Annotated in this window: 54 protein-coding genes and 1 pseudogene (1 of these 55 only partly in view); 29 read left to right on the top strand and 26 right to left on the bottom strand. The window is 58.9% G+C overall.

The window, feature by feature from the left end:
• Together AC3ISG_RS00275 and AC3ISG_RS00270 are read left to right on the top strand one after the other, a co-directional pair.
• A protein-coding gene (locus AC3ISG_RS00275; protein WP_489298254.1) for a hypothetical protein crosses the window boundary here: on the top strand, positions 1–407 show its 3' portion. Its footprint begins 13 nt before the window's first position; the window shows 407 of its 420 coding nt (coding positions 14–420); the start codon falls outside the window, past its left edge; the stop codon is at positions 405–407.
• 68 nt (positions 408–475) lie between these two features.
• Positions 476–577: pseudogene (locus AC3ISG_RS00270) on the top strand (PA5502 family lipoprotein); the annotation flags it as partial.
• Between the two features lie 73 nt (positions 578–650).
• Here AC3ISG_RS00270 and katE read toward each other — a convergent pair.
• Positions 651–2,810, bottom strand: coding sequence for a catalase HPII (katE, locus tag AC3ISG_RS00265; RefSeq protein ID WP_122623670.1), 2,160 nt, complete (start codon positions 2,808–2,810; stop codon positions 651–653).
• A gap of 381 nt (positions 2,811–3,191) precedes the next feature.
• Between katE and AC3ISG_RS00260 the strand changes: the two genes are divergently transcribed.
• The 3 genes from AC3ISG_RS00260 (at position 3,192) to AC3ISG_RS00250 (ending at position 5,712) form a co-directional block, all read left to right on the top strand.
• Positions 3,192–4,199, top strand: coding sequence for a methionine ABC transporter ATP-binding protein (locus AC3ISG_RS00260; protein ID WP_074886255.1), 1,008 nt, complete (start codon positions 3,192–3,194; stop codon positions 4,197–4,199).
• A complete protein-coding gene (locus AC3ISG_RS00255) occupies positions 4,199–4,873 on the top strand; it encodes a methionine ABC transporter permease (protein ID WP_122623669.1) in 675 nt (224 codons plus the stop codon). Before AC3ISG_RS00260 ends, AC3ISG_RS00255 begins: the two co-directional genes overlap by 1 nt.
• A 65-nt stretch (positions 4,874–4,938) precedes the next feature.
• Complete coding sequence (locus AC3ISG_RS00250; RefSeq protein WP_122623668.1) at positions 4,939–5,712, top strand: MetQ/NlpA family ABC transporter substrate-binding protein; 774 nt, start codon at positions 4,939–4,941, stop codon at positions 5,710–5,712.
• A gap of 46 nt (positions 5,713–5,758) precedes the next feature.
• On the opposite strand, the gene AC3ISG_RS00245 is transcribed toward AC3ISG_RS00250, so the two are convergent.
• Positions 5,759–6,391, bottom strand: a complete 633-nt coding sequence (locus AC3ISG_RS00245) for an SCO family protein (RefSeq protein WP_489298253.1) — start codon at positions 6,389–6,391, stop codon at positions 5,759–5,761.
• Between the two features lie 151 nt (positions 6,392–6,542).
• Between AC3ISG_RS00245 and AC3ISG_RS00240 the strand changes: the two genes are divergently transcribed.
• Complete coding sequence (locus tag AC3ISG_RS00240) at positions 6,543–7,193, top strand: hypothetical protein (RefSeq protein ID WP_489298252.1); 651 nt, start codon at positions 6,543–6,545, stop codon at positions 7,191–7,193.
• 22 nt (positions 7,194–7,215) lie between these two features.
• On the opposite strand, the gene AC3ISG_RS00235 is transcribed toward AC3ISG_RS00240, so the two are convergent.
• From AC3ISG_RS00235 to AC3ISG_RS00225, 3 genes are all read right to left on the bottom strand, one after another.
• On the bottom strand, positions 7,216–8,745 hold the full coding sequence (locus tag AC3ISG_RS00235; RefSeq protein WP_489298251.1) for a SulP family inorganic anion transporter: 1,530 nt from the start codon (positions 8,743–8,745) through the stop codon (positions 7,216–7,218).
• 130 nt (positions 8,746–8,875) lie between these two features.
• Positions 8,876–9,541 (bottom strand): carbonic anhydrase, encoded by a 666-nt coding sequence (locus tag AC3ISG_RS00230; RefSeq protein WP_420793012.1) that lies wholly within the window; start codon positions 9,539–9,541, stop codon positions 8,876–8,878.
• A 306-nt stretch (positions 9,542–9,847) separates the two neighbouring features.
• On the bottom strand, positions 9,848–10,906 hold the full coding sequence (locus AC3ISG_RS00225; protein WP_489298250.1) for a PA0069 family radical SAM protein: 1,059 nt from the start codon (positions 10,904–10,906) through the stop codon (positions 9,848–9,850).
• Positions 10,907–11,100: 194 nt separating this feature from the next.
• On the opposite strand from AC3ISG_RS00225, the gene AC3ISG_RS00220 reads away from it, so the two are divergent.
• Positions 11,101–11,754: a dual specificity protein phosphatase family protein gene (locus AC3ISG_RS00220; RefSeq protein ID WP_489298249.1), complete on the top strand. Its 654-nt coding sequence runs from the start codon at positions 11,101–11,103 to the stop codon at positions 11,752–11,754.
• 189 nt (positions 11,755–11,943) lie between these two features.
• Complete coding sequence (locus AC3ISG_RS00215; RefSeq protein WP_489298248.1) at positions 11,944–13,584, top strand: phosphoinositide-specific phospholipase C-related protein; 1,641 nt, start codon at positions 11,944–11,946, stop codon at positions 13,582–13,584.
• 64 nt (positions 13,585–13,648) lie between these two features.
• Here AC3ISG_RS00215 and AC3ISG_RS00210 read toward each other — a convergent pair whose 3' ends face one another.
• Together AC3ISG_RS00210 and prlC are read right to left on the bottom strand one after the other, a co-directional pair.
• Complete coding sequence (locus AC3ISG_RS00210) at positions 13,649–13,936, bottom strand: YheV family putative zinc ribbon protein (RefSeq protein WP_489298247.1); 288 nt, start codon at positions 13,934–13,936, stop codon at positions 13,649–13,651.
• Positions 13,933–15,984, bottom strand: coding sequence for an oligopeptidase A (gene prlC / locus AC3ISG_RS00205; protein ID WP_489298246.1), 2,052 nt, complete (start codon positions 15,982–15,984; stop codon positions 13,933–13,935). The genes AC3ISG_RS00210 and prlC overlap by 4 nt, the downstream gene beginning before the upstream one ends.
• 90 nt (positions 15,985–16,074) lie before the next feature.
• Between prlC and AC3ISG_RS00200 the strand changes: the two genes are divergently transcribed.
• Both AC3ISG_RS00200 and AC3ISG_RS00195 read left to right on the top strand, forming a co-directional pair.
• The gene (locus AC3ISG_RS00200; protein ID WP_122623660.1) at positions 16,075–16,623 is read left to right on the top strand and encodes a gamma carbonic anhydrase family protein; all 549 of its coding nucleotides are present in this window, start codon (positions 16,075–16,077) and stop codon (positions 16,621–16,623) included.
• Positions 16,624–16,631: 8 nt separating this feature from the next.
• The gene (locus AC3ISG_RS00195) at positions 16,632–17,282 is read left to right on the top strand and encodes an HAD family hydrolase (RefSeq protein ID WP_489298245.1); all 651 of its coding nucleotides are present in this window, start codon (positions 16,632–16,634) and stop codon (positions 17,280–17,282) included.
• Between the two features lie 40 nt (positions 17,283–17,322).
• Here AC3ISG_RS00195 and AC3ISG_RS00190 read toward each other — a convergent pair whose 3' ends face one another.
• Complete coding sequence (locus AC3ISG_RS00190) at positions 17,323–18,390, bottom strand: aminopeptidase (protein ID WP_489298244.1); 1,068 nt, start codon at positions 18,388–18,390, stop codon at positions 17,323–17,325.
• 108 nt (positions 18,391–18,498) lie between these two features.
• Between AC3ISG_RS00190 and AC3ISG_RS00185 the strand changes: the two genes are divergently transcribed.
• Positions 18,499–18,915: a PA0061/PA0062 family lipoprotein gene (locus tag AC3ISG_RS00185; RefSeq protein ID WP_272629933.1), complete on the top strand. Its 417-nt coding sequence runs from the start codon at positions 18,499–18,501 to the stop codon at positions 18,913–18,915.
• Positions 18,916–18,990: 75 nt separating this feature from the next.
• On the opposite strand, the gene AC3ISG_RS00180 is transcribed toward AC3ISG_RS00185, so the two are convergent.
• Both AC3ISG_RS00180 and AC3ISG_RS00175 read right to left on the bottom strand, forming a co-directional pair.
• Complete coding sequence (locus tag AC3ISG_RS00180) at positions 18,991–19,224, bottom strand: DUF1161 domain-containing protein (RefSeq protein ID WP_489298243.1); 234 nt, start codon at positions 19,222–19,224, stop codon at positions 18,991–18,993.
• A 131-nt stretch (positions 19,225–19,355) separates the two neighbouring features.
• Positions 19,356–19,787: an OsmC family protein gene (locus AC3ISG_RS00175; protein ID WP_037017022.1), complete on the bottom strand. Its 432-nt coding sequence runs from the start codon at positions 19,785–19,787 to the stop codon at positions 19,356–19,358.
• A 283-nt stretch (positions 19,788–20,070) separates the two neighbouring features.
• Between AC3ISG_RS00175 and AC3ISG_RS00170 the strand changes: the two genes are divergently transcribed.
• Complete coding sequence (locus AC3ISG_RS00170) at positions 20,071–21,072, top strand: LLM class flavin-dependent oxidoreductase (RefSeq protein WP_122623654.1); 1,002 nt, start codon at positions 20,071–20,073, stop codon at positions 21,070–21,072.
• A gap of 85 nt (positions 21,073–21,157) precedes the next feature.
• Here AC3ISG_RS00170 and AC3ISG_RS00165 read toward each other — a convergent pair whose 3' ends face one another.
• On the bottom strand, positions 21,158–21,382 hold the full coding sequence (locus AC3ISG_RS00165; RefSeq protein ID WP_122623653.1) for a DUF1161 domain-containing protein: 225 nt from the start codon (positions 21,380–21,382) through the stop codon (positions 21,158–21,160).
• A 161-nt stretch (positions 21,383–21,543) separates the two neighbouring features.
• Positions 21,544–21,759 (bottom strand): dodecin, encoded by a 216-nt coding sequence (locus AC3ISG_RS00160; RefSeq protein ID WP_074886200.1) that lies wholly within the window; start codon positions 21,757–21,759, stop codon positions 21,544–21,546.
• A 182-nt stretch (positions 21,760–21,941) separates the two neighbouring features.
• Between AC3ISG_RS00160 and AC3ISG_RS00155 the strand changes: the two genes are divergently transcribed.
• On the top strand, positions 21,942–22,265 hold the full coding sequence (locus tag AC3ISG_RS00155; protein ID WP_122534291.1) for an ElaB/YgaM/YqjD family protein: 324 nt from the start codon (positions 21,942–21,944) through the stop codon (positions 22,263–22,265).
• Here the strand turns inward: AC3ISG_RS00155 and AC3ISG_RS00150 are convergent, their stop codons facing one another.
• Complete coding sequence (locus AC3ISG_RS00150; protein WP_489298242.1) at positions 22,266–23,165, bottom strand: LysR family transcriptional regulator; 900 nt, start codon at positions 23,163–23,165, stop codon at positions 22,266–22,268. It lies immediately after the preceding gene.
• A 120-nt stretch (positions 23,166–23,285) separates the two neighbouring features.
• Between AC3ISG_RS00150 and trpB the strand changes: the two genes are divergently transcribed.
• The 3 genes from trpB (at position 23,286) to AC3ISG_RS00135 (ending at position 25,957) form a co-directional block, all read left to right on the top strand.
• A complete protein-coding gene (gene trpB, locus AC3ISG_RS00145) occupies positions 23,286–24,518 on the top strand; it encodes a tryptophan synthase subunit beta (protein ID WP_489298241.1) in 1,233 nt (410 codons plus the stop codon).
• Positions 24,518–25,378 (top strand): tryptophan synthase subunit alpha, encoded by an 861-nt coding sequence (gene trpA, locus AC3ISG_RS00140; protein WP_489298240.1) that lies wholly within the window; start codon positions 24,518–24,520, stop codon positions 25,376–25,378. The genes trpB and trpA overlap by 1 nt, the downstream gene beginning before the upstream one ends.
• A gap of 75 nt (positions 25,379–25,453) precedes the next feature.
• A complete protein-coding gene (locus tag AC3ISG_RS00135) occupies positions 25,454–25,957 on the top strand; it encodes an anti-virulence regulator CigR family protein (RefSeq protein WP_489298239.1) in 504 nt (167 codons plus the stop codon).
• Positions 25,958–26,169: 212 nt separating this feature from the next.
• On the opposite strand, the gene AC3ISG_RS00130 is transcribed toward AC3ISG_RS00135, so the two are convergent.
• Positions 26,170–27,120, bottom strand: coding sequence for a choline sulfate utilization transcriptional regulator (locus AC3ISG_RS00130; protein ID WP_489298238.1), 951 nt, complete (start codon positions 27,118–27,120; stop codon positions 26,170–26,172).
• A gap of 113 nt (positions 27,121–27,233) precedes the next feature.
• Between AC3ISG_RS00130 and betC the strand changes: the two genes are divergently transcribed.
• Both betC and choX read left to right on the top strand, forming a co-directional pair.
• Positions 27,234–28,739: a choline-sulfatase gene (gene betC, locus AC3ISG_RS00125; protein WP_122534285.1), complete on the top strand. Its 1,506-nt coding sequence runs from the start codon at positions 27,234–27,236 to the stop codon at positions 28,737–28,739.
• Between the two features lie 39 nt (positions 28,740–28,778).
• Entirely contained in the window at positions 28,779–29,705 is a 927-nt protein-coding gene (gene choX / locus AC3ISG_RS00120; RefSeq protein ID WP_489298237.1) for a choline ABC transporter substrate-binding protein, read from the top strand.
• A gap of 222 nt (positions 29,706–29,927) precedes the next feature.
• On the opposite strand, the gene aroE is transcribed toward choX, so the two are convergent.
• Positions 29,928–30,758: a shikimate dehydrogenase gene (gene aroE / locus AC3ISG_RS00115; protein ID WP_489298236.1), complete on the bottom strand. Its 831-nt coding sequence runs from the start codon at positions 30,756–30,758 to the stop codon at positions 29,928–29,930.
• Positions 30,758–31,678 carry an oxygen-dependent coproporphyrinogen oxidase gene (gene hemF, locus AC3ISG_RS00110; RefSeq protein ID WP_489298235.1) on the bottom strand — a complete coding sequence of 307 codons (921 nt, stop codon included), beginning with the start codon at positions 31,676–31,678 and terminating at the stop codon, positions 30,758–30,760. Before hemF ends, aroE begins: the two co-directional genes overlap by 1 nt.
• Before the next feature lie 226 nt (positions 31,679–31,904).
• Between hemF and AC3ISG_RS00105 the strand changes: the two genes are divergently transcribed.
• The gene (locus AC3ISG_RS00105) at positions 31,905–32,882 is read left to right on the top strand and encodes an NADPH:quinone reductase (protein ID WP_489298234.1); all 978 of its coding nucleotides are present in this window, start codon (positions 31,905–31,907) and stop codon (positions 32,880–32,882) included.
• A gap of 28 nt (positions 32,883–32,910) precedes the next feature.
• Here the strand turns inward: AC3ISG_RS00105 and tsaC are convergent, their stop codons facing one another.
• The 3 genes from tsaC to AC3ISG_RS00090 all read right to left on the bottom strand — a co-directional run bounded on the left by tsaC (position 32,911) and on the right by AC3ISG_RS00090 (position 35,770).
• A complete protein-coding gene (gene tsaC / locus AC3ISG_RS00100) occupies positions 32,911–33,468 on the bottom strand; it encodes an L-threonylcarbamoyladenylate synthase type 1 TsaC (protein ID WP_122534280.1) in 558 nt (185 codons plus the stop codon).
• Positions 33,469–33,507: 39 nt separating this feature from the next.
• The gene (dprA, locus tag AC3ISG_RS00095) at positions 33,508–34,620 is read right to left on the bottom strand and encodes a DNA-processing protein DprA (RefSeq protein WP_489298233.1); all 1,113 of its coding nucleotides are present in this window, start codon (positions 34,618–34,620) and stop codon (positions 33,508–33,510) included.
• A 124-nt stretch (positions 34,621–34,744) separates the two neighbouring features.
• Positions 34,745–35,770 (bottom strand): LysM peptidoglycan-binding domain-containing protein, encoded by a 1,026-nt coding sequence (locus tag AC3ISG_RS00090; RefSeq protein WP_272629856.1) that lies wholly within the window; start codon positions 35,768–35,770, stop codon positions 34,745–34,747.
• Between the two features lie 141 nt (positions 35,771–35,911).
• Here AC3ISG_RS00090 and def point away from each other — a divergent pair, with 141 nt between their 5' ends.
• The 4 genes from def (at position 35,912) to trkA (ending at position 40,246) form a co-directional block, all read left to right on the top strand.
• Positions 35,912–36,418: a peptide deformylase gene (gene def / locus AC3ISG_RS00085; protein ID WP_122534277.1), complete on the top strand. Its 507-nt coding sequence runs from the start codon at positions 35,912–35,914 to the stop codon at positions 36,416–36,418.
• 132 nt (positions 36,419–36,550) lie between these two features.
• Positions 36,551–37,510, top strand: coding sequence for a methionyl-tRNA formyltransferase (gene fmt, locus AC3ISG_RS00080; protein ID WP_489298232.1), 960 nt, complete (start codon positions 36,551–36,553; stop codon positions 37,508–37,510).
• Entirely contained in the window at positions 37,507–38,826 is a 1,320-nt protein-coding gene (gene rsmB / locus AC3ISG_RS00075) for a 16S rRNA (cytosine(967)-C(5))-methyltransferase RsmB (RefSeq protein WP_489298231.1), read from the top strand. The genes fmt and rsmB overlap by 4 nt, the downstream gene beginning before the upstream one ends.
• A gap of 46 nt (positions 38,827–38,872) precedes the next feature.
• On the top strand, positions 38,873–40,246 hold the full coding sequence (gene trkA, locus AC3ISG_RS00070) for a Trk system potassium transporter TrkA (RefSeq protein ID WP_122534274.1): 1,374 nt from the start codon (positions 38,873–38,875) through the stop codon (positions 40,244–40,246).
• A 4-nt stretch (positions 40,247–40,250) separates the two neighbouring features.
• Here trkA and AC3ISG_RS00065 read toward each other — a convergent pair whose 3' ends face one another.
• Positions 40,251–41,138, bottom strand: a complete 888-nt coding sequence (locus AC3ISG_RS00065; RefSeq protein WP_122534273.1) for a lysophospholipid acyltransferase — start codon at positions 41,136–41,138, stop codon at positions 40,251–40,253.
• Positions 41,139–41,177: 39 nt separating this feature from the next.
• Positions 41,178–41,750: a DNA-3-methyladenine glycosylase I gene (locus AC3ISG_RS00060; RefSeq protein WP_489298230.1), complete on the bottom strand. Its 573-nt coding sequence runs from the start codon at positions 41,748–41,750 to the stop codon at positions 41,178–41,180.
• Positions 41,751–41,832: 82 nt separating this feature from the next.
• Here AC3ISG_RS00060 and glyQ point away from each other — a divergent pair, with 82 nt between their 5' ends.
• Genes glyQ through AC3ISG_RS00040 form a run of 4 tightly spaced genes read left to right on the top strand, consistent with a single transcriptional unit; the run spans position 41,833 to position 46,228 of the window.
• Positions 41,833–42,780, top strand: a complete 948-nt coding sequence (gene glyQ, locus AC3ISG_RS00055; RefSeq protein WP_065988033.1) for a glycine--tRNA ligase subunit alpha — start codon at positions 41,833–41,835, stop codon at positions 42,778–42,780.
• On the top strand, positions 42,777–44,831 hold the full coding sequence (gene glyS / locus AC3ISG_RS00050; protein WP_489298229.1) for a glycine--tRNA ligase subunit beta: 2,055 nt from the start codon (positions 42,777–42,779) through the stop codon (positions 44,829–44,831). Before glyQ ends, glyS begins: the two co-directional genes overlap by 4 nt.
• 11 nt (positions 44,832–44,842) lie before the next feature.
• A complete protein-coding gene (gene gmhB / locus AC3ISG_RS00045) occupies positions 44,843–45,400 on the top strand; it encodes a D-glycero-beta-D-manno-heptose 1,7-bisphosphate 7-phosphatase (RefSeq protein ID WP_489298228.1) in 558 nt (185 codons plus the stop codon).
• A 57-nt stretch (positions 45,401–45,457) separates the two neighbouring features.
• Entirely contained in the window at positions 45,458–46,228 is a 771-nt protein-coding gene (locus tag AC3ISG_RS00040; RefSeq protein WP_489298227.1) for a lysophospholipid acyltransferase family protein, read from the top strand.
• Positions 46,229–46,410: 182 nt separating this feature from the next.
• On the opposite strand, the gene AC3ISG_RS00035 is transcribed toward AC3ISG_RS00040, so the two are convergent.
• Positions 46,411–47,598 carry an MFS transporter gene (locus AC3ISG_RS00035; protein ID WP_206079317.1) on the bottom strand — a complete coding sequence of 396 codons (1,188 nt, stop codon included), beginning with the start codon at positions 47,596–47,598 and terminating at the stop codon, positions 46,411–46,413.
• A gap of 313 nt (positions 47,599–47,911) precedes the next feature.
• On the opposite strand from AC3ISG_RS00035, the gene AC3ISG_RS00030 reads away from it, so the two are divergent.
• Both AC3ISG_RS00030 and AC3ISG_RS00025 read left to right on the top strand, forming a co-directional pair.
• Positions 47,912–49,054, top strand: coding sequence for an acyltransferase family protein (locus AC3ISG_RS00030; RefSeq protein WP_489298226.1), 1,143 nt, complete (start codon positions 47,912–47,914; stop codon positions 49,052–49,054).
• A gap of 61 nt (positions 49,055–49,115) precedes the next feature.
• On the top strand, positions 49,116–50,264 hold the full coding sequence (locus AC3ISG_RS00025; RefSeq protein WP_489298225.1) for an acyltransferase family protein: 1,149 nt from the start codon (positions 49,116–49,118) through the stop codon (positions 50,262–50,264).
• A 63-nt stretch (positions 50,265–50,327) separates the two neighbouring features.
• Here the strand turns inward: AC3ISG_RS00025 and gyrB are convergent, their stop codons facing one another.
• The 4 genes from gyrB to dnaA are packed head-to-tail and all read right to left on the bottom strand — an operon-like array spanning position 50,328 to position 56,541.
• Positions 50,328–52,745 (bottom strand): DNA topoisomerase (ATP-hydrolyzing) subunit B, encoded by a 2,418-nt coding sequence (gene gyrB, locus AC3ISG_RS00020; RefSeq protein ID WP_065988041.1) that lies wholly within the window; start codon positions 52,743–52,745, stop codon positions 50,328–50,330.
• A gap of 4 nt (positions 52,746–52,749) precedes the next feature.
• On the bottom strand, positions 52,750–53,853 hold the full coding sequence (gene recF, locus AC3ISG_RS00015) for a DNA replication/repair protein RecF (protein WP_489298224.1): 1,104 nt from the start codon (positions 53,851–53,853) through the stop codon (positions 52,750–52,752).
• Between the two features lie 13 nt (positions 53,854–53,866).
• Positions 53,867–54,970 (bottom strand): DNA polymerase III subunit beta, encoded by a 1,104-nt coding sequence (dnaN, locus tag AC3ISG_RS00010; RefSeq protein WP_122534264.1) that lies wholly within the window; start codon positions 54,968–54,970, stop codon positions 53,867–53,869.
• A gap of 35 nt (positions 54,971–55,005) precedes the next feature.
• Entirely contained in the window at positions 55,006–56,541 is a 1,536-nt protein-coding gene (gene dnaA / locus AC3ISG_RS00005; protein ID WP_489298223.1) for a chromosomal replication initiator protein DnaA, read from the bottom strand.

Genomic DNA, 56,541 nt, shown 5'->3' with positions numbered 1-56,541 from the left:
TTAATTCTATTATTTGGCCCAAAGATAATTTGGCTGCACAAAGGCACTACGTTTCTTACATGATTAAAGTCCTGAGTTCTTTAGAAATCGAGTATGCCGGATGGGAAAGAAACCCGGTGCACTTTGTTGAAGGCTATATCGCTGGAAGGTGCACAAGCGAGCAGTGTAGAGCTGAAGCCATCGCGTGGTGGAGCTACATCGACTCTCGAGGAGAAAGTAGGGAGCTGAGGGATCCCCAAGTATTAATGGCCAGACTGGCAATTTGCTTGCTATCAATTGATGAAGACAAAGTTGGTAGACTAGGGGAATCATTATCATGGTTCATCGAAGTGCTCGGGTTCATGGGTAAAAACACTAGAACTGCCATAACTATAATGGCGGAGCACTTCGAGTTTCAGCAGCGATAGCTTGCCTGAGGAACCAAAGGGAAAACCCTCTTCGAGTTAAGCTGGCAATACCGCTGGGGCACGCACTAAAACGTGTCACGAAGATCAACCCGGATTTCGAGCTGCAGATGCAGCGTGAAATCGAGCGCACCGAGCCTGCGAAGATCGTGTTGAAACCCGCTCAGCTCTGATCGGTTTTTGATCAAAAGAAAAGGCGTTGCCCTCGCGGGCAACGCCTTTTTTGTTACGGGCTAGCCCTGCAAATTACGCAGGAATTGCCTTCGCTTTTGGCTCACGAGCCCAGACGCGGTGCTGCTGGATTGCATCGAAAAACGCCTTGAAGGAAGCGCTGTCCGAGACCGCCAGCAAGCCGGCATCGGCTTCCAGACGCAGCAGATCGATCAGTTTCTGTGCGTCACCCGCGTAGGCGATTGCTTTGAGATGCTTGTAGGCCTCAAGCACGTAGTGCAGTGCCACGCCGTCGCCGCTCAGCGCTTTGATAGAAGCGTCGCCGCCCGGAATGAACACAGCGTCGAACGCGACCGATGGCAAACCTTCCATCGAAGCATCGACGGCCAGCGTTGCGCCGCTCGCGGTCTTAACCGGTGCGGAGGTAGGACCCAACACCTTGGCATGTGCGCCTTCGGCTTCCAGCGCCGCTTTCATCGCCGCTACGGCTTTGTCATCGACGCCATTGGCGACCAAAATGGCAACTTTGCGCGAGGCAATGTCGGCAGGCAGCAAGTTTGCCTGGCTCAGCAGCGGCGACTTATCGACTGTCAACTTGCCGTTGCTTTGCGCTTGGGCAGTTGGGGCGGTAGGCGCTGGCAAGCCAAGGTTTTCAGCCACACGTTTAGCCAGGGTGAGGTCGATATTCGCGAGAATCTCGTTCACCTGGCGTGCGCGGATGTGCTCACGCTCGACCTTGCCCAGCTCGAAGCTGTAGGCCGCGATGATGTGCTCTTTCTCGTGCTCGCTCATGCTGTTGAAGAACAGCGTGGCTTGGGAGAAGTGATCGCCAAAGGAAGGGCTGCGCTCACGCACCTTCTCTGCCGAGACGCGCTCGTGATACGTCTCGAAGCCGCCATCCTGCGGACCGGCAGGGGTTTCTTTCGGCCAGCCGCCATCGATCGAGTTCGGCTCGTACGAAGCACGACCCTTGTCGATAGTGGTGCGGTGTTGCGCATCACGCTGGTTATTGTGGTTCGGCGAGACCGGACGGTTGATCGGGATCTCGTGGAAGTTCGGCCCACCCAGTCGGCTGATCTGCGTATCGGTGTAGGAAAACAACCGACCTTGCAGCAGCGGATCGTTGGAAAAGTCGATACCCGGCACGATGTGGCCTGGGCAGAACGCAACCTGCTCGGTCTCGGCGAAGTAGTTGTCCGGGTTACGGTTAAGCACCATCTTGCCCAGCGGTGTTACCGGCACCAGCTCTTCCGGGATGATTTTGGTCGGGTCCAGAAGGTCGAAGTCGAACTTGTGCTCGTCTTCCTCGGCGACGATCTGTACGCCTAGTTCCCATTCCGGGTAGTCGCCCATCTCGATGGACTCCCACAGATCGCGGCGATGGAAGTCAGTGTCCTTGCCCGCCAGTTTCTGTGCTTCGTCCCACACCAGGGAGCAGGTACCGTACTTGGGCTTCCAGTGGAATTTGACGAAGGAGGACTTGCCCTCGGTGTTGATCATGCGGAAGGTGTGAATGCCGAAGCCCTGCATGGAGCGCAGGCTTTTCGGGATCGCACGGTCAGACATGGTCCACAGCACCATGTGTGCGGATTCCGGCACCAGGGAAACGAAGTCCCAGAACGTGTCGTGAGCCGAGCCACCGGTAGGGATTTCGTTATGAGGCTCTGGCTTCACCGCGTGTACGAAATCGGGAAACTTGATGGCGTCCTGGATGAAGAACACAGGCATGTTGTTGCCCACCAGGTCGTAGTTGCCTTCGCCTGTATAGAACTTGACTGCGAAACCGCGTACGTCACGGACGGTATCGCCGGAGCCGCGTGGGCCCTGAACCGTGGAAAAACGTACGAAGACCGGGGTTTTCTTGCCCGGATCGCGCAGGAATTCGGCCTTGGACAGCGCGGAATGGTTCTCGTAGGTCTGGAAATAACCGTGCGCCGCCGTGCCGCGCGCGTGGACGATGCGCTCCGGAATGCGTTCGTGGTCAAAATGCGTGATTTTCTCGCGCATGATGAAGTCTTCGAGCAGCGAAGGGCCGCGCGAGCCAACTTTCAGCGTGTTCTGGTTGTCGGAGATCTTTACGCCCTGATTGGTGCGCAAAGCCTCGCCGGTAGCGTCGGAGCGGAACGTTTCAAGACTTTCGACCTTGGCGTTGGTGTTGCCACGGTCCAGCGTGTCAGTGCCAGCCAGTTCACTGTTGGCGTTGGCGCTAACAGGTGGATTGGTGTTCGTACTCATCAGACAAAACTCCTCAGTTCGGACGGCTCCTTTTTTGCGCACCAGGGTGTGGCGGCGGCAGGAGCTCGTAAGCGGAAATGCCTGACACGAAGTCAGGCATTATTCAGGCGCTAAGTAAGTGACTGATGATGAAAACAGCCGTTCCGTTTGTTTTTCCGATTCTTCGATTTTCATCATCAGACTGACAGTCGGCCATCCATATGACCGTTCAGCAGGTTCGGTGCGAAATAAATGCTAAGAAGGCTGGGCCCAACCCGGATTCGACAGGCTAAAATGCGCGCCCGGTTTACCCAGCCGAAGCCGAAATGGCATCGCTCAGCAGCGTGATGAAGGCATGAGTCTCCACGCTGATTTTTCAACGCGCCCCACAAGGTTCGCTCCGTGATCGAGTTTCAGAACGTCCACAAAACCTATCGGGTCGCCGATCGGGAAATTCCCGCGCTGCACCCCACCAGCCTGCGCATCGAAAATGGCCAGGTGTTTGGCCTGATCGGCCACTCCGGCGCCGGCAAGAGCACCATGCTGCGCCTGATCAACCGCCTTGAAGCACCGAGCGGCGGCAAGATCCTGGTTGACGATGTCGATGTCACCGCGCTGGACGCCGACGGCCTGCGCGGCTTCCGCCGTCAGGTCGGCATGATTTTCCAGCATTTCAATTTGCTGTCGTCCAAGACCGTGGCCGACAACGTCGCCATGCCGCTGACCCTGGCCGGGGACATGTCCCGCGCGCAGATCGATCAGCGCGTGGCCGAATTGCTGGCTCGCGTGGGTCTGTCCGATCACGCCAAAAAATATCCGGCGCAATTGTCCGGCGGTCAGAAGCAACGTGTCGGCATCGCCCGCGCGCTGGCGACCAAGCCGAAGATTCTGCTGTGCGACGAGGCCACCAGCGCCCTCGACCCGCAAACCACGGCATCGGTGTTGCAGCTGCTGGCCGAGATCAATCGCGAACTGAAGCTGACCATCGTTTTGATCACCCACGAAATGGACGTGATCCGTCGTGTTTGTGATCAGGTGGCGGTCATGGACGCGGGCGTCATCGTTGAGCAGGGCGCCGTGGCCGATGTGTTTCTGCACCCCAAGCACCCGACCACTCGCCGCTTTGTGCAGGAAGACGAAGAGGTCGACGAAAACCAGCTGAACAGCGATTTCGCCCACGTTCAGGGCCGCATCGTGCGCCTGACGTTTCAGGGCGAAGCGACCTACGCGCCATTGCTGGGTACGGTCGCGCGGGAAACCGGAGTGGACTACAGCATTCTGGCCGGCCGTATCGACCGCATCAAAGACACGCCTTACGGGCAACTGACGCTGGCCATCACCGGTGGTGACATGGACGCCGCGTTTGCCCGCTTCACCGCAGCCGACGTTCACATGGAGGTCCTGCGCTGATGGACACTTTTCTCAACCTGTTTTCCAACGTCGACTGGTACGAAATCTGGCTGGCGACCGGCGACACCCTGATCATGCTCGGTGTCTCACTGGCGTTCACCGTCCTGCTGGGCTTGCCGCTCGGCGTGTTGATGTTCCTCACCTCGCCGCGTCAGTTGCTTGAGAACAGGCCGGTTTACTCCACCGTGGGCTTGATCGTGAACATGCTGCGGGCGCTGCCGTTCATCATCCTGCTGATCGTGATGATGCCGCTGACGGAAATCATCACCGGCACCTCGCTGGGAATTCTCGGCACTCTGCCGCCATTGATCGCAGGCGCCACCCCGTTCTTCGCCCGCCTGGTGGAAACCGCGCTGCGGGAAGTGGATCGCGGCATCATTGAGGCCACTCAGGCCATGGGCGCAACGACCCGGCAGATCGTGATCAAGGCGCTGTTGCCTGAAGCACGCCCGGGCATCCTCGCGGCGATCACCGTGACTGCGATTGCGCTGGTGTCGTTCACGGCCATGGCCGGTGCGGTCGGTGCCGGTGGCCTGGGCGATCTGGCGATTCGCTACGGTTACCAACGCTTCCAGAACGATGTGATGTTTGTGACGGTCGTATTGCTGCTGGTGCTGGTGCAGATCCTGCAAACCGTCGGCGACAGACTGGTCGCGCACTTTTCACACCGTTAACCGAATTCGCCGGTCAGTGACCGGCCAATGCACGCCACCGCGCGTGCATTTCAGGAGTAGTAGACATGAAGAAGTTGTTGGCTGTATTCGCTGCTGTGGCGGCGCTGTCTGCCCATGCTGACGAGACCTTGACCGTGGCGGCCTCCGCCGTGCCCCACGCAGAGATTCTCGAGTTCGTGAAGCCGATGCTGGCGAAGGAAGGTGTGACGCTGAACGTGAAGGTGTTCAACGATTACATTCAGCCGAACGTGCAGGTCGATCAGAAGCGCATGGACGCCAATTTCTTCCAGCATCAGCCGTATCTGGATGAGTTCAACAAGGGCAAGGGCACCCATCTCGTGAGCGTGGCCAAGGTTCATATCGAACCTTTTGGCGCTTACTCGGACAAGCTCAAGAGCCTCGCCGAGCTGCCGGACGGCGCTAATGTCGCGATCCCGAATGACGCCACCAACGAGGGCCGTGCTCTGTTGCTGCTGGTCAAGGCCGGCCTGATTACCCTGAAGGATCCGAACAGCATCACCGCCAAGCCAGGCGACGTTCAGCAGAACCCGAAGAACCTGAAATTCCGCGAGCTGGAAGCCGCCACCTTGCCACGCGTGCTGACGCAGGTGGACCTGGCGCTGATCAACACCAATTACGCCCTGACCGCCAAGCTTGATCCGACCAAGGATGCGTTGATCATCGAAGGATCGGAGTCGCCTTACGCGAACATCCTCGTCACTCGCGAAGACAATAAGGATGCCCCGGCCATCCAGAAACTGGTCGCTGCACTGCACAGCCCGGAAACCAAGGCGTTCATCGTCGAAAAGTACAAAGGCGCGGTTGTTCCGGCGTTCTGATCCCCCCACACCAATGATCTCGGCGCAACGCCGAGATCATCGTTCCTCACTTCCTCTCCACCAGCCCCGGCAACTGCGCCACCAGCTTCTGGCTGTTCAGCGGCGCGCGGATGAAGCCGCGTTGGGTACCGTCGGGGCCGAGGAGGGCGAGGTTGCCGCTGTGGTCGACCGTGTAGCCCGGCTTGCTGGTATCAGCCGGGATGTAGGGGATGCTCACGGCATTCGCCAGCTTCTGCAGCGTATCCACCGGCGCCCTCAGGCCGACGAACTGCTTGTCGAAATAACCCAGGTACTGTTTGAGCTGTTGCGGGGTGTCGCGATCAGGATCGACGCTGACCAGCACAATGCGCAGTTTGTCGACGGCCTCACTGGGCAGCTCGCTTCTGATCTGACGCAGCTGGGCGAGGGTGGTCGGGCAGATGTCCGGGCAGAAGGTGTAGCCGAAGAACAGCACCGTCCATTTGCCCTTCAATTGGCTCAGTGAAAGGGGCTGGGCGTCCTGATCGGTGAGCGAGAGATCCGGCACGGTACGGCTCTGCGGGAGAAGGATAATCCCCGCAGCGATAAACGCGGTCTGGTCGCCCTGAGCCGATCCGGACAGCACACGGTAGACGGTCAGGCCAAGCACCAGCGCCACGATGGCCGCCAGGATTAAAACGGTTTTCTGGGTTCGGGTCATGACTTCAGCACAATGAGTGATCCACGGTCGCGCGATTATGCACATAACCATGAAACTGTTATGACAATTACGTCTTAGCGTCATTTGTGGGCAGGCTAAGGTATGGACTTCCCTATAATGACTGCCTGGTTTCACTGCCTATGGAGCATTCATGAACACCGCCGCATTGCGCGAGCAGATCACCCGAGCTCAGGAACACGAGAACCAATCCGGTCAGCTAGCGCGCCAGTTGGAGTCGCAACTTCCTCATTTGCACCCGTCCATTCACTTGCCAGACGTAGACCCGCGAGGCGTGCTGACGCGTTTCGTCATTGCTTACATCGGTCAGGTGCCGGACCTGCTGGACGCCGCCCATGACGTCGCGTTGCAGGCGGGCATTGAAAGCCAGATCAAGCCGGTCCTGAAAATCGCCGAGCAATTCTTCAGTGCGCCTCCCGCCATCATGGCGGGCCACGAAGGTCTGGACGGGCTGCTGGATGAGGCGTATCTGGCCCACCGTCTGGTGGAGGAAGTGAATGATCTGTACATCAAGCATTTCGGCCAGCCGCTGATACCGATGAACACCACGGTGGCCAGCGTCATCGCCCACCAATTGATCGGCGAATCGTTCGCCAACCAGCTGGACGAAGTGGTGCATCACGCCATCGACGAGATGCTCGACGACGACAGTTTCTCCCTGGAGTCGGTGGAAACCTACCGCGAGCGCCTTGCCAGCCCGGACACCGATGCGGCTTGGAAACGCTGGCCCAGCCTGTCACGTCAGTTGGGCATAGGGCTGGAACTGGAGCGCGGGAAAGACTGAGCCCGCACTCCCTTTACCCGCCTCAGTGCAAAGCTGCTCCTCCGATCGACGTACGGATCCTTCCCTCCACGCGACGCTTGAGCAGCCGTTGCTCCAACAGCAAACGCGAGCCCTGCGCCGCATTGGCGCGTCCCCATTCCTCCAGCAGCTCCAGGCAGGAATGGTCGATGTACGTCAGGTTGCCCAACGGCACATGCAGCGTGGTTCCCGGCGGCACGGTTTCCAGCGTTTGCGTCAGCGCCGGCACCTTGAGGAACGTGGCAGAACCATTAAGGCGGAGCTCCATTTCGCCTTCGGCCGGCAGGTCGACAAGATTGATCTTCAAGCGCGATGCACTCAGCGCCAGCTTCACCAGGGTCAGGCCGAAGCCGATCAACACGCCCGTCAGCAAGTCGGTCAGGACGATCGCGCTGGCGGTCGCGCCATAAATGAACATTGGCATGCGGCCATAGCGCCCCAGCCCCTTGAGCGCCTGAACATTCACCAGCTTCACACCGGTGTAGACCAGAACGCCGGCCAGGCTCGCCACAGGAATGCTCTGCAACACGCTGGACAGCAACAGCACGAACGCCAGCAGCCACAGACCGTGGAACATCGCCGAAAGCCGGGTCTTCGCACCGGCCTGCACGTTGGCCGAACTGCGCACGATTACGCCGGTCATCGGCAGCGCGCCGACCAGCCCGCAGAGCATGTTGCCCACGCCTTGGGCGCTGAGCTCTTTATCAAAGTCCGATCGCTGACCGTCGTGCATGCGATCCACCGCCGCCGCCGACAACAGGGTTTCAGCGCTGGCAATGAAGGCCACGGCAATCGCCGCGATCAGGATGGCAGGGTCGGCCAGGTTCAACAGGTCTGCAGGGCGCAGCCAGTCGATGGCTTCAGCAAGATTAGCCGGAACCTCGACGCGCTTGACCTGCAAGCTCATCACCAGACTCACCACCGTTGCGATACCGACGCCGAGCAACGCGCCTGGCACGAACCGCAGTGCATGGGGCCGACGCTTTTCCCACAGCCACATGACGGCGATGGTGCCCAGCCCGAGAAGACCGGCCTGCATGGCACTGCCCATCCCCATCGCACCGATAACGGTCTGCGGGAACGCCACCAGATTGTCCAGCCCGGAAGGCTTGGGCCCGCTGTCGAACATGACGTGGACCTGGGAAAGCACGATCAGTACGCCGATGCCCGCCAGCATGCCGTACACCACCGCCGGCGCCGTGACGCGAAACCAGCAGCCGAGCTTCAAGCGACCGGCCAGCAACTGCAGCGCACCGGCGAGCAGCAAAATCGGCCCGAGCATGGCCATGCCGTGTTCACGGACCAGCTCGAACACCAGCACCGCCAGACCTGCCGCCGGGCCGCTGACCTGAAGCGGCGAGCCTGCCAGCCAGCCCACCACCAGACCGCCGATGATGCCGGTGATCAAACCCTTGGACGGCGGCATGCCGGACGCAATGGCGATCCCCATGCACAGCGGCAGGGCCACCAGAAAAACCACCACGGAAGCCAGCAGCTCCCGTGGTAACAACGCTTTCAGATCAGTAGTAGCCATGACGACTCTCCGGAATTCAGACGTGACGACGCCCGGCGGCACGCGCTATGTGCGGCCGCTACGAGCTTGTATGAGGTGGAACCGTCAGGGCCAACGCCGCTGCGCTCAGGCGCAGCGGGTCAGCCGGCGATCAATATCGCCCGCGGGGGATCGACGCCATGGGCACCGGGTGGTCGCCATCCAGCGCCAGGAAGCAGTCCTGCTCGGCATCGTAAGCGCGGATTTCGCTGGTTTCGATGTCGTAGACCCAGCCATGGATGAACAACTGACCGCTGGCCAGCTTGGACGCCACGGAGGGGTGCGTGCGCAAGTGTTGCAGCTGCGCGATGACGTTTTCTTCGGTGAGCACGTGCATGGTTTCATGCTCACCAGTGCAATTGCAGTTGTCCTGCACAACGGTCTTGGCGACCTCCGCATGGCGCAGCCAGGCTTTGACCGTCGGCATTTTTTCCAGCGTGTCGGGGTTGAGAACGGCGCGCATGGCCCCGCAATCGGAGTGGCCGCAGACAATGATGTGCTGCACGCCCAAAGCCAGTACGGCGTATTCGATAGCGGTAGAAACGCCGCCATTCATGGGGCCGTACGGCGGGACGACATTGCCCACGTTACGGGTGACGAACAGGTCGCCCGGGGAGCTTTGGGTGATGAGTTCCGGGACGATGCGCGAGTCCGCGCAGGTGATGAACATGGCCCGGGGATGTTGGGCGGTGGCGAGTTTCTTGAACAGTTCTTCCTGCTGAGGGAAGACGTCATGGCGGAAATGCTTGAAGCCATCAACGATCTGCTTCAACGCCATTTCGGCGGTTTCCACCTGAGGCGTTACGCCTGTCGTCGCAGCCTGAGGCTGCTTATCCTGGTCACTCATGTTTCATCCTCTCTGACGGATTTAAGTGGATTTTCCGGCGAATCCTGTGGATGACCCACTTTTTTCTGGTCTTCTTGCGTATCTTTTCCTACAAGACCAATCGGTCACTTCCGACTTACCTTAACGACGCAAACTTAATTGAAACTGAATGCGTGGCTCTAGATCGCGGGTCTTGCGTTAGAAAATCTAAACCGCAAGCGGCTGTTGTGGTGGAACACAGTTAAGACGCCATCCGAGTCACAGCAGCGACATCTGACCGCCGGGTGGGCAAAACGCGCTGCAGTCGAGCTGAAAACTTTCCCGGCGGTTCAAGCCATGCTTCTTGATGGCGAGGCTGTAACGCTGCGCCAGCAACTCAGCGAATACCCCCTCACCGCGCATCCGCGAGCCAAACCGGCTGTCATACACCTCGCCGCCTCGGCTCTGCCGAACCAGGCTCATGACGTGCTCGGCCCTTTGCGGATAATGCGCCTGCAGCCACTCTTCGAACAGCGGCGCAACCTCCATCGGCAGGCGCAGCATCACGTAGCTCGCACTCAACGCGCCAGCGGCCTTGGCCTCGGCCATTAGCTTCTCCAGCTCCATGTCATTGATCATCGGAATCATCGGCGCCAGCAACACGCCCACCGGGACACCGGCATCACGCAAGACCCGGATCGCCCGCAGCCTGGCCTTGGGCGCGGCAGCCCGGGGTTCAAGGATGCGCTTGAGCTCGTCGTCCAGAGTCGTGAGGCTGATGAACACCGACACCAGCCGCAACTTCGCCAGCTCGGCCAGCAGGTCCAGATCCCGAAGAATCAGCGAACCTTTGGTGATGATCGTCACCGGATGGCGATAGCGCAGCAGCACTTCCAGCGTCGCCCGGCTCAATGTGTATTCGCGCTCGATGGGCTGATACGGATCGGTGTTCGCCCCCAAAGTGATCGGCGCGACGCTGTAGCCTGGCTTGGACAGCTGCTGCTCCAGCAGAGCGGCAGCATTGGTTTTGGCGATCAATTTGGTCTCGAAATCCAGCCCCGGTGACATGTCCCAATAGGCGTGGCTCGGCCGGGCGTAGCAATAAATACAACCGTGCTCGCATCCTCGGTAAGGATTGATCGAGCGGTCGAAAGGAATATCGGGCGATGAGTTACGCGCGATGATGCTCTTGGCGGTTTCCAGCGTGACGGTGGTGCCTTGGGTCAGCGGTACTTCCTGATACCAGCCGTCGTCTTCGGCCACCGATCGGTTGGGGGCGAAGCGGTTGTGGGGGTTGGTCGCAGTGCCGCGCCCGCGTGGGGGCAACTGAATGGACATGACGGCTCCTTGATAACTGGTTATGCATACAGTATCGCGAAACGCTCATGCCGTTAACGCGCCGCCCCGGAAAAACACTCTGGCGCCGATCAACGGCTTTCACTATCTTTTGACACCCCCCTCACAGCGCCTTGACCCTGCGCGGCGAAAACTTGCCTCATCGATAAACGGCTGGTTTCCACGGTACGTCTTCCATGCGCCTTCGCCCGCTCGCTGCCCAACTCCTCCTGCTGTTGGCCGTATCCTCTGTGTCTCTCGCTCAAGCTGAGGATGCTTCATCCGCGCAATCGTCACGCCCGGCGCAGTGGGCGCAACTCGTTGACCCGCACTACAACCTCTACCAAATAACGCCCACGCTTTACCGCAGTCGACAGCCGGACGCCGCAGCACAGCCGCTTCTGCAGCGGCTTGGCGTTCACACGGTGATCAATTTCCTCAAGGAAAGTGACAGTAAATGGTTGACCGATGCCTCCGTGGCGCAGGTGCAGATTCCGCTGCAGGTGGTGCACATCGACGATGCCGATGTCATCGAGAGTCTGCGCGCCATCCAGACCGCGCAGCAAAACGGGCCGGTGCTGATTCACTGCAAGCACGGGCTGGACCGCACTGGTTTGGTAGCAGCGATGTACCGCATCGTTGCCCAGGGCTGGAGCAAGCAAGCGGCGCTGGATGAGATGGAACATGGTGGTTATGGCGACGAAGACAGCCTCAAGCGCGGGATTGCCTACATCGACAACGTCGATGTGGCGGCACTGAAGTCGGCAATGGACGCGGGTGCGTGCAGCACTAGCGTGTTTAGCCTCTGTGCGATCAAAGGCTTTTCGCGCAAAGCGGGCATGATCAACTAGCGGTATGCATGACCACCGTTGGCAATCCACGGCATCTAACAGCGCTCATCACCTTTGCATCTTGCAATACAACTGATCAGCGTGAAGTTTGCACTCACGCAAAACAAAACTATTACTCAGTACATGCCAATCACGGCATGGAGCCATGCAACGTTTACCAGAAACACCCAATCGAAAAGGATTTCGACAATGACATTCAATTACCCGGCGTGTGCGCTGGCGACGCTCTTTAGCATCGGCACGCTCAACGCCTACGCGACGACGCTCGATTCGCGTGATAAACCCTTCAATGAATACAGTTGGGTCACCACCCACAATTCCTATGAAAAGATCAACCAAAACCTGAAGGAAATGCCGGCCCAACTCAACGATGGCGTCCGGGGTTTCATGCTTGATCTCTACGTCGAAGGTTCAAACCCTCGCCCCGAAGAACGTATCAAAGTGTGCCACCAGAAACTTGCCTGCTATGGGCCGTTATCCGCACATTTAAAAAACGAATTCCTGCCTTTCCTGCAAAAAAATCCAGGTGAGGTGGTTACGTTGTTCCTTGAAACGTACGTGAAGCGGGAGCACCTTCAGGAGGTATTCAATACCTTGCCGGAGCTGTCGAGCGTTTCATTCGACCCGGCAAACTTCGCTGCTAATCAGTGGCCGACGATCAACCAGATGGCGGCACGCAATAACCGCCTGATCCTGCTCACAGACAAACGCGAGGTCGCAGGCGACTACTGGGTTCAGGGAAAAAAGATCACGGTCATGTTTGATCAGGATTGGATTGTGCAGAACAAGTGGGACACGCTGGGTAACGTTGCCAGCAGCATTGAAAGGACTCACGACTGGTCTTGCCCCACGCGCTGGGACGGGTTGCCGCTCAACACCGAAAAGGTTGCCAGCTCGACGGGCAAGCAATGGAAACGGTTGTTCCTCATGAATCAGTTTCATCCGGGCACCTCTACCGTCTTCGACTCGGCCAGCTACGACAACAACCTGACTTACCTCAAGCGCCGCCAGGACAACTGTGGTGTTGGCCCCAACTACGTTGGTATCAACAATTACAAGAGCGGTGAGGCAGAGCGTTACACCGCTGCGCTCAACAATGGCGGCATCTTTTTGCATGAAGGTCGAAATGCAAGCCGGTCACAAGACATTGTCTGCGTGATCCCTGTCAGAACCGGGGTGGTTGATCGCAAGGCCAACGGTTGTGAAAACGATGAGGCGAGGTCGATGTCCTTGTCGGGTGTTGCCACTGGAACCCGCATTCAGTTGTTCGACAGTGGCAGTGGCAATACTCAGGACGATCACATCACCATCGATGTGAAGCGCAACATTGGAATTGGGGAACGTGTGGTCATTCCGAGCTTCGAATCCGACGCGAGCAACAGCAATTACCAAGCCGTTTATAACCGCAACAACGGGCTTGATGGAAAGACGTCGCGCATTGTCATTGGCCGGACACCCACCAACTTTTCGGACGCATCCGTGGCGTTTTACGAGGGCACTAACGCCAGTCAGAACCTGGATTGCGTGATTCCTTTCAGTTCGAGCTACACCATGAAGATGAAGAGCAACAGCTTTGGCTGCTCCAACGATGAAATCAAGTCGGCCCGCATCATCAAAGCCAAAGCGGGTGCGTCTTTCACGCTCACGGGCCATCCTCAAGGCAATTTCAACGAGGGGCGGACGACTGTCGAGATTCTGCGCGACATTACCCTTCCCGTGGTCATTCCGAGCTTCAACAGCAGCTATTCAAACAGCGACGTCAAAGTGACGAATTACACCAGGGCCATCGGTGGCAAAATCTCTTTCGGTTATATCGGCGGCGCACAGTAATCCACAAACGCTACAAAAAAAGGGATACCCACGACGGGTATCCCTTTCTTTATCCGAGATCACGTCAACTCGGATCAACCGGTTTCTTCAGCTTCGGATTCGGGAAAAACTGCACGCCTTGCACCTTGGGATCGGCCGGCTTCACCGCAGGCTTGTTCACCCGCGTGCCAAGTTCTGTCGGGATCGATTGCCCCTGCGCGTTGAGGGTGTCGGAATAACCACAGTGCACGCACTCACGGTGCGGCACGTCGTCTTCGTTCCACATCGTCAACTTGTCAGGCTCGCTGCACGCCGGGCAGACCGCCCCGGCGATAAAGCGTTTCTTGGTAATCACCCGCGGTGTCTCGGTCATGCTGCCGCTTCCTCACTCAAGCCCGAATGGCGCAAGAGTGCGTCAATCGACGGCTCGCGTCCGCGGAAGTCGACGAACAGCACCATCGGCGCCTGGGATCCGCCCCGCGCCAGAATGGCCTCACGGAACGCCCTGCCGGTCTGCTCGTTAAACACGCCTTCTTCCTCGAACTTCGAGAACGCATCCGCAGACAACACTTCGGCCCACTTGTAGCTGTAATAGCCCGCCGCGTAACCGCCAGCAAAAATGTGCGCGAAGCTGTTCGGGAAGCGGTTGTACGCAGGCGGACGCATCACCGACACCTCGTCACGCACGCCTTCGAGCACTTGCAGCGTGGTACGGCCGTCGCCATGGGTGGCATGCAATTCGAAGTCGAACAGCGAGAATTCCAGTTGGCGGACCATCATCAGGCCGGACTGGAAATTCTTCGCGGCGAGCATTTTCTCCAGCAGGTCCTGAGGCAGCGGCTCGCCGGTTTCGTAATGGCCGGAAATCAGCGCCAGACCTTCCGGCTCCCAGCACCAGTTTTCCATGAACTGGCTTGGCAGCTCGACCGCATCCCAGGCAACGCCATTGATCCCCGACGCACCCGCGTGTTCGACCCGGGTCAGCAGGTGGTGCAGACCGTGTCCGAATTCGTGGAACAGGGTGGTGACTTCATCGTGGGTGAGCAACGCCGGCTTACCGCTGACCGCCGGGGTGAAGTTACAGACCAAGTTGGCGACCGGGCTTTGCAGCGTGCCTTCAGCCGTGCGACGACGATCGCGGGCGCCGTCCATCCACGCACCGCCACGCTTGTTGGCGCGGGCGTAGAGATCGAAGAAGAAGCGCCCGACGTGCTGGCCGTTTTCCTTGATTTCGAACAGGCGGACGTCCGGGTGCCAGGTATCGAAGCCCTTCTGCTCGGCGATTTCAATGCCGTACAGTTTTTGTACGATAGCGAACAGGCCGGTGAGCACTTTGTCGACCGGGAAGTAGGCGCGCAGGGCTTCCTGGGAAACGCTGTAGCGCTGTTCGCGCAGCTTCTCGCCATAGAAACCGCTGTCCCAGCTCTGCAGGTCCGGGCAGCCTTGTTCGGCGGCATAGGCTTTCAACTGCTGCAGATCCTGAGCGGCAAACGGCTTGCTGCGCTTGGCCAGATCACGCAGGAAGCTGAGGACCTGATCGCTGGACTCGGCCATTTTGGTGGCCAGGCTCAGCTCGGAGAAGCTGGCAAAACCCAGCAGTTTGGCCAGCTCCTGACGCAGATCGAGAATCTGCTCCATGATCGGGCCGTTGTCGTTTTTGCCTGCGTTCGGGCCCTGGTCTGACGCGCGGGTGCAATACGCCGCGTAAACTTCCTCGCGCAGCGCGCGGTCTTCGGCGTAGGTCATGACAGCGTAGTAGCTCGGGAATTCGAGCGTGATCAGGTAGCCTTCCAAGTCTTTCGCCTGGGCTGCGGCGGCCATTTGCGCCTTGGCCGAATCGGTCAGGCCGGCGAGGACGGCTTCGTCAGTGACGTGCTTGCTCCAGGCTTGAGTCGCGTCGAGCAACTGGTTGGAGAACTGGCTGCCCAGCTCGGACAGCTTGCTCTGCACTTCGGCATAGCGTTTTTGCTGTTCTGGCGGCAGGTCGATGCCAGACAAGCGGAAATCGCGCAGCGATTGTTCAAGAATGGTCTTCTGGGCGACGTCGAAATTGGCCGCTTCCGGGCTGTTGGCCAAGGCTTCGAAGGCCTGGAACAGTTCGCGGTTCTGGCCCATTTCGGTCGAATAGGCGCTCAGTGCCGGCAGGCAAGACTCATAGGCCTCGCGCAGTTCCGCGCTGTTGCACACAGCGTTCAAATGGCTGACCGGGCTCCAGGCGGCGCCCAGGCGATCATTGAGTTCGTCCATCGCCAGCACCAGGCCAGCCCATGTAGGCTGCGAACCTTGCTTGGCGAGGATGTCGGCAATCGCGGCGCGGTTGTCGGCGAGAATCTGTTCGATGGCAGGTTTTACATGCTCGGCGCGAATCGCCGAGAAAGGTGGCAGGTCGTAGGATTGCAACAGAGGGTTGTTCGCGCTCACGGTTTGGCACCTTGGCTAAAAGAAACACCCACGCATCTTAATTACAATCGGCGCCGACCGCAGCTATCGGCGCCAGAGAAGGAGCCTATCGTGGTCATTCGCACGTTCCAGAACCACACCCCGGCCCTTGGCGAGCGGGCCTTTGTCGATCATTCGGCGATTGTGATCGGCGATGTCGAAATCGGCGCCGACAGTTCGGTCTGGCCGCTGACCGTCATCCGTGGCGACATGCACCGCATCCGCATCGGTGCGCGCACCAGCGTGCAGGACGGCAGTGTGCTGCACATCACCCACGCCGGCCCTTTCAACCCCGACGGTTTCCCGCTGTTGATCGGCGATGAGGTGACCATCGGCCACAAGGTCATGCTGCACGGCTGTACCGTCGGCAATCGCATTTTGATCGGCATGGGCACCACGATCATGGATGGCGCGGTGGTGGAGAATGAGGTGATCATCGGCGCGGGCAGTCTGGTGCCGCCCGGCAAACGCCTCGAGAGCGGGTTTCTCTACGTCGGGCGTCCGGTAAAGCAGGTGCGCCCGCTCACCGAAAAAGAGATCGCCTTCTTTCCCTACAGCGCGACCAATTACGTGAAGCTGAAAGACCAGCATCTGGCCGAAGGCTTCGACAAACCCTGCTGAGAGCACCCATGCATTACCAGAATATTCTGTTCGACCTGGACGGCACCCTGACCGATCCGCGCGAAGGCATCACCCGGTCCATCCAGTTTGCCTTGAGCAAGCTGGGTATCGACGAACCCGACATCACCCGGCTTGAGCATTTCATCGGCCCGCCGCTGTTGCAGCAATTCATGCGCGCCTACGATTTCGACGAAGCGAAGGCCTGGGACGCGGTGGGCTTTTACCGCGAGCGTTTCAAGGTGACGGGCCTGTACGAGAATCTGGTGTTCGACGGCATCTTCGAACTGCTCGACATGCTCTCGGATCAGGGCCGTACGCTGTTCATCGCGACGTCCAAGCCTTGGGTGTTCGCCCATGAAATCGCTCGGCATTTCGACTTCGCGCGCCATTTCAAGGTGATCTACGGCAGCGAGCTGGACGGCACCCGCACTGACAAGGTCGAGCTGATCCGGCACTTGCTGGACGAAGAGCAGCTCGACCCGAAGCAGACGCTGATGATCGGCGACCGCAAACACGATTTGATTGGCGGCAAGTGCAACGGCTTGGACGTGGCGGCGGTGGGATATGGGTTTGGCAGTCGGGAGGAGCTGGAGGCCGAAGCGCCGACGTATCATTTTGATTCGGTGGGCGCGTTGCATGAGGCGTTTCTCAGAAGCTGAGAACACTCAATCTGTAGGAACGATCACAACGGCGCCGGCATTACGTGGATTTTTTAGCCAGCCGTTCCAGCGCCGCCCTGCGTTCATCCTTGGGCAATCCGCCCAGCTTTTCCACCGCCGAATAGAACGCGGGCCAGTCGCCGTTGACCTGCCTGAACAACGCTTCAAACGCCGGCACCCATTGATCGTACAAACCGATGGGCAACAGGCGTGCGTTGTTCATCGGCGCATACACCCAGCCGTCGAAACGCGTGTCGCCGCCCCATTGGCTGTCGCGCAACTGCCGATACTCGCTGCGCAGACGCTCGAACTCCGCGGCCTTGCGTTCGCGCATCACCTGCGGACTCAGCGGCTCGGCGTACAGCGCCTTCAGCCGATCGCGGGTGACGAGGGCCAGTTCGGTCAGTTGATCACGTCGCCGGGCTTCCGAAGATCCTCCTTCGGCAGGTAAACCGCGCGCCGCGCGCCACTGGCGGGTGCCTTCCTGCTCCACAAAACTGGCGTAAGACTCGTTGAACTCGCTGTCGTCCTTCACGTAAAACCGCTGGTGCGCCAGCTCATGGAAGATCAGCGTGGCCAGTCGCTCATCGCCCCAGTTCATCATCGAACTCATGATCGGGTCATCGAACCAGCCAAGCGTCGAATACGCCTCCACGCCGCTGACATACACGTCCTTTCCCTCAAGCTTCTGCACAGCCGCATCTCCGCGCGCGGCGCCTTGAGTGTAATAGCCGCGATAGGCCACGCACCCGGCAATGGGGAAGCAATGGGTGACAGGATCCAGGGAAAATTCGCCGGTCGCGAACACGTTCCAGACAACGAACGGGCGATGGATGTCAGCGTAAAGGCGGTAGCTGCGGTTATCCGGCAGGTGCAGATGCTCGGTCGCGAACGCACGAGCCTGCTGCGACTTGAGGAGGTGATCGCGCAACTTGGTGTCGCGATTCGGGTCAGCGATGACGTCGGCAACCGGCTCGCGCGCTCGCAGCAGGGCCATCTGGCCGCTGGCCAGTTGCGAGTAATAGGAAAGACTGGAACAGCCGCCAAGGAGTAAAGTTGCGAGCATCGGCAAGCCACGTTGCAGCCAGGCCTTTTTTGATCGAATCATGCAGCTGCCTTAACGTCGATATTCATGATGCCTACACATCAGCGTTATGCCGGACAGCGCGCCTCTGACGCAACCATCATCGCCAATTGCCCCATTGCGGAGTTCGTCATGCGCTTGCCTCTGTCCATCATTGCCCTGAGTCTTCTGGCCGGATGCGCGGGGCCGCTTCCCGCGGTTGATCCCCAGCAAGCGTGGGTCGACCTGCATACCTTCACCGGTAAAACCCTGATGGCCGACAAGCTCGACGGCGTGCGCACCTACGACGGTCGCTTCTTTCAGGTGACGCCTGGCAAACACAAGTTGGAAGTGCGTTACGACTACGAATACGCGCCGGGTGCGATGGGTTTGTCTATGGACATCTATAACGAGCGAACCTGCTACGTGACGATCAACTACGACCGCTTCGAGGCCGGCCACCGCTATCGCCTCGACGTGCGCAATATCACCAACGACATCGACGCGCAGTTGCGGGACGAGCAGCGCAATGTGCTCGCGGAGGAGGGTGACATCTTCTGTATCCCGTGACGCGTTATCTAGGCCTCGCCGCGCACACGAGATGGCTTGCACACAGCCTACGAAATACTCCAGCTCACGCCCGGACTAACGACCGTTATTCTGGTAGATGATTTTTTTCGTGTCGTTTTCGCAAGTACCGACGACCATGCTCTGGTCGGTGACGTCTTGATTGGCCACGATCTCCAACGTATATGAGCTGACGCTCTGAGCCTGAATCTTCGTTTCGATTTCAGCTTTTAGCTCTTCACATGGCTTGGGTGCAGCGAAAGCGCTGGTGCTCAGCGCTCCGAAAATCAGGATTGTGGCGATACGTTTCATGATCGACTCCTTCGACACCGTGCGATACGCATCGGCCTTGCATGTGACCGTGGGGGCGCACGCCGGTTCTCGCGCGTCCAGAACGAAGATGGCCCGCAATTGCGGGCCACCGAGTGCAACAGTAACGCGAATCAGCTCACGAGCGTGGCATCGAGCGTGATCTTGGCGTTCAGTACTTTCGAAACCGGGCAGCCTTCCTTCGCATCGTTGGTCAGCTTCTCGAACTGTTCCTGGGTGGCGCCAGGGATCTTGGCTTTCAGTGTCAGGTGCACCGCAGTGATTGCGAAACCGCCGTCGACTTGATCCAGGGTGACGTCAGCGGTGGTGTCGATGCTGTCGGCTTTCAGGTTCGCATTGCCGAGGATCATCGACAGGGCCATCGAGAAGCAGCCAGCATGGGCTGCGCCGATCAGTTCTTCCGGATTGGTACCCTTGCCGCCTTCGAAACGGGCCTTGAAGCCGTAAGGCGCTTCACGCAGGACGCCGGTTTCAGTAGAGATGCTGCCGATACCCGACTTCAGGTCACCTTCCCAGTGGGCGGATGCTTTCTTGACGATGCTCATGGTGTCTCCTCATGAAAAGTGCGATTTCGCTCGCACGCGGACCAAAGTTCTGAGGAGTGTAGGCGGGAGTTAGTTCAACGCGTATGCCGCACGTGCTTTTTTGCGGACCGACTCGATGTTAATTCCGACCAAATTAGTAGGAAATTTCGCGCTGCCCATTGCAACTCTGAAATACGCCCTTATTCTATGGCTTAACGCAAATATTTAGTCTTAATGCCGGTTTGCTCGCGTGATGTCCCCGATGGATACACCGCTTCAAGCCCAAGAGGATCAACAACGGCCTATGAAACGATTAGCTGATGTGAAGATTTCGACGCTCGATCTGGTGCCCGTCCGCGAAGACAAAGGGCCGGCAGAATCGCTGCGCAATGCCTTGGACCTGGCGCAACACGTTGAGAAATGGGGCTACAACCGTTTCTGGGTGGCCGAGCACCACAACATGGACGGCATCGCCAGTTCGGCCACCTCTGTTTTGCTGGCCTATCTGGCCGGTGGCACATCGACCATCAGGGTCGGGTCGGGCGGGATCATGCTGCCCAACCACGCACCGCTGGTGATCGCTGAGCAGTTCGGCACGCTGGAAAGCCTGTTCCCGGGGCGTATCGACCTTGGCCTCGGTCGCGCGCCGGGTTCCGACCAGATGACCGCTCGCGCCCTCCGTCGCGAGCGCTCCGGCAGTGCCGATGATTTCCCGGATGACGTGACTGAACTGGTCAACTACCTCGGGCCGCGTCAGCCTCATCAACGGGTCATTGCTGTGCCCGGCACCAACACAAACGTTCCGATCTGGTTGCTGGGCTCTAGCCTGTTTAGTGCTCAACTGGCCGGTGAGCGGGGGCTGCCATACGCATTCGCGTCGCACTTCGCGCCACGTTTCATGCACGAAGCGATTCGCGTCTACCGCAGCCACTTCAAGCCTTCGGAGGTCCTCGACAAGCCTTACGTGATGCTCGGCGTTCCACTTGCCGCTGCAGAGACCGACGAGCGCGCCGACTATCTGGTGACGTCGGTGTATCAACGCATCCTGAGCCTGATGCGGGGGCAGAGCCTGATGCAGAAGCCACCGGTCGAGAGCATGAATGGGTTGTGGCTGCCCCATGAGCGCGACGCGGTGATGGATTTCCTGGGACTGGCGGTCGTTGGTGGCCCGGAAAAAATTCGCGCCAAGCTGGACGTGCTGCTTGAGCAGACTGACGCTGACGAGCTGATCTTCACCTGCGACATGTACGAACACGCCGATCGCCTGCGCTCTTACGAGATACTGGCGCAAGCAGCTAAGGGCTGATTCAGGATTACGCGCTGGAGCTGTCTGTCATAAACAAAAAAACCGACGCCAAATGCGTCGGTTTTTTTATGCCAGCGGGCCAGTATCAGCCGCGCTTGTAAACGATTTCCATGCTGCCGCCTTCGCAGGTGCCGACGACTTTGCCGTCCGCCGAGCTGCCTTTTTCAACGGCTTCCAGCGTGTAGGACGAAACGCCTTTGGCTTTAATTTTCGCATCGATGTCGGCTTTCACGTCATCACACGACTTGCCGGCGGCCATCGTAGTGCCCGCAATGCTCAACAAGCCTATGGCCAACAGAACTTTTTTCATCGGTACATCCCCTCGTCAGGCGCAATTTTCGGATCAACAAGGCCGCTCCAATCGGGCGGCCTGACTACATGAACCTGCGTCATGAACCTTCGTAAAAGTCACGACTGCGCGGTATGTATAGCGAAGGTTGTGGCACTCGGCCACTGTAAAAGTTCAGCGGCTCAGCTGTTGTCGATGCGGAAACCGACCTTGATGGTCACCTGGAAGTGACCCACTTTGCCATCTTCGATGTGGCCGCGGGTTTCCAGCACTTCAAACCATTCCATGAGTTTTACGGACTTGGCAGCCTGGGCAATCGCGTTCTGAATCGCGTCGTCGGTGCCCACGGTCGATGACCCGACCAGCTCGAGCATTTTGTAGGTGTGATGATCAGACATGGCAGTTCTCCTGAGAGGTGTTGCGCGGTGGCAGTGCCGCAGTGATTGTGTTCACTATCTCTGTGCCGAAATGCAGTCTAAAAGTTCAGAAGAAACGGTACTTCGCATTACGCACTGCACTTTCTCGAAACCCTGTAGTCGGAATCAACACACGCCACTCATCACAGCAGGAGAGTTAAATCATGGCATTCACGTCATCCCGTAAAGCGTCGTTGCAAAGCATGGAAGCCGAGATCGAGAGTCTGCTCAAGTCGCTGGAAGGCTTGAAGTCCGACGCTTCCGACGAGTCGCGCAAGACCCTGAAAAACCTGAAAGCCAATGCTGAGAACGCGCTGAGCCATTCGCGCAGCCTGTTGAGCGATGTCTACGAAGACGTCAAGGTCAAAACCCGCGAAACCAGCGTCGCGACCCGTGATTACGCCCAAGAGCACCCTTGGACCACCGCAGGCGTCGCTGTTGGCGCAATCGGCCTGCTGGCCGCGTATCTGCTGTGCAAGCGCGGCTGATCAAGCTCGCCCAGATCGCTCGAGTTCCTGCTTGAGCCACCGAGCGAGGTGCTGAGCGCGTCCATCCGCGGCGCGCTTCGGTACCCACAACGCCAGCTGCGCCGGGGTTTCACTGAAACCCCATGGTGCAGCCAGGCGTCCGGCCTTCAGGTCGTCAGCCACTAGTGGCTCCGGCGCGATCGCCACTCCCAGGCCTGCAACGGCCGCCTCCAGTAAATAATACAAATGCTCGAAATCCTGTCCGTAGCTCAGCGCGTCGGGTCCAATACCGTTTTGCGTCGCCCATGTCGGCCAGGCTTGCAGCCGCGATGTGGTCTGTAGCAAGGGCTCACCCAGTAGCGCATGGACCGGGGCGTGTCGCAGCTCGTCGAACCGGGCGAAACGTGGACTCATCACCGGCCCGATGCGCTCGCTGGCAAGCTCGAAGACCTGCATGTCCGCAGGCCATGGCGGTTCAGCGAAAATCAGCAGCGCGTCCAGGCCCGGGCGTCGTGGGTCAAGATCGCCTTCTCCTGCCGAGAGGTGGAGGCGCAGGTCGGGAAGATCCGCGTTAAGGCGCCCCAGCCTTGGAATGAACCAGCGTGCCAAAAGGCTTCCAGAACAGCCCAACACGAACGGCGCATCAGCGCTGCCTTGGCTAAGCTCGGCACAGACACCGCGCAGACGATCAAATGCTTCGGCACTCGCATCCCGCAACCGGATGCCTGCATCTGTGAGTTTCAAGCCACGTCCGTCCTTGCTGAACAGGCTCACACCCAAGTGTTCCTCCAGCACTTTCAACTGGCGGCTCACGGCACCGTGGGTCACGTGCAATTGCTCAGCCGCTTGGCTGACACTGTTCAGCCGGGCGGTGGCTTCAAAAGCCCGCAATGCGTTAAGGGGCGGGAGGTCTCGGCTCATGATATATGTGAGTTTTCCTGACAGGTTGCGCCGATCTTATCGGTTTTCATTGTCGCTGGCGCTGGTTAGAGTGTGATCACTGCCTGACGGCTCATCCTATTCGCATCCCCGGAGGTCCACATGACCCAGACTCAGACGCAGAATGCCTACAGCAGCGGCCCGGACGACCGCGGCATGTTCGGCGGGTTCGGCGGCCGTTATGTCGCTGAAACGCTGATGCCGCTGATTCTTGATCTGAACCGCGAGTACGAGATCGCGAAGAAAGATCCATCATTCCTGAACGATATCGCCTACTTCCAACGCGATTATGTGGGCCGTCCAAACCCGCTTTATTTTGCCGAGCGCCTGACCGAGTACTGTGGCGGCGCGAAGATTTACCTGAAGCGCGAAGAGCTCAACCACACCGGCGCGCACAAGATCAACAACTGCATCGGCCAGATCCTGCTGGCGCGGCGCATGGGCAAAAAGCGCATCATCGCCGAGACCGGCGCCGGCATGCACGGCGTTGCCACCGCTACCGTGGCGGCACGCTTTGGCCTGGAGTGCGTCATCTACATGGGCACCACTGACATAGAACGTCAGCAAGCCAACGTGTTCCGCATGAAGCTGCTGGGCGCCACGATCATTCCGGTGGTCTCCGGTACCGGCACGCTGAAAGACGCCATGAATGAGGCGCTGCGTGACTGGGTCACCAATGTCGACAGCACCTTCTATCTGATCGGCACCGTCGCCGGCCCGCATCCTTACCCGGCGATGGTCCGCGATTTCCAGGCCGTCATCGGCAAGGAAACCCGCGTGCAGATGCAGGAGCACGAAGGTCGTCTGCCGGACAGTCTGGTGGCGTGCATCGGCGGTGGCTCCAATGCCATGGGCCTGTTTTACCCGTTCCTCGACGATACGAGTGTGCGCATCATTGGGGTGGAAGCTGCGGGTCACGGCATCGAAACCGGCAAACATGCCGCCAGCCTGAACGGCGGTGTTCCGGGCGTGCTGCATGGAAACCGTACCTTCCTGCTGCAGGACGACGATGGCCAGATCACCGACGCCCACTCGATTTCAGCCGGCCTCGACTATCCAGGCATTGGTCCTGAGCACGCTTGGTTGCACGACGTTGGCCGGGTCGAATACACCTCCGTCACCGATGATGAGGCGCTGGATGCATTCCACCGCTGCTGCCGTCTCGAAGGCATCATCCCGGCGCTGGAAACCGCACACGCCCTGGCTGAAGTGTTCAAACGCGCTCCAAGCCTGCCGAAGGATCACTTAATGGTGGTCAACCTGTCCGGTCGTGGCGACAAGGACATGCAAACCGTGATGCACCACCTGGATCTGTCCCAGCAGGAGAAACACTGATGAGCCGCCTGCAAACGCGTTTTGCCGAACTGAAAGAACAAAACCGCGCGGCCCTGGTGACTTTCATCACGGCAGGCGACCCGGGCTACGACACCTCGCTCGCGATCCTAAAGGGATTGCCGAAGGCAGGTGCCGATGTGATCGAACTCGGTATGCCGTTCACTGACCCGATGGCGGACGGCCCGGCAATTCAGCTGGCGAACATTCGCGCGCTTAACGCCAAGCAAAACCTGGCTAAGACGCTGCAGATGGTTCGCGAATTTCGTGAAGAAGACAGCGTCACGCCGCTGGTGCTGATGGGTTACTACAACCCGATCCACAACTACGGCATCGAGCGCTTCATTTCCGAAGCTCATTCGTCGGGTGTCGACGGGCTGATCGTGGTGGACCTGCCGCCGGAGCACAACGCCGAGTTGTGCGACCCCGCGCAGGATGCAGGTCTGGACTTCATCCGCCTGACCACGCCGACCACCGACGATGTTCGTTTGCCTACGGTGCTCAACGGCAGCTCCGGCTTCGTCTACTACGTGTCGGTAGCGGGCGTGACCGGCGCGGGTTCAGCGACGATCGATCACGTGAAAGACGCCGTGCAACGCCTGCGCCGCCATACCGATCTGCCAATCAGTGTCGGCTTCGGGATTCGCACAGCTGAACAAGCGGCAGCTATTGCGCGCGTGGCCGAAGGTGTCGTCGTCGGTTCGGCACTGATTGACCAGATCGCCAACGCGCCATCGCCAGAACAGGCGGTGACCGGCGTGTTGGGGCTGTGCGCGCAGTTATCGCAAGGCGTGCGTAAAGCCCGCGTAGCCGAGGGTAAAGTTTCTGATACAGAGGAATCTCAGTCCCTGGCCGCACACTAAGCCGTACAGCGAAGGGGTTCAGGGCCACGTCCTGAACCCCTTTTTGCTGCCCGAATTTGCTCAGGAGCGCGCCACATGAAAGTCTCGAATCGTTTGATCGCCGGGTTGGGCGTGTTGATGCTCAGCGCCAGCGCACTGGTTCAGGCTGCACCACCGGATCAACGCGGCGGCGATGACAACGGCCCGGGCCAGCATCAGGACCACGGCCAGCCAGGCGGTCCGCAGGGCGATCGCGGTAACGGCAATAACAACGGCAACGATCATCGCAACGAACCGCGTCCCGATAACCGTGGCAATAATCAACGGGGCGGGCGTCCTCCTGCCGACTTCGGCGAGGTGCGCCGGACCATCAGCGAACACCGTGAAGTCATCGGTCGCGGTCAGCCGCTGCCCCCTGGCGTCCACATCGTCAAAGGCCACCCGCTGCCACGCGGTTATGGCCGTCGACTGAACCCACGCTCGCTGCAATACCTGCCTCAATACGATGGCTACGAATGGCGCCGCCTGGGCCCGGACGTAGTGCTGATCGCAATCGGCAGCGGGATTGTTTATGAAATTCTGGATGGCGTGTTGAATTAAAGCAGCTTCGGTATCACGACCAGTGGGAGTGAGCTTGCTCGCCAAAGGGGCCTTCCAGCCGCTAGAAACTTAGCGGTTGTACTGGCTTATTCGCGAGCAAGCTCGCTCCCACAACTTATGTCCCGGCAGCTATATCTGCGGCACCGTCATGACAGCCAGCTGGCCCCGGATCGCTGCGCCGCCAGACCAGCATCGAAGATTGTCACCAGACCCTAAACCGCTATCGACGGCAGTGCCTTACCCGTCAACAAATCCCCGCTCAACGCCTGTTCACTTCTTAACCAGTCCACGAATCGCTGCACGATCTGCACGCGCCGTTTGCGTTGCGGCAGGACGATGTAATAACCGTATCCGGAGACGGCGCTGGCTTCGATCGGGCGGCACAGCAAACCCTGCTCCAGCAAATCGTCCACCAGATGGCGCCAGCCGATGGCCACGCCCTGGCCGCCGATCGCCGCTTGAATCATCAGCGTGTAGTTGTCGAATCGCAGCTGACCCGGGGCGGGTGCCTGGGGGATATTCAGGGCGCGGAACACGCCACTCCAGTCGAACCAGTTGCTGCCGCCTTCGCCGCGAAGGTGCAGCAATGCGAAGTCTTTCAGCGCCTCGGTGGGCAGGGGCAGGTCGCGCCCCTTCAGCAATTGCGGGCTGCACACCGGGAACACTTCTTCGCTGAACAGCCAGTGGCTTTCTCCCTGCTTGAATCGCCCGTCACCGAATAACACGGCCACATCGATATCCGCGCGCAGCATGCTGTGACTGCGCTCGCTGGTGACCAGGCTGACATCGACGTCGGGGTTGTCCTTGTGGAATCGGTGCAGCCGCGGCATCAGCCAATAGGCGGCGAAGGCGAAGTCGGTCGCCACTTGCAGCACCTCATGCTGATGCTGCTCGGTGATTGCGCTGAGGCCAGCGTCCATCGACTCCAGCCCGGTCTGTACGTGATTGAAGAGAATCTGCCCGGCGTCCGTCAGTTCAATGCCGCGATAGATGCGATCAAACAGCCGCGTCGCCAATTGCTCTTCCAGTCGCTTGATTTGTTGGCTGATGGCCGGCTGAGTCGTGCCGAGCTCGATGGCAGCAGCGGTAAAACTGCGCAGCCGTGCGGCGGCTTCAAAACCGCGAAGCAAATCCAGCGACATGGCACCAAGGGCTTCAAACATAAGCTGCACTTATCCTAAGCATTGCCTCACATGGGCTTTACCGCAGACGGCATGGGCACCATCCTCGGTCGGAGCACTTTCGCATAAATAATGACTATGGATGCCGCGAACACATGAAGCGCAAGAATATTCTTTTCATCATGGCCGATCAGATGGCCGCGCCCATGTTGCCGATGTACGCCACTTCTCCGATCAAGATGCCACACTTGAGTCGCCTCGCCGCTGAAGGCGTGGTGTTCGATGCCGCCTATTGCAACAGTCCGCTGTGCGCACCGTCGCGTTTTACCTTGGTGAGCGGTCAATTGCCGAGCAAAATCGGCGCGTACGACAACGCCGCCGACTTCCCCGCTGATGTGCCGACCTACGCCCATTACCTGCGTCGACTTGGTTATCGCACGGCGCTGTCCGGCAAGATGCACTTTTGTGGCCCCGATCAATTGCACGGCTACGAAGAGCGCCTGACCAGCGACATCTATCCGGCCGACTACGGCTGGGCCGTGAACTGGGACGAACCGGACGTGCGCCCGACGTGGTATCACAACATGTCATCGGTGCTGCAAGCCGGACCTTGCGTGCGCACTAATCAGCTCGATTTCGATGAAGAGGTGGTGTTCAAGGCTCAACAATATTTGTTCGATCACGTCCGCGAAGACGGCGATCAGCCGTTTTGCCTGACGGTGTCGATGACCCATCCCCACGATCCGTACACCATTCCCAAGTCTTACTGGAATCTGTACAGCGATGACGAAATCCCGATGCCCCACTCGCCGTTGGCCCAGTCCGAACAGGATCCGCATTCCCAGCGCCTGCTGAAGGTCTACGACCTGTGGGACAAGCCGCTGCCCGAGCAAAAGATTCGCGATGCGCGCCGCGCCTATTTCGGCGCATGCAGCTACATTGATGACAACGTCGGCAAACTGCTGAAAACCCTGGAAGAAACAGGCCTGGCTGACGACACGATCATTGTGTTCTCCGGCGACCATGGCGACATGCTGGGCGAACGCGGGCTCTGGTACAAAATGCACTGGTTCGAGATGTCGGCGCGGGTGCCGCTGCTGGTGTACGCTCCGGGGCAGTTCAAGGCCGCCCGCGTGCAGTCCGCCGTGTCCACCGCTGACTTGCTGCCGACGTTTGTTGCGTTGGCTGATGGTCAACTGGACGCCGGTTTGCCACTCGATGGCCGTTCACTATTGCCGCATCTCCAGGGTGAGGGCGGCCACGACGAGGTGTTTGGCGAGTACATGGCCGAGGGCACCAACAGCCCGCTGATGATGATTCGTCGCGGCGCGTACAAATTCATTTATTCGGAACGGGACCCATGTCTGCTTTATGACGTGCGCAACGATCCGAAGGAGCAGGAAGAGCTGAGTCGATCTGAGGCTCATCGCGACCTGTTCGCTGCGTTCCTGGCCGAAGCAAAGGCCAAGTGGGACATTCCGGCGATACACCACCAGGTGCTCGCCAGCCAGCGTCGCCGGCGCTTCGTCGCCGAGTCGCTGGCGATCGGCAAGCTGAAGAGTTGGGATCACCAGCCGCTGGTCGACGCCAGTCAGCAGTACATGCGCAACCATATTGATCTGGACGATCTGGAGCGCAAGGCCCGTTATCCGCAACCTTGAACCCTGCCAACACCTAGAAAACCAAAAAAGGGGCACACCATGAATAAGCTATTCACCACGCTGGCGGTTGGGGTTTTGAGCTTGAGCAGCGTCGTGGCCTATGCCGCCGACGCTAGCTGCAGCACCGTGCGGATGGCCGATCCAGGCTGGAGCGATATCGCCGCGACCAACGCCACAGCAGGCTTTTTGCTCGACGGCATGGGCTATAAAACCAAGATTGACACCTTGGCGGTACCGATCGCCTATGGCGGCCTGAAGGACGGGCAACTCGACGTCTTTCTGGGCAACTGGATGCCGGCCCAGCAGGGCTTCTACGACAAATTCATCGCCACGGGTGACGTGACGCAATACGCGAAGAATCTGGAAGGCACCGAGTTCACCCTCGCGGTTCCCGATTACGTCTATGACGCGGGCGTTCACGACTTCGCCGACCTGAACAAATTTGCGGACAAGTTCCACAAGAAGATCTACGGCATCGGCTCGGGCGCTCCGGCCAATGCGTCGATTCAGGAGATCATCAAAAAGAACGAGTTCGAACTGGGTGACTGGAAGTTGGTGGAGTCCAGCGAGCAGGCGATGCTGGCCGAAGTGCAGCGCAACGTGAAGAAGAAGGAATTCGTGGTGTTCCTTGGCTGGACGCCGCACCCGATGAACGTGCAGATCAAAGGCATGCACTACCTCAAAGGCGGCGAGAAGTATTTCGGTGATACCGGCAGTGTCTACACCGTGACCCGCAAAGGCTACGCCGACGCCTGTCCGAACGTGGCAAAGCTGCTTTCCAACCTGGTCTTCACCCAGGACATGGAAAACTCGATCATGCAGACCGTTGTGGACAAGAAGGTCAGCAATACCGAGGCGGTGAAAGCGTGGCTGAAAGCCAACCCGGAGGTGCTGGATAAATGGCTGAGCGGCGTGAAAACCATTGACGACAAAGATGCGCTGCCAGCGGTGAAAGCCAAGTTGTAACGTTCAGTGCAGCGTCGCAAGCAAGCTTACTAATTAGGTGGGACGACACCGCTGAAGTCCCTGCCGAGAGCTGAACTGTGGAAGTGAGCTTGCTCGCGAAGAAGTCGGTACATTCGCTAGATCTTGGCGGCTGGAATGGCGTCTTCGCGAGCAAGCTCACTCCCACAATTTGTGCGTCAACGGGTAGAACTGCAGTGTTGTGAGCTTTGATGAGCGCAAGCGTTATCCGTTCTGCGCCATCAACCGCCGCAGCTCCGCCAGCACCGGCGCTGATTCCGGTCGCACGCCACGCCACAGGTAGAACGCCTCGGCGGCCTGCTCCACCAACATCCCCAAACCATCCACTGCCTGTCCGGCATTGTGCTCCCTGGCCCAGCGGCAAAACGCAGTCGGCTCCTTGGCGTACATCATGTCGTAGCAAAAGGTCGCGCCCGGCTGTATCAGGCTGGGCGCAATGGGCGGTACTTCGCCCGACAGACTGGCCGACGTGGCGTTGATGATGATGTCCACCGGTTCCTCCAGCCAGTCGTAGCCTGCGGGCAGCACCGGGCCGATGTCGGCGAATTCCTGGGCCAGCTGTTCAGCCTTTTCTACCGTGCGATTGGCAACCACCAGCACGTAGGGATCTTCCGCCAGCAAGGGCTCCAGCGCGCCACGTACTGCGCCGCCAGCTCCGAGCACAAGGATGCGTTTGTCCTTGAGCGTGATGCCATGATTCACTTTCAGGTCTCGAACCAGACCGGCTCCGTCAGTGTTATCACCCAGCAGGCTCCCGTCCGCTTGAAGGGCCAAGGTATTGACCGCTCCGGCACGACGGCCACGCTCGGTCAGCTGATCGGCCATCCGATACGCTTCTTCCTTGAAGGGCACGGTGACGTTGGCGCCACGGCCGGTCTCGAAAAACGCCCTGGCGAACGCGGTAAAGCCGTCAAGTGGCGCGAGCGAGGTCTGATAGTCGAGGGCCTGACCGGTCTGCTCGGCGAACAGGCGATGGATCAGCGGCGACTTGCTGTGGGCGATGGGGTTGCCGAAGACAACATACTGGTCGGCCATCACTGTGCTGCCTCAGCCAGCCAATCGCGATCCTGCAGAAAATAGTCGGTGAGGCGTGCTTCTTCACTGCCTGGCTCGGCTTTCCAGTCATAGGCCCAGCGCACTTGCGGCGGCAGCGACATGAGGATCGATTCAGTGCGGCCACCCGATTGCAGGCCGAACAAGGTGCCGCGGTCGTACACCAGATTGAATTCAACGTAACGCCCACGGCGGAATTCCTGAAATTCGCGTTGCTGAGGCGTGTACGGGGTGTCTTTGCGGCGCTGAACGATGGGCAGGTACGCCTCGACGAACGCGTCGCCGATGGCGCGAATGAACGCGAAGCTGGTGTCGAAATCCCACTCGTTGAGGTCGTCGAAAAACAGTCCGCCGACCCCACGCGGCTCATTACGGTGCTTGATATGGAAGTAGCGATCGCACCACGCCTTGTAGCGGGGATAGACGTCGGCACCGAACGGCGCGCAGGCCTGTTCGGCAACGCGGTGCCAATGAACGCAGTCTTCCTCGACGCCGTAATAAGGGGTCAGGTCAAAGCCGCCGCCAAACCACCACACCGGCTCTTCGCCCTCTTTCTCTGCGATGAAAAACCGCACATTGGCGTGGGCAGTCGGCACGTGTGGGTTATGCGGGTGCATCACCAGCGACACACCGAGGGCTTCGAAACCTCGTCCTGCGAGCTCCGGTCGATGGGCGCTGGCCGAGGGGGGAAGGCCGGCGCCGAAGACGTGGGAAAAATTGACCCCGCCCTTTTCGAGGATGTGGCCGTTCTCGATCACTCGGGTTCGTCCGCCACCGCCTGCAGGCCGTTCCCAGGCGTCTTCGACGAAACGGGCGCTGCCATCTTCGGTTTCCAGCGCGGCGCAAATGCGGTCCTGAAGATCGAGCAAGTAGGCTTTGACGGCATCGGTGCGAAAGGACATGGGCAGTACCTGCATAAACTGAAACGTGCGTCGGGAGCGGGATTCAGCCAGTCTTGGCGTTGATAGCACGCCTCGCTGCGCAAATCCCGTCGGCGAAATTCGGTCCGTAGCATATCACCGGCCTGGCGGATGCCGCAGTTGACGAAGCGCCGACGAAGGAGTCCGATAGAGCCCTTTCGCATCAACAGTCATCCCCTGCAGTTCCGACCCATGACGGAGAAAGCAAATGGCAAAACGTATCCAGTTCAAGGCTTATGGCGGTCCCGAGGTGCTCGAGTACGTAGACTTCGAACCCCCGGCACCGGGTCCGAAAGACGTGCTCGTGCGCAACAAGGCGATTGGCGTTAATTTCATCGAAACCTACTTTCGCAGCGGCCTTTACCCGGCGCCTTCATTTCCGTCGGGGTTGGGCAACGAAGGCGCGGGGCTGGTTGAAGCGGTCGGCAGCGAAGTCACCCACGTCAAAGTCGGCGACCGGGTGGTGTACGGCACAGGCCCGTTGGGTGCATACGGGGACGTTCACCTGACGCCGGCCGCGAACATTGCCAAACTGCCTGACGGCATCAGCTTCGAGCAGGGCGCCGCCGTTATGCTCAAGGGCCTGACCGTGCAGTACTTGTTTCGCCAGACCTACGAGATCCGCCCTGAAGAAACCATTTTGTTCCATGCCGCTGCCGGCGGCGTGGGTTCCATCGCCTGCCAGTGGGCCAACGCCTTGGGCGTCAAGCTCATCGGCACGGTCAGCTCGGCAGAAAAGGCCGCGCACGCCAAAGCGCATGGCGCGTGGGAAGTGATCGATTACAGCAAGGAGGACGTCGTTCAGCGTGTACTGGAATTGACCGATGGCAAGAAGGTGCCAGTGGTCTACGACGGTGTCGGCAAAGACACGTGGGAGACATCCCTTAATTGCCTGGAATTGCGAGGCCTACTGGTCAGCTTCGGCAATGCGTCAGGCGCAGTGACCGGGGTGAACCTCGGAGTCCTCGCTCAGAAAGGCTCGCTCTACGTCACCCGCCCGACGTTGGGCTCTTACGCGAACACCCCGGAAGCCTTGCAAGCAATGGCAGATGAGGTGTTTGAGATGGTCGCCAGCGGCAAGGTGAAGGTCGACGACATCCGCAAGTTCCCCCTCAAGGACGCCGCAAAGGCCCATACCGAACTGTCCGGCCGCAGAACGGTTGGGTCGATCATTCTGGTGCCTTGATCTCACCCTGCGAGACGGTGGAAGGGCATTACCCCGCCCTTACCACCTCAGCGGTGACCAGATCCCGGATCACACTTGGGTTGCGACGCCCGCCAAGAGTGCCACCCAGGACCAGGTCCAGCTGTTCGTGAAAATACTGCTCAACGCGCAGTCGTGAGCGGGCAGCGGGGCGGCCGGTCGGGTTGGCGGAAGTCGACACCAAGGGGCCTGTCAGGGCGCACAACTCGCGAACGATAGGGTGATCGCTGACCCGGAGGGCGACGGTGTCATGCTTTCCGGTGATCCAGTCCGGCAACAGGCCTTGATGGGGCACCAGCCAGGTATTCGGTCCCGGCCAGGTGCTGGCCATGCGATCAATCCACAGCTCAGGGAAGTCCTCGAAAAGGAAATCGAACTGACGGATGTTGTCTGCGATCAGGATCAAGCCCTTATCAACAGGCCGCGCCTTGATTGCCAGCAGGCGATACACCGCCTCCGCATCCCAAGGGTCACAGCCCAGCCCCCACACCGCTTCGGTTGGATAGGCGATCACCGCCCCGGCCCGAATTTCTCGTGCGGCTTGCTGCACTCGCCAACTGCTGACCATCGTCCGTTCTCCCAAATTACGCAGGCGGGCAGTTTAACCTCAGCGTGCCCGGGCAAACCATCGCCCGGCTTCACAGGCCACGCTGCTGTCGAGTTCAAGCTCGGTCAGCGCTGCCAGAACTTTCGGCAAAGGCCAGCCGCTGTTGTGGGCCAGCGCCTCGCCGGTTTGAGGCGCTGCGTGCAATAGAGCCAGAAGCGGATGGAGCGGCGCCGACGGCTTATCAACGACGTCATGGCTCGGCGCAATGTTTTTCCAACCCTGCAGCGCTTCGAGAATGTGGTCGATGGTTTCCACAAGCACCGCCCCTTCACGGATCAACTGGTGACAACCCCTGGCGCCCGGATGATGGATCGAGCCGGGAATGGCGTAGACCTCACGGCCCTGCTCGGCGGCAAGACGTGCCGTGATCAGCGATCCACTGGCGACACTCGCCTCGACCACCAGCACGCCCAGGGATAAACCGCTGATGATTCGATTGCGCCGGGGAAAGTTGCTCGCGTGGGGACCTGCGTCCAGTGGCAGCTCGGAAATCACTGCGCCGCCATCGGCAATCATGCGCGCTGCAAGCTGGCGATGCCGCTGTGGATAAAGTTTTTCGATGCCTGTGCCAAGCACCCCGATTGTCCCGCCTTTTACATCCAGCGCACCTTGATGCGCGGCGCCGTCGATACCCAACGCCAACCCGCTGGTGATCACAAAACCAGCACCGGCCAGGCTCCTCGCGAACGCTGCAGCGGTGTCGAGCCCGGGTTTGGAAGCACGTCGACTGCCCACCATTCCGAGCTGCGGGCGATCAAGCAAAGCGCGGTTTCCGGCGATGAAGAGCAGGGGCGGTGGATCCGGGATTTCTGCCAACAGCGCAGGGTAGTCAGGGTCGTCCCACATCAGCAAATGCTGGCCCGGACGCTCTAACCAGGCCAGTGCAGCACTGGCTCCGTCGCGCACTTCGGCACTGCGACGCGCCTCGGCACTGGCCGCCGGCAGTCGTAGAGATCGCCACGCTGAAGCCGGCGCACTCAATGCGGCAGAGGCGCTGCCAAATGCATCGATGAGGGTGTGGAAACGTTTTGGACCGACTTCCGGCAGCCGATGCAAACGCAAACGGGCTTCCAGCTCTGCCGGCGACTGACCGGCCTTTTCGAACAACGGCATGTCATCTTCCTTGATCCGAGACCCACCTTAATCAGTGGATCAAGCTGTGGATAAGTCTGTTAACAACAATTTGATAAGTGAAGCATGCCGGTGGAGAAAAGTGATTTGCAGCTGATACATAGCATTACGGATTGCGGACTTTGTCCTGAACCGCCAGAGATCGGGTTGCGTGCAGCACCATGCCGTAGCTCAGTCGCTCGTACGTGCGGAAGACCATCAGCAGCCCTGAGCGCTCGTCGGGAATTTTGACCTGATCACCGTTGACCCGGTCACGCACCGTTTCGCCGGTCTTGTAGATGGCCAGCACGTTGCCTTCGGCCAAGCCATCCAGTCGGCCACGGTCGATGGTCACCACGTCGAACTCGCCGATCTGGGTCACGCCCCGGGGCACATCGATGATAGTGCCGCTGATCGGTTGCTGGGGCTCACTAGGGACAAAGGTGGAATTGATTCCGCGTTCTTCACTGACGAAGAGCCGATCGCCGAGGCGTACTTCCTGGGTCGAGCGCTGCAGTTGCAACGTCGCCACGTCACCTTCGCTGGCAACGATTTGGCCGCTGCCGATGTCATCGGCATTGATGCCCAGCACCACACCGCTCACCGGATCGACGTAGGTCTTGCCCTTGCGATAGATGCCGTACGACACATGGCTCGGTTCGAACTGCCCGCGGGCATAGATGCGATCACCCGCGCCACTGAGCACCCGCTCGCCGGGGCCGGCCACGACATGAGGCGCGGCTTCAAACTGGCTCGCGTTATCAATGATTCGATTGTTCAGCAGAAACGCATTGATTGCGCCCAGCGGGATAGTCGGGATCGCGTCGGCAATCGGCGTGCTGCGCACACGCGGGGAGAGTTTGATAGTGCCCCGGGACGCGCCGCGATTGACCACGATGCGTGGCTGACCATCGACGTAAATCAGGTTGAGCGTATCGCCGGGGTAGATCAGATCAGGGTCGTGAACCTGTGGATTGGCGCGCCAAAGCTCCGGCCACTTCCAGGGCTGGTTAAGAAATTTCCCGGAAATGTCCCAAAGTGTGTCACCGGCGACAACGGTGTAACTCTGTGGATGGCCATCCCTGAGCTGTACTTGCGCCTGGACAAGGCCTGTCGCGGCCAACAGCAGCAGGGCGAGTAGTGATTTCCTCATGCGGTGAATCCCTTTATCATGTTGGCTTCGCGTGAAACGCTGAGTCTTGCGAGACTTCCGGTTTTACTAGGGCTGCAGCTTGTGACGTCCCAAGCCTAGCAGCCGATTTTGACTTTACCCTACAGTGCATCCCTTACGTATATGGCCATTCTAAACATCCTCGAATTTCCCGATTCGCGCCTGCGCACCATCGCCAAGCCGGTGGCTGAAGTGGACGACGGCATTCGCCAGTTGGTCGACGACATGTTTGAAACCATGTACGAAGCGCCTGGCATCGGTCTCGCCGCGACGCAGGTTAACGTACACAAGCGCGTGGTGGTGATGGACCTCTCCGAAGATCGCAGCGAGCCGCGGGTGTTCATCAACCCGGAAATCGAGCCGCTCACCGACGAGATGGATCAGTACCAGGAGGGATGCCTTTCCGTTCCAGGTTTCTACGAAAACGTGGATCGCCCGCAGCGGGTCAAGGTCAAGGCACTGGGCCGTGATGGCCAGCCCTACGAATTCATCGCCGAGGGACTGCTCGCCGTGTGCATCCAGCACGAATGCGATCACTTGAACGGCAAGCTGTTCGTCGATTACCTGTCCAATCTCAAGCGCGACCGGATCAAGAAGAAGCTGGAAAAACTCCACAAGCAAAACGCCTGATCCCGCCATCCTCCTTTCTACCGTAGGAGCGCGATTGCCCGCGATAGCGACCTGTCCTCTGCCGCATATCTTGGCTGACACCACGCGATCGCGGGCAAGCGCGTTTCTACAGTCTTACTTCAAGAGAAGCCCATGACTGAGCCACTGCGCATCGTGTTTGCCGGCACCCCGGAATTCGCCGCCGAGCATTTGAAAGCCCTGCTCGACAGTCCCCACGACGTCATTGCGGTGTACACCCAGCCAGACCGCCCGGCCGGTCGTGGTCAGAAGCTGATGCCGAGCCCGGTCAAGCAGCTCGCCCTCCAACACAACATCCCTGTAATGCAGCCGCCTACCTTGCGCGCACCCGAAGCCCAGGCCGAGCTGGCCGAGTTGCAGCCGGATCTGCTGGTCGTGGTCGCTTATGGCCTGATTCTGCCGCAGACCGTGCTGGACATTCCGCGTCTGGGCTGCATCAACAGTCACGCCTCGTTGCTGCCACGCTGGCGCGGTGCTGCGCCGATTCAGCGCGCCGTGCAGGCCGGCGATGCCGAGAGCGGCGTGACGGTCATGCGTATGGAAGCGGGCCTGGACACCGGCCCGATGTTGCTCAAGGTGACGACGCCGATAACGGCCGACGACACCGGCGGCACGCTGCACGATCGTCTTGCCGAGCTCGGTCCACCCGCAGTGATTCAAGCCATCGCCGGGTTGGCGGAAGGCACGCTGGTTGGCGAAGTGCAGGACGACAGCCTCGCCACCTATGCGCACAAACTGAACAAAGACGAAGCACGCATCGACTGGACCCGTCCGGCGGTTGAGCTGGAAAGGTTGGTACGCGCCTTCAACCCTTGGCCGATCTGCCACACCACGCTGAACGACGAAGCGCTGAAAGTGCTGGCCGCGCAGGTCGCCGACGGGGAGGGCACGCCCGGCAGCATCATCGACGCGAGCAAAGACGGCCTGCTGGTCGCGTGCGGGAGTGGCGCACTGCGTCTGACCCGTCTGCAACTACCAGGCGGCAAACCGCTGGGCTTCGCTGACCTGTTCAATAGCCGCCGCGAGAAGTTCGCCGTCGGCACCGTCCTCGGTCAAGCGGTGGATGCGCAATGAACCCGCGTCTGGCCGCCGCCAAGGCTCTGGCTGCCGTGTTGGGCGGCAAGGCATCGCTGAACAGCTCTTTGCCTACACAACTGGACAAGGTTGAAGACCGCGACCGCGGGCTGACCCAGGACCTGGCATTTGGCACCGCGCGCTGGGAGCCGAGGCTGTCTGCGCTTGCGGCCAAGCTGCTGCAGAAACCATTCAAAACCGCTGATAACGACGTGCAGGCTTTATTGCTGGTCGGTCTGTATCAGCTGTTCTATTCGCGCATCCCCGCCCATGCTGCTATCGGCGAAACCGTGGGCTGTGCCGAGAAGCTGAAAAAACCGTGGGCGAAAGCGTTGCTCAATGCTGTGCTACGTCGCGCCCAACGGGAGGGCGAGGGATTGCTGACGGAGCTGGAACACGATCCAGTGGTGCGCACGGCTCATCCACGCTGGCTGCAAAAAGCGCTGAAAGCTGCATGGCCCGAGCATTGGGAAGCGATTTGTGCAGCAAACAATGCCCACCCGCCGATGATTTTGCGGGTCAACCGCCGGCACAAAACCCGCGAGCAGTACCTTCAGCTGTTGCTGGACGCAGGCATCGCCGCGACGCCTTGCACGTTCAGCCAGGATGGAATTGTGCTGACCGAACCGGGCGATGTTCGTTCGCTACCGGGTTTCGCTGAGGGCTGGATCAGCGTTCAGGATGAGGCCGCGCAACTGGCCGCCGACTTGCTGGAGCTGGCGCCGGGTCAACGTGTGCTGGACGCCTGTTGCGCACCGGGTGGCAAGACCTGCCATCTGCTGGAAGTACAACCGGGCCTGGCGGGCGTGGTCGCAGTGGATCTTGAAGCCAAGCGCATGGTGCGGGTCAGAGAGAACCTCGATCGCCTGGGCCTGAGTGCCGAGCTCATCGCCGCCGATGCCCGCGCCACCGATCAATGGTGGGACGGCAAACCGTTCCAGCGAATCCTGCTCGACGCGCCTTGCTCGGCGACTGGCGTGATTCGCCGCCACCCCGACATCAAGCTGACCCGCCAGGCGGATGACATTCCCGCCCTCGCCGCGCTGCAGGGCGAATTGCTCGACGCACTGTGGCCGACGCTGCAGGTGGGCGGAATTTTGCTGTATGCCACGTGCTCGACCCTGCCGACTGAAAACACGGAAGTCATTGACGCATTCCTGGCGCGTACGCCTGGCGCAAGGGAGCTGGACATTGCCGGTCAGCAAGGCAATCCGCCTCCTGGCTTGACGCAGCGCCACGGCCGTCAGTTGCTGGCGCAGGAAGGCGGGCATGACGGGTTTTACTACGCCAAACTGATCAAGATCGCAGCGGCGTGAGAACCAATACCCGGTGTGACGGCATCATCATTCAAGGAGAGACTGATTGAAGATCATCATTCTCGGCGCAGGGCAGGTCGGCGGTACGCTGGCCGAGCATCTGGCCAGCGAAGCCAATGACATCACTGTTGTGGACACCGATCAGGATCGTCTGCGGGCATTGGGTGATCGCCTTGATATCCGCACCGTTCATGGCCGCGGTTCGTTTCCGACCGTGTTGCGTCAGGCCGGCGCCGACGACGCCGACATGCTGGTGGCCGTGACCAGCAGCGACGAAACCAACATGGTCGCCTGCCAGGTCGCGTACACGCTGTTCCAGACGCCGACCAAGATTGCCCGCGTTCGCGAGTCGGCTTACCTGACCCGCTCAGGCCTGTTCGCCAACGGCGCCATTCCTGTCGACGTGCTGATCAGCCCTGAGCAAGTGGTCACCCATTACATCAAGCGGCTCATCGAATACCCCAGCGCGCTGCAAGTCATCGACTTCGCCGGCGGCAAAGTGCAGATGGTGGCGGTCAAGGCGTACTACGGCGGGCCTCTGGTGGGTCAGCAACTGCGTCAACTGCGCACGCACATGCCGAATGTCGACACGCGAGTTGCGGCCATTTTTCGTCGAGACCGTCCGATCATTCCCCAAGGCGATACGGTTATCGAGGCTGACGACGAGGTCTTTTTCATCGCTGCCAAGCCGGATATTCGCGCCGTCATGGGCGAGATGCGTCGCCTGGATGAAAGCTACAAGCGCATCGTGATTGCCGGGGGTGGCCAGATCGGCGAGCGGCTGGCAGAAGCTATCGAGAACCGCTATCAGGTCAAGATCATCGAGATGAACCCCGCCCGATGCCGTCACCTGTCAGACACACTGAACAACACGGTGATCCTGCAAGGCAGCTCTTCCGATCGTGACCTGCTCGTGGAAGAGAACATCGACAATGCCGACCTGTTTCTAGCGCTGACCAACGACGACGAGGCGAACATCATGTCGTCGTTGCTGGCCAAACGTCTCGGTGCCAAGAAGGTGATGACGATCATCAACAACCCGGCCTATGTCGATCTGGTGCAAGGCGGGGAGATTGATGTCGCGGTCAGCCCTCAGCTCGCCACCATTGGCACGTTGCTGGCACACGTGCGGCGCGGCGATATCGTCAGTGTGCATTCGTTGCGTCGGGGCGCGGCAGAAGCCATCGAGATCGTCGCCCATGGAGATGCCAAATCCAGCAAGGTGATTGGCAAAGCCATCATGCACATCAACCTGCCGCCCGGCACGACCATCGGCGCCATCACCCGCGCCGATCAGGTGATCATCGCCCATGACAGCACCGTGATCGAATCGGGCGATCACGTGGTCATGTTCCTTGTGGATAAAAAGTACATTCGCGACGTGGAACGACTGTTTCAGGTGGGCCTGAGCTTTTTTTAAAAGCTCAATACCAGCGCTTCTCGCCTTCCGGTCGTTTCTTGAAGCGCTTCATGGTCCACATGTATTGGCTGGGATAGGCACGCACGTATTTTTCAACCACCTTGCTCATGGCTGCTGCCGACGTTGCGGTGTCGGTGCTGTACATGTCGTCCGGCGCGGCTTCAAGTACGACCTTGTAGCCAGAACCATCCTCCAGACGCATGGCGTGAAGGAAAACGCCTACCGCCTTGCCGCCCGCCAGCATGTTCGGCACGAACTTGCTGGTCAGCGCCATTGTCCCGCAGAACGGCACAAATATACCTGCTGACTCGGCAGGTTCCGGGTCCGCCGGAATACCGACCGAGCCACCTTTGCGCACTTCCTTGATGACGCTGAGAATGCCTTCCTTGGTGGACGCTGCGACGCGGTTGCCCAACTGCACGCGCTGCTTGCGCAGCAGGTCGTCTACGGCCTTGAGCTTGGGTGGCCGGTAGAAAATGATCGGTTTGCACTGGCTGCAATAGAAGTGGTTGAGCACTTCCCAGTTGCCGAGATGGCTGGTGATTCCGACTACGCCCTTGCCCGACGCCAGGGCGTCTTTCAACACCTGAAGCCCTTCGACTTCGCGAACCAGATTGATCGACTTCTGCGCCGGCCAGATCCACGCGCAGGCGCTTTCGGTGAGGGTCTTGCCGATGTCCATCAGGCTGCGGCCGACCAGCGCTTCGAGTTCTTCAGGGCTCAGTTCGGGGAAGCACTTGGACAGGTTGATCCGCGCGACGTCGCGAGACCGGTTAGGCAACTTCCACATCAGCCAGCCAATGCAGGTGCCGACCCATTGCACTGCGCGCCACGGCAACAAAGCAAACAGGCGCAGTGCCCCAACCATCAAGGCGCCTTTGAACTTATCCACAGATCACTCCCGAATACATGAGGCGGCCATTGTAACCATTCATGGGAGCCGATTATCCACATCACCCGCCAGCTCGGCGTATCGATCGCAATCAACCGTATGGTCCATCACCATGCCGGTGGCCTGCATGTAGGCGTAACAGATAGTCGGGCCGACGAAGGTGAAGCCGGCTTTCTTCAGCGCTTTGCTCATCGCTTCGGCCTCAGGCGTAATGGCCGGGACTTCGCTGCGGTCCTTGAAGTGATTGACCTTCGGCTCGCCGCCCACGAAGGACCAGACAAACGCAACCGGATCCTCCAGCCGCAACCAGGCCAGAGCATTCTTGCGGGCAGCGTTGAGTTTGAGGCCGTTACGCACAATGCCGGGCTCCAGCATCAGCGCTTCGATTTCAGCATCGGTCATCGCCGCGATGCGCTGGACGTCGAAGCCGAACATCACTTCACGGTAGCGCTCACGCTTTTTCAGGATGGTGATCCACGACAGACCAGCCTGGAACCCTTCGAGCAACAGGAACTCGAACAGCATCTGCGCATCGCGCAACGGCACACCCCACTCTTGATCGTGGTAGTCCATGTAAAGCGGATCTTCGTTGCACCAAAAGCAGCGTGGCATAGGGCTCCCAAGGGTGGAGGCGCGGCCGAATCGGGTATACTCCCGCTCTTTAAATCGCAGCCCCCCAGTACAGGTGAATTTCGTGAGCCAGCCTACGCCAGCCGTGCGTACCTTCCAAGACTTGATCCTCGCCCTCCAGCAATACTGGGCTGAGCAAGGTTGTGTGGTACTTCAGCCCTACGATATGGAAGTGGGCGCCGGCACTTTCCACACCGCTACGTTTCTGCGCGCCATCGGCCCGGAAACCTGGAACGCCGCCTACGTACAACCGAGCCGTCGTCCTACCGATGGCCGTTATGGCGAGAACCCGAATCGCCTGCAGCACTACTATCAATTCCAGGTCGTTCTCAAGCCTAACCCGGACAATTTCCAGGAGCTGTACCTTGGCTCGCTGAAGCACGTGGGTCTTGACCCACTCGTGCACGACGTCCGCTTTGTCGAAGACAACTGGGAATCCCCAACCCTCGGCGCCTGGGGCCTGGGTTGGGAAATCTGGCTGAACGGCATGGAAGTGTCGCAATTCACGTACTTCCAACAAGTCGGCGGTATCGAGTGCTACCCGGTCACCGGCGAAATCACCTACGGCCTCGAACGTCTGGCGATGTACCTGCAAGGCGTCGAGTCGGTCTACGACCTGGTCTGGACTGACGGCCCGTTCGGCAAAGTCACCTACGGCGACGTGTTCCATCAGAACGAAGTGGAGCAGTCGACTTACAACTTCGAGCACGCCAACGTCGACAAACTGTTCGAGTTGTTCGATTTCTATGAGAGCGAAGCCGTGCGCCTGATCGAGGTCGAGCTGCCACTGCCGAGCTACGAAATGGTCCTCAAGGCCTCTCACACCTTTAACTTGCTGGATGCCCGTCGCGCGATTTCCGTGACGGCGCGTCAGCAGTACATTCTGCGCGTCCGCACCCTGGCTCGCTCCGTGGCCCAGGCGTACCTGATGGCCCGGGCCAAGCTCGGCTTCCCGATGGCCGCGCCCGATATCCGCGATGAAGTGTTGGCCAAGCTGGAGGCTGCGCAATGAGTGCTCAAGATTTTCTGGTTGAACTGGGCACTGAAGAACTGCCACCCAAAGCATTGAATACCCTGGCCGATGCGTTCATGGCCGGTATCGAAAAAGGTCTGCAGGCTGCCGGTCTGACTTACAGCGCCAAGCAGGTCTATGCCGCGCCGCGTCGCCTGGCCGTGCTGATCAGTCAACTCGCCACCGAGCAGCCGGATCGCAGCGTCAATCTGGACGGCCCGCCAAGCCAGGCCGCGTTCGATGCCGATGGCAATCCGACCCAGGCGGCCTTGGGCTTCGCCAAGAAGTGCGGCGTGGACCTGAGCGAAATCGATCAGAGCGGCCCGAAACTGCGCTACAGCCAGAGCATTCCTGGCAAGCCAACGTTGAGTCTGCTGCCGACCATCATCGAAGATTCCCTCAACGACCTGCCGATCCCGAAGCGCATGCGCTGGGGCGCGCGCAAGGAAGAATTCGTACGTCCGACCCAGTGGCTGGTCATGCTGTTTGGTGATCAAGTCGTCGACTGCACCATCCTCGCCCAGACGTCCGGTCGTGAATCCCGTGGCCATCGCTTCCATCATCCGGACAGCGTGCGCATTTCGTCCCCAGCCAATTACGCCAGCGACTTGCGCGCGGCCTATGTGCTTGCAGATTTCAACGAGCGTCGTCAGTTGATCAGCAAGCGCGTCGAAGAGCTCGCCACGCAACACCAAGGTACCGCCATCGTGCCGCCAGCACTGCTCGATGAAGTGACTGCGCTGGTCGAGTGGCCAGTGCCGCTGGTGTGCTCGTTCGAGGAGCGTTTCCTTGAAGTACCGCAGGAAGCCCTCATCACCACGATGCAGGACAACCAGAAGTACTTTTGCCTGCTGGATGCCGAAGGCAAGCTGCTGCCGCGCTTCATTACTGTCGCGAACATCGACAGCAAGGACCCTTCCCAGATCGTCCACGGCAATGAGAAGGTTGTTCGCCCCCGTCTGACCGACGCCGAGTTCTTCTTTAAGCAGGACAAGAAGCAGAAGCTGGAGACCTTCAACCAGCGCCTGCAGAATGTGGTGTTCCAAGCGCAGTTGGGCACGGTTTTCGACAAAGCCGAGCGCGTTTCCAAGCTCGCTGCGTTCATCGCGCCACGCATTGGCGGCGATGCCCAGCGCGCCGCACGTGCAGGCTTGCTGTCCAAGTGCGATCTGGCGACCGAAATGGTTGGCGAGTTCCCCGAGATGCAGGGCGTTGCAGGCTACTACTACGCCTTGGCCGACGGCGAACCCGAAGACGTCGCACTGGCGTTGAACGAACAGTACATGCCGCGCGGCGCTGGCGCTGAATTGCCAGGCACGTTGACCGGCGCCGCTGTCGCCATCGCCGACAAGCTCGACACACTCGTGGGTATCTTCGGTATTGGCATGCTGCCGACCGGGAGTAAAGACCCGTACGCCTTGCGTCGGGCCGCGCTCGGCATCCTGCGCATCTTGATCGAGAAGAAGCTGGATCTGGATCTGGTCAAGACCGTGCAGTTCGCCGTCGCTCAGTTCGGTGTGAAGATCAAACCGGCCGGTTTGCCGGAGCAGGTTTTGGAGTTCATCTTCGACCGTCTGCGCGCGCGTTATGAAGACGAAGGCGTAGACGTTTCGGTTTACCTGTCGGTGCGTGCCTTGCAGCCTGCTTCGGCGCTGGACTTCGATCAACGTGTTCAGGCTGTTCAGGCCTTCCGCAAATTGCCTGAAGCGGCAGCACTGGCCGCCGTGAACAAGCGCGTTTCCAATCTGCTGAGCAAAGCGGACGGGAACATCGCCCAGACCGTCGAACCGAAGTACTTCGATAACGCCAACGAATTCTCGCTGTACTCGGCGATTCAGCAAGCAGATCAGGCCGTAGCGCCGATGTCTGCCAGCCGTCAGTACAACGAAGCGCTGACCCGTCTTGCGGCACTTCGCGAGCCTGTGGATGCGTTTTTCGAGGCCGTGATGGTCAATGCGGAAGACGCCAGCGTGCGAGCCAACCGGTACGCCTTGCTTGCCCGTCTGCGCAATCTGTTCCTCGGCGTTGCCGACATCTCGTTGTTGGGCTGACAGCGGAGCGGATGCCAATGAAGTTGCTGATTCTCGATCGGGACGGGGTGATCAACCAGGACTCCGACGCCTACATCAAGTCGGTGGAGGAATGGGTTCCGATCCCTGGCTCAATCGAGGCCATTGCGCAACTGACCAAAGCAGGCTGGACGGTGGCAGTGGCTACCAACCAGTCCGGCATCGCTCGCGGTTACTACGATCTCGCAACGCTCGATGCCATGCACGCACGCCTGCGTGAACTCGTGGCGGAGGAGGGTGGCGAGGTCGGACTGGTCGTTTATTGCCCCCACGGCCCGGACGCCAACTGCGACTGCCGGAAGCCAAAACCGGGAATGCTGAAGGTCATTGCCCGCCATTACGCCGTCGATTTACGCGGCGTGTGGTTTGTGGGCGACAGCAAGGGTGACCTGGAGGCGGCGGTGGCCGTCGACTCACAACCTGTTCTGGTCTTGACCGGTAAAGGTCGGAAGACGCGAAGCGGTGCATTGCCCGCAGGCACGTTGGTTTTCGATGATCTGGCGGCGGTTGCCGCAGAACTAATCCACAACAGCGCCCCGTTGAACGGCTAACGGCTATTCAACGGCTCGCTCAATTCGGGCAATTGCCCCGTAACGGTAAAAGCAGCTATGTCGATTGTGCAGGCCATCAGGATTTTCTTCTTTTACCTGCTGCTGGGCACTACCGCCCTGCTGTGGTGCTCGCTGAGTTTCTTTATTGCGCCTTTCCTGCCGTTCCGTCTTCGTTATCGCTTCATCAACGTGTACTGGTGCCGCTGCGCCTTGTGGCTGACCCGCGTTTTCCTCAACATCAAAGTCAACGTCACCGGCCAGGAAAATATTCCCGACACACCGTGTGTGATCGTCTCCAACCACCAGAGCACGTGGGAAACTTTTTTTCTCTCGGCCCACTTTCAGCCTTTGAGCCAAGTGCTCAAGCGGGAGCTGTTGTACGTGCCATTCTTTGGCTGGGCCATGGCGATGCTGCGTCCTATCGCCATCGATCGCAACAACCCCAAAGCAGCCCTTAAAGTTGTGGCAAAGAAAGGCGACGAGTTGCTAAAAGACCGGGTCTGGGTGCTGATCTTCCCTGAAGGCACACGCGTACCCTACGGCCAGATCGGAAAGTTCTCGCGCAGCGGATCGGCACTGGCGGTTAACGCGGACTTGCCCGTCCTGCCCATCTCCCACAATGCCGGCCGCTATTGGCCTAAAGAGGGCTGGGGTAAAAAGCCGGGCACCATCGAAGTAGTGATTGGCAAACCGATGTACCCAGAGGGCACTGGCCCTCGCGCAATCGCTGCGCTTAACGATCGAGTGTCAGCGTGGAACGAACAAACCCAGCGCGACTTGGGATCGCCCGCAATACCCGCACCCGCACCCGAGAAAACACCGGCGTGAATTGTGGATAACCTGTGCACGAATAAATCAGAATTTGAAGAATTCGCTGCTAACTCGTTAATTTAAATGCTTATTTCTTCAGGCGCTTAAAACGGCAAAACGTGCATAAGTTTTTTCTCAACGTCTGCCGATGACCCGAAAAGACCGGTCTTGAGCCTGTGCGGCCAAGACCGATCTGTGAATCAAGCCGTTCTGGCCGGTGCTGACATTCGCAGATTGCAGAGCGCCCCTAGCCCCACCAATACAATCCCCCCACACGCCGCTGCGACAAATCCCATGGCGGGGGAAACGCTGTCGATCGCGAATCCCACAATCGGCGCGGACAGCGTCTGCCCTATTCGGTACGCCGAATCGTGTAACCCCATTACTTCACCTCTCACGCTGGAAGGTGCCAATTTGGCGACGGCTTCCGAGCCTGCGGCCAGCGTCGGTGTGCACAGCAAATTGGTGGGCAACAGCGCAAGCATCAGCCACCACCAGACGTCATCAAAAAACACCACGGGCAGCAGCAGCAGGCTCATTGCCAAGGCAAGTTTCATCTGCGACCACGACCTGTGAACAATCCCATGCACGTACCCACCCACAATGGAGGCAATAGACATGGCTGCGATGACATACCCCGTAAAGGCAAGTTGATCGCTGGCGCGCAGCACGGCGATCAGTGCCAGCTCGGTGCCATACAACACGAACAACGCACCCGCACTGACGAACATTACCGCCAGCAAACGGCCGCTCATCCAGGTGCGGAGTTTGGGACGTACGCGATCCGGATTTGCAGCGACTTCGTCCACATTGCGCGTCGGCCAGTTCAACACATAGAGCACGACATAGGAGAGCGCGCGCCAGAGGCCAATGCCCGCCAGAGTGGCAGTCGCCGAATAGGTAGTGATCAACAGGATGCCAGTGGCGGGCCCGATGACGAAGGAAAGCTCCATGAGCATCATGTTGAGCGAGTAGGCAGGCCGGCGCTGATCCTCCGGTACCAGACTGGCAACGAACTGCCTGGCAAGCGAACCCGTCGGCACCGTAAATAGACCGGCTACAAAAGCCAGAAGGACATACAGCCAGTAGCTCACCATCGGCAGCAGGATCCAGGCGAGGGTCGACAGCGTCCCGCATACCGCCACCACCGGGCGTAGGCCGTGACGGTCAATCATCCGGCCGAGGAGGGGAGAGCCAACGGCAAAACCCAAGGCGGTCGAGGTCCCCACTACGCCCGCATCAAAATAGCTGCCGCCCATTTCATTGAGCACATGCAGGCTCAACGTGAGCCCCATAATAGTCAGCGGCAGCCCCGCAACGAACATAAAGAACGTGGCAGGCAGCACTCGAGGGATGGCCAGCACTTTCTGGTATTTGCGAATCGACATAAGACTGAGGCTCCTTGGTCGTACATCTGTCCTGATGCAACGTTTTAATCGGAGGGAGTCCAGGTTTTTACCGCTGTCATTCGCCGTTCAAGGCGCAACGACACTGACCTGCCTAATAAAATCTATCGTTCGAGTTTCAGGGCCAAATTATTGGCTGACAGGGCATGCAGGTAATCCGCATCCCGATTAGAGATGCCAATTAGACGTGCATCATCCCCAGTGTATCGTTCAGGCTCACAACCATTTCCAACCCTCTCGATATCGCGCGTCCCCGACGGCGTGAGCGTCACAGCGGTGAATGGATCGAACCGACATGACCCTGATCTCGCGCGGAGGCTGTATGAATACGTTGGGTGACCTGGCGTCCAGAAGAAACAACAACTTCAACCTGATCAGAATGCTGGCCGCTACGGCGGTACTGATCTCCCACAGTTACCCTCTTGCACTCGGCCGTGAAGCGATCGAGCCGCTCTCGAAGTGGATTGGTCTGTCTCTGGGTGAACTGGCGGTAATCACATTCTTCTGCGTCTCCGGCTTTTTTATCTCCCTGAGTCGCGATCGCGCGGCCAGCACGATGGACTTTTTCATCGCTCGATTTCTGCGCATCTATCCTGGGCTAACACTTGTGCTGCTGCTCAGCGTGTTTCTGATCGGACCCTTGTTTACGACAGTGAGTCCTTCGGAATATTTCAGCTCAGGTGAAACGTATGGTTATCTGACCCATAACCTGACGCTCTTTAGCATGAAATTCCAGCTGCCTGCCGTGTTCGAGAACAACCCTTGGCCCGGCATCAACGGGTCGCTGTGGACGCTCTTTTACGAGGTCACGCTCTACGTACTGGTCGGCGGACTTGGCGCATTCGCGTTCTACAGTGAGGGACGCAAATTCGCGGGCTTTCTAATGATTTACGCTGCGCTGTATGTCGCCTTCAAAGCCTTGATGCTGAACACCACGCTGCTCGTAGATTTCCACCGTGCCGAGTTCTTCTTCACGTGGAGTTTGCCGTTTGTGCTGGGTATGTCGTTCTACCGATATCGCGACAATATCCCGCATCGATTTATTGGCTTCCTGCCTTTCGCCGCGTTAGCCGTCTGCACCTGGCGCACGCCGTATTTCTTTGAGTCCTTTGTGCTGGCCTGGGCGTATTTGATTTTCTACCTCGGGTTTGCCACTCGCCCCGTGATCGACCGTTACAACCAGCTGGGTGATTACTCGTACGGCGTTTATATCTATGCATTCCCGATCCAGGAAATCCTGGCCCATCTGTTCAAAGGTATTGGGCCCGTCAGCATGATGCTGCTCGCGTTCCCGCTTGTGTTAATGGCAGCCATATTCTCTTGGCACCTTATCGAGAAGCCGGCCATGGCGTGGCGCCATGGGGTTGCCGGGGTTTTTAGCGGTGGCCTGGACAGCTTGAAAACCCGTTGGATCAGAGCAGGGAAGGGTACCGCATGAAGACCTGCGCATTGGGGAAGGACCTAAACGCATACGGCATAGGTTCTACAGGGAGTTTGCGATGAAAAGATTCCAGGTGCTGGACGGCTTCCGGGGTATCTGCGCGCTAAGCGTTGCGGTTTATCACATGCACATTCCACAGAGTTTCGGTGAATGGGCGTTCTTTAGAAATGCTCATTACATGGTTAGCTTTTTCTTCGTCCTAAGCGGCTTTGTCATGGTTCACACCTACGGCCAGCGTCTGGCAACGACGGACCAGTTCAGGCAGTTTTTCATCACTCGCACCTTTCGACTGTACCCCTTGCACGTCTTTGTACTTCTGCTCGCCATCGCGTTGGAGGTTATGAAGCTGGGCGCGGAGCACGCCGGCATAGCGTTCAATCAGCCCAGCTTCACCGGACAGCGTGCGCCTGAGGAAATCATTCCCAACCTGCTGCTGTTGCAATCCTGGTGGCCGGGATTCAATCCGCAGTCCTTCAACTTTCCGGCATGGAGTATCAGTGTCGAGTACTACCTCTACATGATCTTCGCGGGAATACTCGTGTGTACTCCGCGCTTTGCCACGCTGATATTTCTGGTTATCACTCTGACGGCTACGGCTTGCCTCTCCCTGGGACTTGCCTTCCTGATGGAGCCCGCCTTGCAAGGCCTGTCCTGTTTCTTCGCAGGCGTGATGACCTACCAGATCTATCAGGTCATCCATCACAAGAGCATTCCGCGCTGGCTGCACACAGCGTTGGAAGTGGTCGGGATCTGCCTGACAGTGAACTTGCTGGTGAGTAACGCCGATCACAAACAGATCATTCTGATGTTGAGCTTCTGCGCGCTGATGCTGATTTTCTCGTTTGAGGGAGGCGTCATCTCCACCCTGTTGAAGGCTGGCCCCTTTGAAAAACTGGGCACGCTTTCCTACTCGATCTACATGACCCATGCGATGGTGCTATTCGCCTTTACACTCGCCATGCTGCTGGTGGGGAAAATCACCGGCCACGCTATCGTCACCTACGCCGGTGCTTCGCCAGGTCCGATGCTTTCTTTCAACAACCCAGTGGCTGATAACTTCCTGCTGCTTGGCTTATTGATCATCATCGTGGGCATATCTGCGGTCAGCCACCGCTTCATTGAACTGCGAGGTATTGAATGGGGCAAACGCTTGAGCAGGCGAGGGCGGATCACGTCGGCAATCAATCCAATCAAAACCGTTAGCTGAATCCCCAAACGAAACAGCCCCAATGATTCGCATCATTGGGGCTGTTTCGTTAGCGGCGGAACCTTAGAAATCCAGGTTCGACACCGCCAGTGCGTTGGCTTCGATGAAGTCGCGGCGCGGTTCTACTGCATCACCCATCAAGGTGTTGAAAATCTGATCAGCGCCGATGGCGTCTTCGATCGTCACCTTGAGCATGCGTCGGACACTTGGGTCCATCGTGGTTTCCCACAATTGGTCGGGGTTCATCTCACCGAGCCCCTTATAGCGCTGAATCGTGTGACGCTTGGTGCTTTCTGCCATCAACCAGGCCAGTGCTTCCTTGAACTCCGTCACAGCTTTTTTGCGTTCGCCACGTTGAACGTAAGCGCCTTCTTCCAGCAGCGTGCTGATCTGAGCACCTAGCGCTGTGACTGTCTTGTAGTCGTTGCTGCCGAAGAAATCGCGGTTGAACGTCACGTAGTTGGACAACCCATGGGAGATCAGTTCGACCTCTGGCAGCCATACGTTACGCTCGCGGTCTTCACGCAAGCTGGCCTTGTAGACCAAGCCGGATTTCTCACCCACTCGCAGGCGTTCATCAAACTTCGCCAGCCACTCTTGCATGGCGGCATGATCAGACAGCTGCTCCATTGGCACAGCTGGCAGGTAGACGAAGTGCTCGGTCAGCTCTTGCGGGTACAGACGGGAGAGACGCTTCAGGGTCTTCATGACCATGCGGAAGTCGTGAACCAGTTTCTCCAGCGCTGCACCAGAAATGCCAGGCGCCGATTCGTTCAGGTGCAGGCTTGCATCCTCAAGAGCCGACTGAGTCATGTACTCTTCCATGGCATCGTCGTCTTTGATGTACTGCTCTTGCTTACCCTTCTTCACCTTGTACAGCGGCGGCTGGGCAATGTAGATGTAGCCACGCTCTACCAATTCCGGCAGTTGACGGAAGAAGAATGTCAGCAACAGTGTACGGATGTGCGAACCGTCGACGTCAGCATCGGTCATGATGATGATGTTGTGATAGCGCAGTTTTTCGATGTTGTACTCGTCACGGCCAATACCGCAGCCCAGTGCCGTGATCAACGTACCCACTTCCTGGGACGAGATCATCTTGTCGAAGCGAGCCTTTTCCACGTTCAGGATCTTGCCCTTCAGTGGCAGGATGGCCTGAGTCTTACGGTTACGTCCCTGCTTGGCGGAACCGCCAGCAGAGTCACCTTCCACAAGATACAGCTCGGAAAGGGCAGGGTCCTTTTCCTGGCAGTCAGCCAGCTTGCCGGGCAGGCCTGCGATATCCAGCGCACCTTTGCGGCGAGTCATCTCACGGGCTTTACGCGCGGCTTCACGAGCACGTGCCGCATCGATCATCTTGCCGACAACGGCTTTGGCTTCGTTTGGGTTCTCGAGCAGGAAGTCAGAAAAGTACTTGCCCATTTCCTGCTCAACCGCGGTCTTCACTTCTGAAGACACCAGCTTGTCTTTCGTCTGCGAGCTGAACTTCGGATCAGGAACCTTGACGGAGATGATCGCTGTCAGGCCTTCACGCGCATCGTCACCGGTGGTGGCGACCTTGTGCTTCTTCGCCAAACCTTCCTGCTCAATGTAGTTGTTCAGGTTACGCGTCAGGGCAGAGCGGAAGCCGACGAGGTGGGTACCACCGTCGCGCTGCGGAATGTTGTTGGTGAAGCACAGCAGGTTTTCATTGAAGCTGTCATTCCACTGCAGGGCAATCTCAACGCCGATGCCATCCTCACGCTGGATGTTGAAGTGGAAGACCTGATTCACAGGTGTCTTGTTGGTGTTCAAGTATTCAACGAACGCCCGCAGACCGCCTTCATATTTGAACAGCTCTTCCTTGCCGCTGCGCTCGTCCTTAAGAACGATACCCACACCGGAGTTGAGGAACGACAACTCGCGAATGCGCTTGGCGAGGATGTCCCAGCTGAAGTGAATATTCTTGAAGGTTTCGGAGGAGGGCTTGAAGTGGATCTCTGTACCCGTGGTGTCACTTTCACCAACGATCTGCATTGGCTCTTGTGGAACACCATGAACGTACGTCTGTTCCCACACTTTACCGCTGCGGCGAACAGTGAGGTTTAAAACCTCGGAAAGTGCGTTGACGACCGAAACGCCCACACCGTGCAGACCGCCTGACACCTTGTAGGAGTTGTCGTCGAACTTACCGCCAGCGTGCAATACAGTCATGATGACTTCGGCCGCTGAAACGCCTTCTTCTTTATGCACGTCAACCGGAATGCCACGACCGTTGTCACGAACAGTGATCGATTCGTCCGGGTGAATGATGATACTGATGTCGTCACAGTGACCGGCCAACGCCTCGTCGATCGAGTTGTCCACAACCTCAAACACCATATGGTGGAGGCCGCTGCCATCGTCTGTGTCGCCGATATACATACCAGGACGCTTGCGTACGGCATCGAGCCCTTTCAGCACTTTGATGCTGGTCGAGTCGTACGTTTGGTTTTCGCTCATGCCTTCACTCCCGGTGGTCGTGGGTCTGGGTAATATTGCCGTGTTCCACGTGGAACAAAGCAACTGGCGTTTCCATCAGCCAGCCTTCCCTCAACAATTCATGATCTACGCAGGTGATAAACACCTGGCAGCGTAATTCTTCCAGCAGGCGACATAGCGCACCGCGGTGATTCTCATCGAGTTCCGATGGAAGATCGTCGACGAGATAAATGCATTGGCCCCGACGGGCCGCACTGACTAGATGTCCTTGAGCAATACGAAGGGCACAGACCACGAGCTTCTGTTGCCCGCGGGAAAGGATATCCGCCGCGTTGTGCCCGCCAAGTCGCAAGCGCAAATCTGCACGTTGCGGCCCCGCTTGCGTGTGACCCATTTGCTGGTCACGGTAGAGGGACGCTGACAGAACGTCACTCAGGTTTTTCTCTTTGTCCCATCCTCGATAGTAACTAAGCGTCAGCCCATCGATCTGAACAAGCTCACTCAGTGTCTGCTCGAACACAGGCTTCAGGGCTTTGATATAAGCGCGCCGAAACTCGTCGATTTCATCGCTCGCAAGACACAGTTCACGGTCCCATGCGGCCTGCGAAGCGGCGTCAAGTGTACCATGGCGAAGCCACGAGTTCCGCTGCCTGAGGGCCTTCTGAAGCCGCTGCCACGTCGACATGAAACGAGGTTCCACGTGGAACACTCCCCAATCCAGAAACTGACGACGGATCTTCGGCGCACCCTCAAGGAGTCGAAAACTGTCCGGGTTGATCAGCTGGAGCGGTAACGTCTCGGCGAGTTGCGCGGCGCTCTTTGCGTTCTGCCCATCAATACGGATCTGGAAGTCTCCCTGACGCTCTCGGGAAACACCCAGACTGCTGTGGCCACCTTCAGCAAGTTCAACCTGGCCGAAGACCGTGCACGCAGGTTGCTCGTATTGAATAACTGGCTGCAATCGCGCGCTACGAAAAGAGCGCGCCAAGCCAAGGAGATGGATAGCTTCCAGCACACTGGTTTTGCCGCTGCCGTTGGCGCCGTAGAGGATGTTGATGCGGGGAGATGGGGAGAAGGTCACCGGGTGCAGATTGCGCACTCCGGTGACCGAGACGCGGCTAAGAGACATCGATCAACTGCTGTTACAGGCGCATCGGCATAACGACATAGGCCGAGTCGTCGTTGCCTGACTCCTGCACCAAAGCGCTGCTGTTCGAGTCCGAAAGAATCAGACGGACTTGCTCCGTGGTCATGACACCCAGGACGTCGAGCAGGTAGCTCACGTTAAATCCGATCTCAAGAGAGCTGCCGTTGTAGTCGACGCTGATTTCTTCCTCGGCTTCTTCCTGCTCCGGGTTGTTCGCTTGAATCTTCAACTGGCCGTTGGCCAACTGAAGGCGGATACCCCGATATTTTTCGTTGGAGAGAATTGCCGTACGGCTGAACGCCTCGCGCAGTGCCTGACGATCACCGACGACTAGCTTGTCACCGCCCTTGGGCAGCACTCGCTCGTAGTCAGGGAATTTGCCATCGACAAGCTTGGATGTGAATGTGAACTCACCCGTGGTCGCGCGAATGTGATGCTGACCCAGCACGATGCTGACCAGACCGTCTTGCTCAGTGAGCAGTCGCGCGAGTTCGAGGATGCCCTTACGCGGCACGATCACCTGGTGGCGGTCAGCTTGCTCGATCTCTGCAGCCATGGAACACATCGCAAGACGATGCCCATCGGTAGCGACCGCGCGGAGAATGCCCGACTGGACCTCAAGCAGCATGCCGTTGAGGTAGTAGCGGACGTCCTGCTGGGCCATGGCAAAGCTGGTGCGCTCGATCAAGCGGCGCAGCTTGCTTTGAATAAGGCTGAACGTAAGCGAACCCGGACCTTCTTCCACAGTAGGGAAGTCATTGGCAGGCAAGGTAGAAAGCGTAAAGCGGCTGCGACCCGCTTTGACAATCAGCTTTTGCTCGTCGAGCTTGATGTCAATCAGCGCGTCATTGGGAATGCTTTTGCAGATGTCCATCAGCTTGCGCGCGGGGACGGTGATTTCGCCGGGCTCAGCAGGCTCTTCCAACTGCACACGGCCGACCAGCTCGACTTCGAGGTCGGTACCGGTCAAAGACAACTGCTGGCCCTCAACGACCAAGAGTACGTTCGAAAGAACCGGCAAGGTCTGACGGCGTTCGACAACGCCCGCGACCAGTTGCAGGGGTTTCAACAGGGCTTCGCGTTGAATGGTGAAATGCATGGTCTAGTCCCTTGCCTTGATAAGCTGCGTCAGCGTCACGTTGTCAATGTCCGCAGCAGGTTCTTGTAGTCCTCGCGGATGTCCGCATCGGATTCTTTCAATTCGTTGATCTTCCGGCACGCGTGCAACACCGTTGTGTGGTCACGGCCGCCAAACACATCGCCGATTTCCGGAAGACTGTGGTTGGTCAGTTCCTTGGACAAAGCCATCGCTACTTGCCGCGGTCTTGCGACAGACCTCGATCGGCGTTTGGACAGCAAGTCGGAGATCTTGATCTTGTAGTACTCGGCGACGGTCCGCTGAATGTTATCCACACTCACCAGCTTGTCTTGCAATGCGAGCAAGTCCTTCAAGGATTCACGGATCAGTTCAATGGTGATGTCTCGGCCCATGAAGTGCGAGTGAGCGATGACACGCTTCAGCGCACCCTCAAGCTCACGCACGTTAGACCGGATGCGCTGAGCAATGAAGAACGCGGCGTCATGAGGGAGATCGACTTTCGCCTGATCTGCCTTCTTCATCAAAATCGCCACCCGCGTTTCCAGCTCCGGAGGCTCGACCGCTACTGTCAGGCCCCAACCGAAACGTGACTTCAGGCGCTCTTCCAGGCCTTCGATCTCTTTAGGGTAGCGGTCACTCGTGAGAATAACCTGCTGCCCCCCCTCCAAAAGCGCGTTGAAGGTGTGGAAAAACTCTTCCTGGGACCGCTCTTTGCGTGCAAAAAATTGAATGTCATCAATCAGTAGCGCATCGACTGAGCGATAGAAGCGCTTGAACTCATTGATTGCGTTGAGCTGAAGCGCCTTGACCATATCCGCCACAAAACGCTCGGAGTGCAAATACACAACCTTGGCATTAGGGTTCTTCTTGAGCAAGTGGTTACCCACAGCATGCATCAAGTGAGTTTTACCCAAGCCCACGCCGCCATACAGGAAGAGCGGGTTGTAACCGTGTTTGGGATTGTCCGCTACCTGCCAGGCGGCTGCTCGCGCCAGCTGGTTGGATTTACCTTCAACAAAGTTTTCGAACGTGAAGGTCCTGTTCAGATAGCTGGTGTGCTTCAGCGCGCCCTCAACCTGAACATTACGCTGCTCGGCGCGAGCAGGAGCTTGCTGGGAACTGGCGCCTGCCATTGGATCGAAGCTCGCCCGGGAAGGCTCGTCCTCGACATTCAAGGAGGTCTGAATCGTCGGAGCAGGTGTTGCGATGGACTGCGGCGCCGGTGAGGCCACCGGCGCATCGTTGTTGGTAGCGATCTGAGCGGCCTGAGATGCGGCAGCAGCTGCAGCGAGCGGTGCGTTCGGGGCTGCACGTGGCGCTGAACTACGCTTGCTGCCTATTAATAAGGAAAGCGCCGGCGCGACTCCCTGACCGTGCTCGCCCAGCAGCTCGAGCAATCGACCCAGGTACTTCTCATTGACCCAGTCCAGCACAAATCGGTTGGGTGCATACACGCGCAATTCGTCGCCTTCGGCTTCAACCTGTAACGGGCGGATCCAGGTGTTGAATTGCTGGGCAGGCAGCTCATCGCGCAAGAGCTCAACGCATTGCTGCCAAAGTTCCACTGACAC

The organism is Pseudomonas sp. GL_135 (assembly GCF_057834665.1).
This window is presented reverse-complemented; position numbering and strand designations above follow the sequence as displayed.

Bases quoted from the DNA above. Each gene is read 5' to 3' on its own strand.
- katE (WP_122623670.1), bottom strand. From the start codon at position 2,810: ATGAGTACGAACACCAATCCACCTGTTAGCGCCAACGCCAACAGTGAA.
- AC3ISG_RS00255 (WP_122623669.1), top strand. From the start codon at position 4,199: ATGGACACTTTTCTCAACCTGTTTTCCAACGTCGACTGGTACGAAATC.
- AC3ISG_RS00250 (WP_122623668.1), top strand. From the start codon at position 4,939: ATGAAGAAGTTGTTGGCTGTATTCGCTGCTGTGGCGGCGCTGTCTGCC.
- AC3ISG_RS00245 (WP_489298253.1), bottom strand. From the start codon at position 6,391: ATGACCCGAACCCAGAAAACCGTTTTAATCCTGGCGGCCATCGTGGCG.
- AC3ISG_RS00240 (WP_489298252.1), top strand. From the start codon at position 6,543: ATGAACACCGCCGCATTGCGCGAGCAGATCACCCGAGCTCAGGAACAC.
- AC3ISG_RS00235 (WP_489298251.1), bottom strand. From the start codon at position 8,745: ATGGCTACTACTGATCTGAAAGCGTTGTTACCACGGGAGCTGCTGGCT.
- AC3ISG_RS00230 (WP_420793012.1), bottom strand. From the start codon at position 9,541: ATGGCGTTGAAGCAGATCGTTGATGGCTTCAAGCATTTCCGCCATGAC.
- AC3ISG_RS00225 (WP_489298250.1), bottom strand. From the start codon at position 10,906: ATGTCCATTCAGTTGCCCCCACGCGGGCGCGGCACTGCGACCAACCCC.
- AC3ISG_RS00220 (WP_489298249.1), top strand. From the start codon at position 11,101: ATGCGCCTTCGCCCGCTCGCTGCCCAACTCCTCCTGCTGTTGGCCGTA.
- AC3ISG_RS00215 (WP_489298248.1), top strand. From the start codon at position 11,944: ATGACATTCAATTACCCGGCGTGTGCGCTGGCGACGCTCTTTAGCATC.
- AC3ISG_RS00210 (WP_489298247.1), bottom strand. From the start codon at position 13,936: ATGACCGAGACACCGCGGGTGATTACCAAGAAACGCTTTATCGCCGGG.
- AC3ISG_RS00195 (WP_489298245.1), top strand. From the start codon at position 16,632: ATGCATTACCAGAATATTCTGTTCGACCTGGACGGCACCCTGACCGAT.
- AC3ISG_RS00190 (WP_489298244.1), bottom strand. From the start codon at position 18,390: ATGATTCGATCAAAAAAGGCCTGGCTGCAACGTGGCTTGCCGATGCTC.
- AC3ISG_RS00185 (WP_272629933.1), top strand. From the start codon at position 18,499: ATGCGCTTGCCTCTGTCCATCATTGCCCTGAGTCTTCTGGCCGGATGC.
- AC3ISG_RS00180 (WP_489298243.1), bottom strand. From the start codon at position 19,224: ATGAAACGTATCGCCACAATCCTGATTTTCGGAGCGCTGAGCACCAGC.
- AC3ISG_RS00175 (WP_037017022.1), bottom strand. From the start codon at position 19,787: ATGAGCATCGTCAAGAAAGCATCCGCCCACTGGGAAGGTGACCTGAAG.
- AC3ISG_RS00170 (WP_122623654.1), top strand. From the start codon at position 20,071: ATGAAACGATTAGCTGATGTGAAGATTTCGACGCTCGATCTGGTGCCC.
- AC3ISG_RS00165 (WP_122623653.1), bottom strand. From the start codon at position 21,382: ATGAAAAAAGTTCTGTTGGCCATAGGCTTGTTGAGCATTGCGGGCACT.
- AC3ISG_RS00160 (WP_074886200.1), bottom strand. From the start codon at position 21,759: ATGTCTGATCATCACACCTACAAAATGCTCGAGCTGGTCGGGTCATCG.
- AC3ISG_RS00155 (WP_122534291.1), top strand. From the start codon at position 21,942: ATGGCATTCACGTCATCCCGTAAAGCGTCGTTGCAAAGCATGGAAGCC.
- AC3ISG_RS00150 (WP_489298242.1), bottom strand. From the start codon at position 23,165: ATGAGCCGAGACCTCCCGCCCCTTAACGCATTGCGGGCTTTTGAAGCC.
- trpB (WP_489298241.1), top strand. From the start codon at position 23,286: ATGACCCAGACTCAGACGCAGAATGCCTACAGCAGCGGCCCGGACGAC.
- trpA (WP_489298240.1), top strand. From the start codon at position 24,518: ATGAGCCGCCTGCAAACGCGTTTTGCCGAACTGAAAGAACAAAACCGC.
- AC3ISG_RS00135 (WP_489298239.1), top strand. From the start codon at position 25,454: ATGAAAGTCTCGAATCGTTTGATCGCCGGGTTGGGCGTGTTGATGCTC.
- AC3ISG_RS00130 (WP_489298238.1), bottom strand. From the start codon at position 27,120: ATGTTTGAAGCCCTTGGTGCCATGTCGCTGGATTTGCTTCGCGGTTTT.
- betC (WP_122534285.1), top strand. From the start codon at position 27,234: ATGAAGCGCAAGAATATTCTTTTCATCATGGCCGATCAGATGGCCGCG.
- choX (WP_489298237.1), top strand. From the start codon at position 28,779: ATGAATAAGCTATTCACCACGCTGGCGGTTGGGGTTTTGAGCTTGAGC.
- aroE (WP_489298236.1), bottom strand. From the start codon at position 30,758: ATGGCCGACCAGTATGTTGTCTTCGGCAACCCCATCGCCCACAGCAAG.
- hemF (WP_489298235.1), bottom strand. From the start codon at position 31,678: ATGTCCTTTCGCACCGATGCCGTCAAAGCCTACTTGCTCGATCTTCAG.
- AC3ISG_RS00105 (WP_489298234.1), top strand. From the start codon at position 31,905: ATGGCAAAACGTATCCAGTTCAAGGCTTATGGCGGTCCCGAGGTGCTC.
- tsaC (WP_122534280.1), bottom strand. From the start codon at position 33,468: ATGGTCAGCAGTTGGCGAGTGCAGCAAGCCGCACGAGAAATTCGGGCC.
- dprA (WP_489298233.1), bottom strand. From the start codon at position 34,620: ATGCCGTTGTTCGAAAAGGCCGGTCAGTCGCCGGCAGAGCTGGAAGCC.
- AC3ISG_RS00090 (WP_272629856.1), bottom strand. From the start codon at position 35,770: ATGAGGAAATCACTACTCGCCCTGCTGCTGTTGGCCGCGACAGGCCTT.
- def (WP_122534277.1), top strand. From the start codon at position 35,912: ATGGCCATTCTAAACATCCTCGAATTTCCCGATTCGCGCCTGCGCACC.
- fmt (WP_489298232.1), top strand. From the start codon at position 36,551: ATGACTGAGCCACTGCGCATCGTGTTTGCCGGCACCCCGGAATTCGCC.
- rsmB (WP_489298231.1), top strand. From the start codon at position 37,507: ATGAACCCGCGTCTGGCCGCCGCCAAGGCTCTGGCTGCCGTGTTGGGC.
- AC3ISG_RS00060 (WP_489298230.1), bottom strand. From the start codon at position 41,750: ATGCCACGCTGCTTTTGGTGCAACGAAGATCCGCTTTACATGGACTAC.
- glyS (WP_489298229.1), top strand. From the start codon at position 42,777: ATGAGTGCTCAAGATTTTCTGGTTGAACTGGGCACTGAAGAACTGCCA.
- gmhB (WP_489298228.1), top strand. From the start codon at position 44,843: ATGCCAATGAAGTTGCTGATTCTCGATCGGGACGGGGTGATCAACCAG.
- AC3ISG_RS00040 (WP_489298227.1), top strand. From the start codon at position 45,458: ATGTCGATTGTGCAGGCCATCAGGATTTTCTTCTTTTACCTGCTGCTG.
- AC3ISG_RS00035 (WP_206079317.1), bottom strand. From the start codon at position 47,598: ATGTCGATTCGCAAATACCAGAAAGTGCTGGCCATCCCTCGAGTGCTG.
- AC3ISG_RS00030 (WP_489298226.1), top strand. From the start codon at position 47,912: ATGACCCTGATCTCGCGCGGAGGCTGTATGAATACGTTGGGTGACCTG.
- AC3ISG_RS00025 (WP_489298225.1), top strand. From the start codon at position 49,116: ATGAAAAGATTCCAGGTGCTGGACGGCTTCCGGGGTATCTGCGCGCTA.
- gyrB (WP_065988041.1), bottom strand. From the start codon at position 52,745: ATGAGCGAAAACCAAACGTACGACTCGACCAGCATCAAAGTGCTGAAA.
- recF (WP_489298224.1), bottom strand. From the start codon at position 53,853: ATGTCTCTTAGCCGCGTCTCGGTCACCGGAGTGCGCAATCTGCACCCG.
- dnaN (WP_122534264.1), bottom strand. From the start codon at position 54,970: ATGCATTTCACCATTCAACGCGAAGCCCTGTTGAAACCCCTGCAACTG.